This window comes from Acinetobacter beijerinckii CIP 110307 (genome assembly GCF_000369005.1).
In the GTDB taxonomy this organism is placed as follows: domain Bacteria; phylum Pseudomonadota; class Gammaproteobacteria; order Pseudomonadales; family Moraxellaceae; genus Acinetobacter; species Acinetobacter beijerinckii.
Genome location: NZ_KB849766.1, coordinates 476,084 through 533,754, shown reverse-complemented (window position 1 = coordinate 533,754; position 57,671 = coordinate 476,084). Strand labels below are relative to the sequence as shown.

48 protein-coding genes and 2 pseudogenes (1 of these 50 cut by a window edge) are annotated in these 57,671 nt (G+C 37.5%); 30 read left to right on the top strand and 20 right to left on the bottom strand.

The annotated features are described in order from the left end of the window. On the bottom strand, window positions 1-1,521 hold the start of the coding sequence (metH, locus tag F933_RS15710) for a methionine synthase (protein ID WP_005062805.1). The gene continues 2,166 nt to the left of window position 1, outside the view; the window shows 1,521 of its 3,687 coding nt (coding positions 1-1,521); its start codon is at window positions 1,519-1,521; its stop codon lies beyond the left edge, outside the window. A gap of 437 nt (window positions 1,522-1,958) precedes the next feature. Between metH and F933_RS15705 the strand changes: the two genes are divergently transcribed. Beyond that, on the top strand, window positions 1,959-3,587 hold the full coding sequence (locus F933_RS15705) for an inorganic phosphate transporter (RefSeq protein WP_005062804.1): 1,629 nt from the start codon (window positions 1,959-1,961) through the stop codon (window positions 3,585-3,587). Window positions 3,588-4,097: 510 nt separating this feature from the next. On the opposite strand, the gene F933_RS15700 is transcribed toward F933_RS15705, so the two are convergent. Together F933_RS15700 and radA are read right to left on the bottom strand one after the other, a co-directional pair. Next, window positions 4,098-5,069 carry a Tim44 domain-containing protein gene (locus F933_RS15700; protein WP_005062803.1) on the bottom strand — a complete coding sequence of 324 codons (972 nt, stop codon included), beginning with the start codon at window positions 5,067-5,069 and terminating at the stop codon, window positions 4,098-4,100. 82 nt (window positions 5,070-5,151) lie between these two features. Then, on the bottom strand, window positions 5,152-6,543 hold the full coding sequence (gene radA / locus F933_RS15695) for a DNA repair protein RadA (RefSeq protein WP_005055069.1): 1,392 nt from the start codon (window positions 6,541-6,543) through the stop codon (window positions 5,152-5,154). A 360-nt stretch (window positions 6,544-6,903) separates the two neighbouring features. On the opposite strand from radA, the gene F933_RS15690 reads away from it, so the two are divergent. From F933_RS15690 to F933_RS15665, 6 genes are all read left to right on the top strand, one after another. Beyond that, on the top strand, window positions 6,904-8,397 hold the full coding sequence (locus F933_RS15690) for an alanine/glycine:cation symporter family protein (protein WP_005062802.1): 1,494 nt from the start codon (window positions 6,904-6,906) through the stop codon (window positions 8,395-8,397). Between the two features lie 301 nt (window positions 8,398-8,698). Next, window positions 8,699-10,111: an amino acid permease gene (locus F933_RS15685; protein ID WP_005062800.1), complete on the top strand. Its 1,413-nt coding sequence runs from the start codon at window positions 8,699-8,701 to the stop codon at window positions 10,109-10,111. A 115-nt stretch (window positions 10,112-10,226) separates the two neighbouring features. Continuing rightward, window positions 10,227-10,451: an LPS translocon maturation chaperone LptM gene (lptM, locus tag F933_RS15680; protein ID WP_005062798.1), complete on the top strand. Its 225-nt coding sequence runs from the start codon at window positions 10,227-10,229 to the stop codon at window positions 10,449-10,451. Window positions 10,452-10,488: 37 nt separating this feature from the next. After that, window positions 10,489-11,739, top strand: a complete 1,251-nt coding sequence (lysA, locus tag F933_RS15675; protein ID WP_005062797.1) for a diaminopimelate decarboxylase — start codon at window positions 10,489-10,491, stop codon at window positions 11,737-11,739. Window positions 11,740-11,745: 6 nt separating this feature from the next. Further along, window positions 11,746-12,600 carry a diaminopimelate epimerase gene (dapF, locus tag F933_RS15670; protein ID WP_005062796.1) on the top strand — a complete coding sequence of 285 codons (855 nt, stop codon included), beginning with the start codon at window positions 11,746-11,748 and terminating at the stop codon, window positions 12,598-12,600. A gap of 66 nt (window positions 12,601-12,666) precedes the next feature. Continuing rightward, window positions 12,667-13,215: a hypothetical protein gene (locus F933_RS15665; RefSeq protein ID WP_005062793.1), complete on the top strand. Its 549-nt coding sequence runs from the start codon at window positions 12,667-12,669 to the stop codon at window positions 13,213-13,215. 51 nt (window positions 13,216-13,266) lie between these two features. Here the strand turns inward: F933_RS15665 and F933_RS15660 are convergent, their stop codons facing one another. Beyond that, complete coding sequence (locus F933_RS15660) at window positions 13,267-13,893, bottom strand: LysE family translocator (RefSeq protein WP_005062792.1); 627 nt, start codon at window positions 13,891-13,893, stop codon at window positions 13,267-13,269. 156 nt (window positions 13,894-14,049) lie between these two features. On the opposite strand from F933_RS15660, the gene xerA reads away from it, so the two are divergent. The 5 genes from xerA to F933_RS15635 all read left to right on the top strand — a co-directional run bounded on the left by xerA (window position 14,050) and on the right by F933_RS15635 (window position 18,523). Continuing rightward, on the top strand, window positions 14,050-14,943 hold the full coding sequence (gene xerA / locus F933_RS15655) for a site-specific tyrosine recombinase/integron integrase (protein ID WP_167539102.1): 894 nt from the start codon (window positions 14,050-14,052) through the stop codon (window positions 14,941-14,943). Then, window positions 14,933-15,511, top strand: coding sequence for an HD domain-containing protein (locus F933_RS15650; RefSeq protein WP_005062789.1), 579 nt, complete (start codon window positions 14,933-14,935; stop codon window positions 15,509-15,511). The genes xerA and F933_RS15650 overlap by 11 nt, the downstream gene beginning before the upstream one ends. Window positions 15,512-15,981: 470 nt before the next feature. After that, entirely contained in the window at window positions 15,982-16,731 is a 750-nt protein-coding gene (locus F933_RS15645; RefSeq protein ID WP_005055047.1) for an electron transfer flavoprotein subunit beta/FixA family protein, read from the top strand. Between the two features lie 17 nt (window positions 16,732-16,748). Next, entirely contained in the window at window positions 16,749-17,684 is a 936-nt protein-coding gene (locus tag F933_RS15640) for an FAD-binding protein (protein ID WP_005062785.1), read from the top strand. Between the two features lie 179 nt (window positions 17,685-17,863). Beyond that, window positions 17,864-18,523 (top strand): hypothetical protein, encoded by a 660-nt coding sequence (locus F933_RS15635; protein ID WP_005062783.1) that lies wholly within the window; start codon window positions 17,864-17,866, stop codon window positions 18,521-18,523. A gap of 141 nt (window positions 18,524-18,664) precedes the next feature. On the opposite strand, the gene F933_RS15630 is transcribed toward F933_RS15635, so the two are convergent. Beyond that, a complete protein-coding gene (locus F933_RS15630) occupies window positions 18,665-19,258 on the bottom strand; it encodes a hypothetical protein (RefSeq protein ID WP_005062780.1) in 594 nt (197 codons plus the stop codon). Window positions 19,259-19,481: 223 nt separating this feature from the next. Here F933_RS15630 and gyrA point away from each other — a divergent pair, with 223 nt between their 5' ends. Further along, window positions 19,482-22,211, top strand: coding sequence for a DNA gyrase subunit A (gyrA, locus tag F933_RS15625; protein WP_005062778.1), 2,730 nt, complete (start codon window positions 19,482-19,484; stop codon window positions 22,209-22,211). A gap of 26 nt (window positions 22,212-22,237) precedes the next feature. Here the strand turns inward: gyrA and F933_RS15620 are convergent, their stop codons facing one another. From F933_RS15620 to F933_RS15605, 4 genes are read right to left on the bottom strand one after another with little or no spacing between them, the layout of a single operon-like run. Continuing rightward, entirely contained in the window at window positions 22,238-23,350 is a 1,113-nt protein-coding gene (locus F933_RS15620) for an ABC transporter permease (protein WP_005062776.1), read from the bottom strand. Further along, window positions 23,347-24,477 carry an ABC transporter permease gene (locus F933_RS15615; protein ID WP_005062773.1) on the bottom strand — a complete coding sequence of 377 codons (1,131 nt, stop codon included), beginning with the start codon at window positions 24,475-24,477 and terminating at the stop codon, window positions 23,347-23,349. The genes F933_RS15620 and F933_RS15615 overlap by 4 nt, the downstream gene beginning before the upstream one ends. A gap of 3 nt (window positions 24,478-24,480) precedes the next feature. Then, window positions 24,481-25,635, bottom strand: coding sequence for an HlyD family secretion protein (locus tag F933_RS15610; RefSeq protein WP_005062771.1), 1,155 nt, complete (start codon window positions 25,633-25,635; stop codon window positions 24,481-24,483). Window positions 25,636-25,647: 12 nt separating this feature from the next. Then, window positions 25,648-27,144 carry a TolC family protein gene (locus F933_RS15605; protein ID WP_005062769.1) on the bottom strand — a complete coding sequence of 499 codons (1,497 nt, stop codon included), beginning with the start codon at window positions 27,142-27,144 and terminating at the stop codon, window positions 25,648-25,650. 346 nt (window positions 27,145-27,490) lie between these two features. Between F933_RS15605 and serC the strand changes: the two genes are divergently transcribed. Then, the gene (gene serC / locus F933_RS15600; RefSeq protein WP_005062767.1) at window positions 27,491-28,570 is read left to right on the top strand and encodes a 3-phosphoserine/phosphohydroxythreonine transaminase; all 1,080 of its coding nucleotides are present in this window, start codon (window positions 27,491-27,493) and stop codon (window positions 28,568-28,570) included. 72 nt (window positions 28,571-28,642) lie between these two features. Here the strand turns inward: serC and F933_RS17300 are convergent, their stop codons facing one another. Next, on the bottom strand, window positions 28,643-28,786 hold the full coding sequence (locus F933_RS17300; RefSeq protein WP_005062764.1) for a hypothetical protein: 144 nt from the start codon (window positions 28,784-28,786) through the stop codon (window positions 28,643-28,645). A 36-nt stretch (window positions 28,787-28,822) separates the two neighbouring features. Then, a complete protein-coding gene (locus tag F933_RS15595) occupies window positions 28,823-29,761 on the bottom strand; it encodes a hypothetical protein (RefSeq protein ID WP_005062762.1) in 939 nt (312 codons plus the stop codon). 216 nt (window positions 29,762-29,977) lie between these two features. On the opposite strand from F933_RS15595, the gene F933_RS15590 reads away from it, so the two are divergent. Then, on the top strand, window positions 29,978-30,448 hold the full coding sequence (locus F933_RS15590; RefSeq protein ID WP_005055028.1) for a YaiI/YqxD family protein: 471 nt from the start codon (window positions 29,978-29,980) through the stop codon (window positions 30,446-30,448). A gap of 7 nt (window positions 30,449-30,455) precedes the next feature. Further along, window positions 30,456-31,349 (top strand): DMT family transporter, encoded by an 894-nt coding sequence (locus F933_RS15585; RefSeq protein WP_005062761.1) that lies wholly within the window; start codon window positions 30,456-30,458, stop codon window positions 31,347-31,349. 12 nt (window positions 31,350-31,361) lie between these two features. On the opposite strand, the gene F933_RS15580 is transcribed toward F933_RS15585, so the two are convergent. Continuing rightward, complete coding sequence (locus F933_RS15580; RefSeq protein WP_005062760.1) at window positions 31,362-31,949, bottom strand: PilZ domain-containing protein; 588 nt, start codon at window positions 31,947-31,949, stop codon at window positions 31,362-31,364. A gap of 25 nt (window positions 31,950-31,974) precedes the next feature. Here F933_RS15580 and F933_RS15575 point away from each other — a divergent pair, with 25 nt between their 5' ends. From F933_RS15575 to F933_RS15530, 11 genes and pseudogenes are all read left to right on the top strand, one after another. After that, window positions 31,975-33,210 (top strand): lipoprotein-releasing ABC transporter permease subunit, encoded by a 1,236-nt coding sequence (locus tag F933_RS15575; RefSeq protein ID WP_005062758.1) that lies wholly within the window; start codon window positions 31,975-31,977, stop codon window positions 33,208-33,210. Further along, window positions 33,203-33,889: a lipoprotein-releasing ABC transporter ATP-binding protein LolD gene (lolD, locus tag F933_RS15570; RefSeq protein ID WP_005055020.1), complete on the top strand. Its 687-nt coding sequence runs from the start codon at window positions 33,203-33,205 to the stop codon at window positions 33,887-33,889. The genes F933_RS15575 and lolD overlap by 8 nt, the downstream gene beginning before the upstream one ends. 82 nt (window positions 33,890-33,971) lie before the next feature. Further along, window positions 33,972-35,669 (top strand): annotated as a pseudogene (locus F933_RS15565) (ComEC/Rec2 family competence protein); the annotation flags it as partial. A 371-nt stretch (window positions 35,670-36,040) separates the two neighbouring features. Further along, on the top strand, window positions 36,041-36,298 hold the full coding sequence (locus F933_RS15560; protein WP_005062754.1) for a hypothetical protein: 258 nt from the start codon (window positions 36,041-36,043) through the stop codon (window positions 36,296-36,298). A gap of 349 nt (window positions 36,299-36,647) precedes the next feature. After that, window positions 36,648-37,718, top strand: coding sequence for an ImmA/IrrE family metallo-endopeptidase (locus F933_RS15555; protein WP_005062752.1), 1,071 nt, complete (start codon window positions 36,648-36,650; stop codon window positions 37,716-37,718). A gap of 239 nt (window positions 37,719-37,957) precedes the next feature. Continuing rightward, entirely contained in the window at window positions 37,958-38,086 is a 129-nt protein-coding gene (locus tag F933_RS17490) for a hypothetical protein (protein ID WP_000106063.1), read from the top strand. A 109-nt stretch (window positions 38,087-38,195) separates the two neighbouring features. Then, window positions 38,196-39,236, top strand: a complete 1,041-nt coding sequence (locus tag F933_RS15550) for a nucleotidyltransferase domain-containing protein (protein WP_005062750.1) — start codon at window positions 38,196-38,198, stop codon at window positions 39,234-39,236. Then, window positions 39,233-40,963, top strand: a complete 1,731-nt coding sequence (locus tag F933_RS15545; protein WP_005062748.1) for a ThiF family adenylyltransferase — start codon at window positions 39,233-39,235, stop codon at window positions 40,961-40,963. Before F933_RS15550 ends, F933_RS15545 begins: the two co-directional genes overlap by 4 nt. Next, complete coding sequence (locus F933_RS15540; RefSeq protein ID WP_005062747.1) at window positions 40,956-41,456, top strand: Mov34/MPN/PAD-1 family protein; 501 nt, start codon at window positions 40,956-40,958, stop codon at window positions 41,454-41,456. Before F933_RS15545 ends, F933_RS15540 begins: the two co-directional genes overlap by 8 nt. 2 nt (window positions 41,457-41,458) lie before the next feature. Beyond that, window positions 41,459-43,060, top strand: coding sequence for an SAVED domain-containing protein (locus F933_RS15535; RefSeq protein ID WP_005062746.1), 1,602 nt, complete (start codon window positions 41,459-41,461; stop codon window positions 43,058-43,060). Between the two features lie 52 nt (window positions 43,061-43,112). After that, window positions 43,113-44,908, top strand: a pseudogene (locus F933_RS15530) (hypothetical protein). 239 nt (window positions 44,909-45,147) lie between these two features. Here the strand turns inward: F933_RS15530 and cadR are convergent. After that, entirely contained in the window at window positions 45,148-45,540 is a 393-nt protein-coding gene (cadR, locus tag F933_RS15525) for a Cd(II)/Pb(II)-responsive transcriptional regulator (RefSeq protein ID WP_005062738.1), read from the bottom strand. Between the two features lie 87 nt (window positions 45,541-45,627). Here cadR and F933_RS15520 point away from each other — a divergent pair, with 87 nt between their 5' ends. From F933_RS15520 to feoB, 3 genes are read left to right on the top strand one after another with little or no spacing between them, the layout of a single operon-like run. Then, a complete protein-coding gene (locus tag F933_RS15520) occupies window positions 45,628-46,845 on the top strand; it encodes a cation efflux transmembrane domain-containing protein (protein WP_005062736.1) in 1,218 nt (405 codons plus the stop codon). A 10-nt stretch (window positions 46,846-46,855) separates the two neighbouring features. Beyond that, window positions 46,856-47,116 (top strand): FeoA family protein, encoded by a 261-nt coding sequence (locus F933_RS15515; protein WP_005062735.1) that lies wholly within the window; start codon window positions 46,856-46,858, stop codon window positions 47,114-47,116. Continuing rightward, on the top strand, window positions 47,106-48,935 hold the full coding sequence (feoB, locus tag F933_RS15510; RefSeq protein ID WP_005062733.1) for a ferrous iron transporter B: 1,830 nt from the start codon (window positions 47,106-47,108) through the stop codon (window positions 48,933-48,935). Before F933_RS15515 ends, feoB begins: the two co-directional genes overlap by 11 nt. 75 nt (window positions 48,936-49,010) lie before the next feature. Here the strand turns inward: feoB and F933_RS15505 are convergent, their stop codons facing one another. The 7 genes from F933_RS15505 to F933_RS17460 all read right to left on the bottom strand — a co-directional run. Then, the gene (locus F933_RS15505) at window positions 49,011-49,370 is read right to left on the bottom strand and encodes a copper-binding protein (protein ID WP_005062727.1); all 360 of its coding nucleotides are present in this window, start codon (window positions 49,368-49,370) and stop codon (window positions 49,011-49,013) included. A 30-nt stretch (window positions 49,371-49,400) separates the two neighbouring features. Next, a complete protein-coding gene (locus F933_RS15500; protein WP_005062724.1) occupies window positions 49,401-52,550 on the bottom strand; it encodes an efflux RND transporter permease subunit in 3,150 nt (1,049 codons plus the stop codon). Window positions 52,551-52,564: 14 nt separating this feature from the next. Continuing rightward, complete coding sequence (locus F933_RS15495; protein WP_005062720.1) at window positions 52,565-54,064, bottom strand: efflux RND transporter periplasmic adaptor subunit; 1,500 nt, start codon at window positions 54,062-54,064, stop codon at window positions 52,565-52,567. Then, complete coding sequence (locus tag F933_RS15490; protein WP_034711224.1) at window positions 54,064-55,368, bottom strand: TolC family protein; 1,305 nt, start codon at window positions 55,366-55,368, stop codon at window positions 54,064-54,066. The genes F933_RS15495 and F933_RS15490 overlap by 1 nt, the downstream gene beginning before the upstream one ends. 81 nt (window positions 55,369-55,449) lie before the next feature. Next, window positions 55,450-55,932 (bottom strand): hypothetical protein, encoded by a 483-nt coding sequence (locus tag F933_RS15485; protein ID WP_005062717.1) that lies wholly within the window; start codon window positions 55,930-55,932, stop codon window positions 55,450-55,452. A gap of 23 nt (window positions 55,933-55,955) precedes the next feature. Further along, entirely contained in the window at window positions 55,956-56,885 is a 930-nt protein-coding gene (locus F933_RS15480; protein ID WP_005062716.1) for a copper resistance protein B, read from the bottom strand. Beyond that, window positions 56,872-57,671 (bottom strand): multicopper oxidase domain-containing protein (locus F933_RS17460; protein WP_005062714.1); only part of this gene is annotated, 800 nt, incomplete at its 5' end. The genes F933_RS17460 and F933_RS15480, both read right to left, overlap by 14 nt.

The window sequence follows — 57,671 nt, the reverse complement described above, 5'->3', positions numbered from 1 at the left end:
ATTGACCAAAACATCATAAGAACGTTTACAGATTTCACGTTTACGTGCAGCCGTATCGGCCTGACCTGTTTCATCAAAGGCCATCACAATAATCGCAGCACCATACTGGCGGCATAGGCGTGCTTTTTCGACGAACTCGTCATAACCTTCTTTTAAGGAAATCGAATTGACGACGGGTTTACCTTGAACGCATTTTAAACCTGCTTCAATGATTTCCCATTTTGATGAGTCAATCATGATCGGCACACGAGAGATATCAGGCTCAGATGCAACCAGATTCAAGAAATGCACCATTGCACCTTGCGAATCGAGCATCCCTTCATCCATGTTAATATCGATGATCTGTGCACCAGCTTCCACTTGTTGTTGTGCAACTTCTAGAGCTTCGGCAAATTTCTCTTCACGGATGAGGCGTAGGAATTTTTTTGAACCCGTAACGTTGGTACGTTCACCGACATTCACGAATAGTGAATCATCATAAATGTTAAATGGTTCTAACCCACTTAAACGACAGGCAGATTTGGTTTCAGGGATTTGACGCGGCTTGATATCTTTAACTGCATTATAAATCGCACGGATATGATCAGGCGTTGTACCACAGCAACCACCCGTGATATTGATCAGACCACTTTCGGCAAACTCTTTAATGAATTCCGCTGTTTGTTCTGGGGTTTCGTCATATTCACCAAAGGCATTTGGTAAACCTGCGTTTGGATGCGCAGAAACAAAAGTATCAGCAACATCAGAAATCGTTTTAACGTGTGGGCGCATCGCATCTGCACCCAAAGCACAGTTAAAACCAATCGAGAGTAAATCACCGTGGCGCACCGAGTTCCAAAAAGCTTCTGCTGTTTGACCTGTTAAAGTACGACCCGATGCATCGGTAATCGTACCTGAGATCATCAATGGTAGTTCATGATCAAGTTGCTTAAATACTTCTTTGACTGCGAAGATCGCAGCTTTACAGTTCAATGTATCAAATACAGTCTCGATCAAGATGATGTCAGCACCACCTTCGATCAGGGCGTGTGTTGCCTCAATATAGTTTTCTTTTAATTCGTCAAAGGTAATGTTACGAAAAGCTGGGTCATTTACATTGGGCGAAATAGAACAGGTGCGAGATGTCGGACCGAGGACACCTGCAACAAAACGTGGTTTATCTGGTGTTGAGTATTTTTCACAGGCTGCTTTAGCCAAACGTGCTGCTTCACGGTTGATCTCAGGCACAAGATCTTCCATATGATAGTCAGACATTGAAACACGGGTACCGTTAAAGCTGTTGGTTTCAATAATGTCTGCGCCAGCATCCAAGTAAGCTTCATGAATGCCTTGAATAATCTGCGGCTGGGTTAAAACCAATAAGTCGTTATTACCTTTTAGGTCTGATGCCCAATCAGCAAAGCGTTCACCACGATAATCTTCTTCTTCTAATTTATGGCGTTGAATCATGGTTCCCATTGCACCATCAATAATCAGAATGCGTTGAGTTAGAAGAGATTTTAGGGTGGCAAGCGTGGACATAAGGAACCCCAGTAGATAGTCAATATAAAAAGCAGGGGCATTGTAACAGAAGCTACGATAAAGCGCGTATTTTAAGCACAGGTGAGTGGTGATTCATCAGTACACATTTTAAATGTCATAAAACTTTCATCAAAGTGCAATAATTCGTCTTAATAATGGTCATAGTAAAAGCCCATCAGATGAAATATGACAAATAAATTTCATATTTTGGTGCGTTTGTTGCAAATTCAGACAAACAGTTATTGAGATATTTTTTTAATTTTAATTTATTGTTTTATATGATTTATTTTTATATTTAGGGTGAATTTTTGCTAGAAAAACACAAGATAATTTTAAAAAAATATGAAATTTAGCCTTTATATGACAAGTCGTTGTCATATAATTGTCACAATTTAATTAAACAATACAGGGGATTTTACTATCCTCTAACCGTCTACATGAATTCAAATCTTCCTCCTGCTTCGGATTCACCGCTTGCCAGCTCTACGGCAAAATCGACGAATGTACATGTACCAACACCGAAATTTTTCATGCCGGTGTTTTTGACAATTATTGTTGCAACACTTATTTATATTGGTTTTCAGGTCAGTGCTGATCTAGCACATGTACCGCCATTGAGTTTGTACTCTGTCATTCTTTTATCGACAGCTCTTTTTATTGCACTCGCTTTTGAGTTTGTAAATGGTTTTCATGACACTGCAAACGCTGTTGCAACTGTAATCTATACAAATGCATTACCTGCACCAGTTGCTGTAATGTGGGCAGGTTTCTGTAACTTTTTAGGAGTTATGGTTGCAAGTGGTGCGGTTGCTTATGGCATCATTGCATTGCTTCCTGTTGAAATGATTATGAATGTAGGTAGTGGCGCAGGTTTTGCAATGGTATTTGCTTTGCTGATTGCTGCTATTTTGTGGAATTTAGGAACTTGGTTCTTAGGAATTCCTGCTTCAAGTTCACATACATTGATTGGTTCAATCTTGGGTGTGGGCATCATGAATCACTTGTTAAATGCATCAACTGGCGCAACCAGTGGCATTGATATGGATCAAGTGATTAAAGTCGGTAAAGCGTTATTATTTTCTCCATTAATTGGTTTTGCTTTTGCTGCGGTTGTATTTTTATTGGTGAAAAAAATATTTAAAAACCAATTGGAATTATTTCAGCCACCGGAAGGTAATAAACCACCGCCACCATTAATTCGTGCCATTCTAATTTTCACTTGTACTGGTGTAAGTTTTGCGCATGGTTCAAACGATGGTCAAAAAGGCATGGGTTTAATCATGTTGATTTTGATTGGTTTAGTACCTTTGGCTTATTCTTTAAACAAAAGTTTAGATGCTCAACATTTACAGTCATTTGAACAGCTATCTGCTCAAACAGCGACCGTATTAAATGTAAGTCAAAATGAGTTATCTGACGAAAAGTCGCGTGAAGTATTAACGAAATTTATTCAAACCAAAGAGCAAACAGCTGATGTTGTTCCAGCACTTGCAAGTATGACTGCGCATTTGGGTACACGTGTTGCAACTTATGGTGATCTGAAAGCGATTCCAGAAGCTGCGGTGAGTGAAATTCGCAATGATATGTATTTAAGTACAACAACGTTTAAGCGTTTAGATAAAGCTGAAGCTTTACCTGCTATGGATACTGCTCAAGCGAAGGTGGTAAAAGAATATCGTAGTAGCTTAGATTCATTCCTTCAGTACATTCCAAATTGGGTGAAAGTTGCAGTTGCATTGGCACTTGGTCTAGGAACAATGGTGGGTTGGAAACGTATCGTAGTAACTGTAGGTGAGCGTATTGGTAAAAACCATATGACTTATGGCCAAGGTATGTCTGCTGAGTTAGTGGCGATGAGTACAATTGCTGCTGCTGATGGTCTCGGTATGCCAGTATCAACTACGCACGTTTTAAACAGTGCAGTTGCGGGTACAATGGTAGCCAATCGATCAGGTTTAAATTTTGCGACAGTAAAAACAATTCTTTCAGCTTGGGTCTTTACTTTACCAGCAACAATTACATTGTCTGGTGGCTTGTATTGGTTGTTTTTACAATTTGTTGGCTGATAAATTAGTAGTTTGAGTTTCTCGTTTTATGGCTTTGCTTCGGCAAAGCCTTTTTTATTTGAATAGTCCTAATACCTTCTGCTGAAGTAATACATAGTTTAGAAAAGTGTTTGCTTTGATTAGAGTCATGAGTCATAGCTGAAAATATCTTATTGATTGCTAGGAATGGCAGATAAGTACTTCATGCCAGAGTAGCATTTTGATTCTCTTTGATTGCTGTAGAGCTGAGGTAAATAAAACTATTTTTGTAATCGATAAAATACTTTTCAAATTTCAATAAGCTTTATTCCCCAAACGAGGAATATTTTTTAAAAAATTTATCCGCTAGTATGAATCTACCGATCGTGCTTCGGTTGTGCTTAAAACTCAAATAATACTTTCTGATTTTGTTTACACTCAGCCATTCTCGATACTAGAGAGTGGCTTTTTTTATCGTATCTTTCTTTTTAAAAGTGTAGACAATAAAAAAGAGCTATTTAAATAGCTCTTTTAAAAGACCATACGCAATGTTTAAGCTTGTTGAATACCAGCAACAACCCAATCTTGTTGTGAGCCAGCAGGCTTAACAAAGTGCCAAATTTCTGTAAAAGGTTGCGGCAAACTGTTCAAATCCTCGCTTACAGTACCAGTGAAACGCACACTGACAAGGTATTGACCATTTTCAGTCGTGCTTTCAACCACCATTGCATTGAGATTGCTAAATTCTGCTACATCTTGATCTTGGTTCGCCATGATATCGCTATACATCGAACTATAAAGTTCTGGTGTTAAGTAACGACGAATTTCTTCTACATTATTTGCACTGTTTACCGACTGGATATGATTGAAACGTTGACGTGCAATACGTAAGAATGCAGCAGGTTCAGTACCATCTGGTAATTGGTTGCCACTGCTCATCGAAGCTGAGCCGAAAGGTGCTTGTGTTGCTGTTGATGTTCCACCTGCAACTGACTGACCAAAAATATTCGTGTTGTCACTCGTTTGACGAACAGTTGATTGAGGCGGAGTTTGACGGCCAAAATTATTGTGACCGCCATTATTTGGTGCATATGGATTATTAGCTGCTAATTTTTTTTTTGCGCCGATTTTACGGAATAGGAAGAAAGCAGCAGCGGCAGCGAGTAATACCCAAATCCAGCTTGGGATACCACCTTTTTCTTCTTGCTGTTGAGCAGCTTGCTGCTGTTCAGTTGTAGTAGGGTTTTTATCATCTGCTAAGGCATTCGCTGCAACAGCACCTACAGCAGCACCAGCTACACCTGCCGCAACCATAGAGCCAACGCCTGGACCTGACTTTTGTGGTGCAGTTTGTTGTTGAGCAGGAACAGCTTGACGTGATGGTTGATAAGATTGGCTAGATGAATTAGATCTACTCATACCATGACTTTTTCCACCACCTGCACGTTTTGCTTCTGCAAGCGGTGCAGCCACAAGTGTTGCCATTAAAAGAGCTGCCATCAAGCCACGCTGGTGTACTTGCATCGAAAATTCCTATTCAAACTTAATTTGTAAGTGTATTTATGCGGGTATTGAGCATTAATTTCAACTAAAAAAGTATGTTTTTTTATGTCAATTCGTCACTCAACTGCATTGCTTCAGTTAAAGCTTCATGTAAACGTGCAACTGTAATGATTTGAACGCCTTCGATTGCTTTCTGTGGAGCATTCGCTCTAGGTAAAATCACATATTTAAAACCGTGCTTAGCCGCTTCTTTTAAGCGCTCTTGTCCGTTCGGCACAGGACGAATTTCACCTGACAAACCGACTTCACCAAAAACAGCCAATTGTTGTGGCAAGGCTTTACCGCGTAGGCTGGAGGCACAAGCTAGTAATACCGCCAAATCTGAGCCTGTTTCAGTGATCTTCAAACCACCAACAACATTGACGTAAACATCTTGACCCGCAGTCTGCACTCCGCCATGACGATGCATCACTGCAAGGAGCATATTCAAACGGTTTTGTTCTAAGCCTAATGCAACGCGACGAGGTTGTCCATGTGCATCATCGACTAGAGCTTGTACTTCGACTAACAATGGACGAGTACCTTCACGGCTGATCATCACGATTGAACCAGGAATGGCTTCATCATATCGACTTAGAAAAATTGCGGACGGATTAGCAACCTCACGGAGACCTTTATCGGTCATTGCAAATACGCCTAATTCATTGACTGCACCAAAACGGTTCTTGACTGCACGAATCATTCGATAACGGGAGTCCGATTGACCTTCAAAATAGAGCACGCAATCCACCATATGTTCTAAAACACGTGGACCAGCCAATGCACCTTCTTTGGTGACATGACCTACAAGGAATAAAGCAGTACCGCTATTCTTTGCAAACCGAGTTAAGAGGGCAGCAGACTCACGGATTTGTGAAACACCACCGGGCGCAGATTGCAGAGTTTCTGTATATAGGGTTTGAATCGAATCCAAAATCGCAACAGCAGGACGTTCGTGTGCTAATACTTCACATATACGCTCGACACAGGTCTCAGCCATGACTTTAAGTGAGTCTGTGGGGAGATCTAAACGTTGTGCACGTAAGGCTACTTGTGAAAGTGATTCCTCACCAGTCACATAAAGCGCTGAGCTTTTTTTACTGGCCATGTGTGTTGCAGTTTGCAACAAGATGGTTGATTTACCAATACCAGGATCACCACCAATCAACACTACAGAGCCTGTAACCAAACCACCACCGAGTACACGATCAAATTCGCTAATACCTGTTTGTAGGCGAGTTTCATGTGAAACTGAGATTTGATTAAGTGTTGTAATATTGGCACTTTGACCAGCATAACCACCTCCCATTTTAGGCTGAGCTCTATGACTAACTGTAGGTTCTAGTCGAACTTCTACTAGACTATTCCATTCGCCACACTCAGAACATTGACCAGCCCATTTAGAATGATCTGCACCACATTGTTCACATCGATAAATAGTTTTAATTTTTGCCATATATAAAATTGAAAAAATTCTGTAAATTGGATAAAAGTAGAGTAATTACGGAAACAAGGTGAAAACCTAGAGCTTATTTTCTTCAAAAGGATTAAAGGAAATAGAGCGTTTTTCGTAACTCACTAGTTAAAGGGAAGTGTTCAGAAAAATAACATGATATGTGACTTTTACAAGTAAGATACGATGTGTTTTTTTGATCAATATTTCGTTCGGTTCACTTTTACTATGGAAGGATTTTGAGCATTTGATTATTTATTGTCAGGATATTAATAATCAATGGCATAGATATTGCTCTTGCTCAAACATATGAAAATATAACGTTCGCTATATTTTCAACATATATAAAAAAGGTTGGTGTTTATGAGTGCAGCAGAAATTGTTGATTGGGTAAATAGTATTATTTGGAGCAAAGCTCTGATCTATTTATGTTTAGGTGCAGGTTTATTTTTTTCTGTTTTGACTCGGTTTGTTCAAGTCCGTCAAGTTAAAGACATGATCAGGCTTTTAATTAAAGGAAGTTCATCAGCGCAGGGTATTTCATCTTTTCAAGCCTTAGCTGTGTCGCTTTCAGGTCGTGTCGGTGTTGGTAATATTGCTGGTGTTGCTGCCGCAATTGGTTTTGGTGGTCCTGGTGCTGTATTTTGGATGTGGGTGGTTGCATTTTTAGGTGCAAGTACTGCTTATGTGGAATCAACTTTAGGTCAAATTTATAAGGTTGAATATCAAGGACAATATCGTGGTGGACCAGCTTTTTATTTTGACAAAGGTCTAGGTCAGCGTTGGTTGGGTATTTTATTTGCGATTGCCGCAATCATTTCATGTGGTTTGTTTTTACCCGGTATTCAAGCAAATGCAGTAGGTAATGCTTTTACACAAATCACAGGCGAAGGTGCGATCGTTTTTGGAAATGTCGGCACTTATAAACTACTCGCTTTAATTGTGATTGTAACATTACTTGCAGTCATCATTTTTGGTGGTATCAAACGTATTGCAAAATTCGCTGAATTTGTAGTGCCGTTTATGGCAGCTGGCTATATTGTAATGGCACTAATTATTGTCTTTATCAATATTGATAAACTACCAGGTGTGATCTCATTAATCTTTGCAGATGCTTTTTCACCGATGGCAGGCATTGGTGCTGCAATTGGTTGGGGTGTGAAACGTGGAGTGTATTCTAACGAAGCAGGACAAGGTACGGGTCCTCATGCAGCAGCAGCAGCAGAGGTACAACATCCAGCCCAACAAGGACTTGTTCAATCTTTCTCAATTTATATCGATACCTTATTTGTTTGCTCAGCTACCGCATTTATGATTCTTATTACTGGAATGTATAATGTTCAAGGTACTTTAGAAGCTGGTCAATTTATTGTACAAAATGTTGCTGCAACAGCTGAAATTGGCTCTCCTGCGTTTACTCAAATGGCAGTAAGTACAGTATTTGGTGGTTTTGGGCAAGTTTTCGTAGCATTAGCTGTGTTCTTCTTTGCATTCACAACGATTGTTGCTTACTACTATATTGCTGAAACCAATATTACTTATTTAAGTTACATTACTAAAACACCTTCTCTTTTATTTCTAACTAAATGTTTTATCATTATTTCAGTTTCATACGGTGTCCTCAGTGCAACTGGGTATATTTGGGGAATTGGAGATATCGGTGTTGGTTTAATGGCTTGGATTAACATCATTGGTATTATCATGACCTACTTCATTTGGAAACCAACCATTAAAGCGTTGAGAGATTATGAAGAGCAGCAAAAAGCAGGCGTTAAAGAGTTTACCTTTGATCCTGTTAAGCTTGGCATTCGTAATGCAACCTTCTGGGAAGAACGTATTAAAAACAAACAAAAATAAGTATTAAGTAGTCGAAATATAACTTTATATTTCAATAAAAATAAGCAGCGATTACCGCTGCTTATTTTTTTAAACCTAATAAGTCACAGTATCTGTAAGCGACTTGATTGTATTGTCCTATTCTAGTGCGTATCATCCTATCCAATTTTTATTTCACTTGAAATATTGAGTAATACAGGCAGAAGTTGTTGAACTGAAAGCGTTTCAAAAATAAGTGTTAAAAAAAGATGCCTAATAATGGTGCAGGTTATTTTGATTCGATTTCAGGTTAACGGACAACAATACTGGAGATTTTTGTAAAATGTCGAATCAAAATCTGAGTGAAGCGACCGATCAAGGCGGACTTCACCGTAGTCTTTCTAATCGACATCTACAGTTGATTGCGATTGGTGGAGCAATTGGAACAGGGCTTTTCATGGGCTCTGGCAAAACCATTAGTTTGGCTGGTCCTTCAATTTTATTCATCTATATGACCATCGGTTTGATGGTGTTTTTTGTTATGCGAGCATTAGGTGAATTGCTTTTATCAAACTTAAATTATAAGTCTTTTATTGACTTATCTACTGATCTTATTGGTCCATGGGCAGGCTATTTTGTTGGTTGGACTTACTGGTTATGTTGGGTCACGATTGGTATCGCTGATTTATCCGCAATTATCTATTATCTAGAATTCTTTAATGGCGGAGAGTCGTTTACTGCTTTAGGTGGTTTACTGATTAGTTCTGTCGCAATTCTTTTTGTACTGGGATTAAACCTTGTCACTGTAAAACTATTTGGTGAAATGGAATTCTGGTTTGCGATGGTCAAAATTACTGCAATTATCGTACTGATATTTGTAGGTTTATGGATGATTTTCACTGGTTTTACTAATACCACTGGTACAACTGCAAGTATCAGTAATTTGTGGACACATGGCGGCATGTTCCCTAAAGGCTTGGATGGTTTCTTGGCAGGCTTCCAAATTGCAATTTTTGCTTTTGTTGGTGTAGAACTGGTAGGTACAACGGCTGCGGAAACTCAAGATCCAAAGCGTAATTTGCCGAAAGCAATTAACTCAATTCCAATCCGAATCATTATTTTCTATGTTTTGGCATTGTTTGTTGTGATGTGTGTGACACCTTGGGATCAGATTAATCCTAAGGTCAGCCCATTCGTCAATATTTTCTCGCAAGCGGGGATTGCTTCAGCAGCAATTATCATGAATTTAGTGGTGTTATCTTCAGTGATGTCATCAATGAATAGTGGTGTGTTCTCAACGAGTCGTATGTTGTTTGGTTTATCAACGGATAAGCAAGCACCAAAATTATTTGCTCGTTTATCAAATTCTGCTGTTCCATCTAAAGCGCTGGTATTCTCTTCGATCTGTATCTTTATCGGTGCATTCGTACAGTTTATTTACAAAGTCAAAACAGGCACCAATGATGAAGTAACAGCTTTCACATTGGCAACAACCTTATCTACGATTCTGTTCATCTGTGTTTGGATGATTATTATGTGGAGTTATATTAACTACCGTAAAAATCGTCCTGAATTACATGCGCAATCGACATTTAAGCTACCTGGCGGCATATTCACTTGTTGGATTGTGATTGTCTTTTTCTTAGCGACAATTTATTTCCTTGCATTGGATGAGACAACTTTAGAATCATTAAAAGTAAGTCCAGTTTGGTTCATCATCTTAGCGATAGGATATTTCTTTGCGAAAAGAAAATAAATTTGTCAGTTGAAAATAAAACGCTAACAAGAAGTTGGCGTTTTTTTATGTTTAGGCTTTAGCGCATCGATTGATCACGCTATACTGCTGCAAAATGTAAAAGTTAGGTGCGCAGATGCTTAAAGCCATTTGTTCTATCAGTTTGTTGCTCAGTAGTATGCTATTAACTGCATGTGGTCAATCGGGTGCATTACAATTACCGTCAGACCCAAATCACGACAAACGTGCAAAATATTTGCTTTATAAAAATGAAGAATCTTCAGCAAAGAATTCTTCTGATGTCAAAGCAGATGATGAAAATACGGCAACTCTAGAAACATCATCTATAGCTCAACCATAGACAACAACCTTTCAAGTTTGTAAACAAGGACACCTTCATGAGTTTCACGCGCATTAATGGAGTATTGCATGCGGAGCAATGTTCATTAGATCAGCTCGCACAGCAATTCGGCACACCACTCTATGTTTATTCAAAATCTACTTTGGAAAAACATTATTTAGATATGGATCGTGCTTTTGATTTTATAGATCATCAAATCTGTTTTGCGGTGAAATCCAACTCAAATATCGCTGTTCTAAACGTGTTGGCAAAGTTGGGTGCTGGTTTTGATATTGTTACAGGTGGTGAACTTGCGCGTGTTTTAGCTGCTGGTGGTGATCCTGCAAAAATCGTATTTTCAGGTCTAGGTAAATCTGAAGCAGATATTGAAAAAGCTTTAAACGTCGGTATTGCTTGCTTTAATGTGGAATCTTATGCCGAGCTAGATCGTATTCAAAAAGTTGCGGCAAAATTAGCTAAAAAAGCGCCGATTTCTTTGCGGGTAAATCCAGACGTTGATGCAAAAACGCATCCTTATATTTCAACTGGATTGAAAGAAAATAAGTTTGGTATTCCAAGTGATACGGTAAATGAAACTTATCAATATGCCGCATCACTGCCAAATTTAGAGATAGTAGGTATTGATTGTCATATTGGTTCTCAACTTACGGAAACTAAACCTTTTGTTGATGCACTTGACCGTGTGATTTTGATGATTGAAGAGTTGAAAAAATTGGGTATCAACCTCAAACATATTGATATCGGTGGCGGTTTAGGTGTTTGTTATAAAGATGAAACACCGCCAACTGTTGCAGAGTATGCAAATTCAATGCGTCCAGCTTTAGAAAAACTGGGTTTAAAAGTCTATATGGAACCGGGGCGTAGTATTTCAGCAAATGCTGGCGTATTACTGACCAAAGTTGATTTATTAAAACCAACCAATCACCGTAATTTTGCAATTATTGATGCTGCAATGAATGACTTAATTCGTCCAGCTTTATATGAAGCATGGATGGATATTCAATCGGTTAATTCAAATACTGACGTTGAAGTGAAAACTTGGGATTTGGTCGGTGCAATATGTGAAACGGGTGATTTCTTGGGTAAACAGCGTGATTTAGCGCTTCAAGAAAATGATGTGCTTGCTGTATTAGGTGCGGGTGCTTATGGTTTTGTGATGAGCTCAAACTATAATACACGTGGTCGTGCTGCTGAAGTTATGGTCAGTGGTGATCAATCCTATTTAATTCGTGAGCGCGAAACAATAGAATCACTCTGGGAAAAAGAGCGTTTGTTACCTGAGGAGTAAATTGGCATGTATTTAGAATTTACCAAAATGCATGGTTTGGGCAATGATTTTATGGTTGTAGACCTGATTACCCAACGCGCTTATTTAGATACGGTAACTATTCAACGTTTAGCAGACCGTCATTTTGGCGTGGGTTTTGATCAATTGTTGATTGTTGAGCCACCTGATTTTCCAGATGTTGATTTTAAATATCGTATTTTTAACGCAGATGGTTCAGAAGTCGAGCAGTGCGGTAATGGTGTACGCTGTTTTGCTCGTTTCGTACATGAGCGTCAACTAACGACCAAAACTAAAATTCGTGTACAAACTAAAGCAGGTATTGTAGAGCCAGAATTAGGTGCAAATGGTTGGGTACGTGTCAACATGGGTCCACCAAAATTTCTTCCTGAAGAAATCCCATTTGTTACTCAGGAACACGAAGATGCTGAAGGCTTATATGAACTTGAGCTTGCAGATAATAAAAGCATCAATATCGATGTGGTGAACATGGGCAACCCTCATGCTGTAACTATCGTCCCTGATGTTTTAACGGCTGATGTCGCTGGAATGGGTCCTCAAGTTGAGTCACATGTCCGTTTCCCTGCGCGTGTAAATGCTGGATTTATGCAAATTATTGATGAAAAACATATTCGTTTACGTGTGTTTGAGCGTGGTGTCGGTGAAACGTTGGCTTGTGGTACTGGCGCGTGTGCAGCAGCAGTCAGTGGTATGCGCCGTGGTTTACTTGCGAATGAAGTTGAAGTGCAATTAGCTGGTGGTAAGTTACATATTGCTTGGCGTGAAGGTGATGTGGTGTGGATGACTGGTCCAACCACGCATGTTTATGATGCCCGTTTGGATTTACGATATTTCCAAGGCTAGAAAAAATATGTTAATACTAGCTAAACTTATTGAGTTGGTATTAACATAGTTTAGTTGAGTAGGGATATGAAATTAAAAAATATTAGATTTTTCTTGAGCTTGTCTATTGTATGTTTAAGCTTAGATATTAACGCTCAGGAAGTAATTTATAAGAATGTAAAAATTAACTTCTCAGAAGAATGGAAAACTCAAGAAAATGCGCAAAAACAGTTTATGGCATTTTCACCCAACAAGGATGTTCTAATTCTTTCTTTGGTTTACCCACCAAATATTGATGAGGGGCAAAAAACACTGATTGCTGCTCAAGATTCAATTGATAAGTTGGAACAAATAATACCTAATGTTCAAGTAGTTGAAAAAGAAAAACAAATTAGATCATCTAAAGGAATGCCACTCCAGTTTACTCAGTATAGTTATCAAATGAAAGATGAGACAAGATTTCTAATTGGGGCAACAATTGCAACTAATGCGGGCATAGCTTTAATAACGTTTGATGGTAAAGGGGATACTAATCAAAGTCTTCTAAAATTTAAAAAAATTATGGACCATTTTGAGTTTACTAAACCTCAAAATGGTTTTTTATTTACTGAAAAAGAGATCAATAAAGAGCACTAAAATATTCTTTCGAATTGAGTTTTTGAACTCAAAAATACAGAATACAGGAAGTTAAATATTTCCAAGAACTTTTTTGCTCAATGCCAATTTTAGTGCAAATAAAATAAAAATACTGCCTGTAATTCGATCCATATATTGAATAAATTTGGGTTTCTTTAAAAATTTAGATATTGATTGCATTGCTGTAATTAAAAAGATTGACCATATAAATCCAATCACGACATGGATCATTACAAGTCCCATGGTCCAAATGACTGGAGATGAAGACTGCGGGATAAATTGTGGCAAAAAGGAAATATAAAAAATTCCGACTTTGGGGTTGAGTAAATTTCCCCAGAAACCTTTCATAAACCAATTATGAGTAGCTGCAATATCATCGATATTGGCGAGTTGAGTACGTGGTTTTAAAATAAGATTAAGTCCTAACCATGTCAGGTAGATTGCTCCCATCCACTTCAAGGCAATAAAGGCGAAATCTGAAGCCATCAATAAGGCACCTAAACCACATGCCACAATGACTCCCCAAGCAATACAACCTAGATTAATACCTAGTGCTGCTTGTAATGCCTTTGTTTTGCCTTCAATCGTTGCCGTACGAATAATTAATGTTGTATCTAAACCTGGCGTAATTGTTAGGATTGTGATTGCAAAAAGATAGGGGATAAGCATTGTTGACATTTTTATATCATCACTTAAAACTTGAAATCTATTGTATTACACTGCTGTATATACTTCGATATTTGTTTAGCCATCAATCGAGTTGAAATTTGCTAAACTTTAGATATTTTTACAACACTGGAGAGTATGTTGGAAAGCCCTGAAAAACTGCTATCCATGTGGTTAAAAGAACGCATCATTCAAAATCAGTCTAAGCATACGATTTCAGCTTATCAACGTGATCTCACAGATTTCTTTCATTTCTGCGAGCTTAAGCAGTTACAATTACAGGATGTTGAAGCTTCAGATTTAAGAGAATATTTGGCAGCTCGCGTTGAAAAGAATCAACTCAGTTCAAGTAGCTTGCAACGTCATTTAACCGCTATACGTCAATTTATGAAGTGGGCAGAACAAGGTCAATATCTACAACAAAATCCATCTGAAGATTTTAGGTTAAAACGACAACCACGACCTTTACCAGGGATGGTGGATATTGAAACAGTGCATCAAATATTAGATCAACCAGCTCCAGAAAAACCTTTAGAACAACAATTATGGTTACGTGATAAGGCGATGCTTGAATTATTGTATTCAAGTGGTCTACGTTTGGCTGAATTGCAAGGATTGACCATTAAAGATATAGATTTTAATCGACAATTATTACGTATTACAGGTAAAGGAAATAAAACCAGAATAGTTCCTTTTGGGCAGCAAGCCAAACAAAGTTTAATCGAATGGCTTAAAATTTATCGAATATGGCAAGGCAATTTGAGTGCCGATTTTGCGGTATTCATTTCACAAAAAGGTGGCGTCTTAACACCTCGACAAATTGAAAATCGTGTCAAACTACAAGCACAAAGAGCGGGGGTAAATGTTGATTTACATCCACATTTATTGAGACATTGTTTTGCAAGTCATATGCTTTCAGCAAGTGGTGATTTACGCTCTGTACAAGAAATGCTTGGGCATAGTAATTTATCTACTACCCAAATCTATACCCATGTCGATTTTGATCAACTCGCAAAAGTCTATGATCAAGCTCACCCAAGAGCACAAAAGAATGAACACTGAAAAACATCCACAATTATTAGATCAAATTGCATTTAAACGATGTTGTGACTTAATAGATGAGATTTTGCAAGATTATCGAGTAGTTATAAATCGAAGTTATCAAGGTTATTCCAATCATTGTAAACGTGTTGCTGCATGTTGTCTGATTTTAAGTGCAGATCGCAGTTATGAAACATTGCATAAAATTGCTATTGCTGTCGCCTTTCATGATATTGGCATATGGACTGCGAACACCATAGATTATATCAAGCCTTCGGTTGAGCAAATGCGACAATACCTTGCATCAAATGAGTTGTTAATGTGGGAAAAAGAAATCACATTAATGATTACAGAGCATCACAAAATGACTAAGGTTGAATACTCTGAAGATCAATTAGTTGAAAACTTTCGGCGGGCTGATTATGCAGATTTTACATTGGGGTTCGTCCGATCAAATATTCTACTGGATGAATTTCGCAAACTGACAAGAGCTTTTCCAAATAAAGGCTTTCATAAGACCTTAATTTATTTGGGAATAAAACGCCTAGTGCAAAAGCCTTGGAGTCCACTACCAATGTTTAAGTGGTAGCAAGAATGAATGATAGTGTTCTAACTTAACTTTGAGCGATACATTATGTTTCAAAATTGGCTGATTAATAAGCAGCTATATGCATGCTTTTCAGTTAGAGAATGTTTATTTCGTGTTCTTACTTTTTTGCCAAATTTTATTAAAATGAAAAATGTGTCAAACCATGAGTTAAATGCATCAATTAACGATTTACCTTTTAAATGAATCACGCGTTTTTTAGATCATTGAATTTATTAAAATATTAAATAAATCAAAGCATAATAATTTCAGTTTAATTGTTTTGAATAGCATTGATTAAACATAATTTTCAATTAATGAACTGAGCGTTTCATCTTTTTTATGAGTTGAATGGAAATTGTGACTTGACCGAAATGCCAAATACATTGCAAGATAGGACACCTAAAAAGTTTCGATCGAAGAGATAGAATACTCTTCACTACATTTACTTGCTTAGAACAGCCGAGGATTACATGAAGGCTCTTGTCGCTGTAAAACGTGTGGTTGATGCCAACGTTAAAGTTCGTGTTAAGCCGGACAATAGTGGGGTTGACCTTACCAACGTTAAGATGTCAATTAACCCATTCTGTGAAATCGCAGTGGAAGAAGCGGTTCGCTTAAAAGAAAAAGGAACGATTTCAGAAATCGTTGTTGTTTCAGTGGGTTCTAAAGACGCGCAAGAACAAATTCGTTCTGCAATGGCTTTAGGTGCTGATCGTGGTATTTTAGTAGAAACTGCTGACGAAGTTGGCGCTTTAGAAGTTGCTAAAATTCTAAAAGGCGTTGTTGATGCTGAAAAACCAGAACTTATTCTTCTTGGTAAACAAGCAATTGATGACGACTCTAACCAAGTAGGTCAAATGCTTGGCGCTTTACTTGGTGCTGGTCAAGGTACTTTTGCATCTGAAGTTAAAGTTGACGGCGGTAAAGTACAAGTTACTCGTGAAGTTGACGGTGGTTTGCAAACTGTTGAACTTGGTCTTCCAGCAATCATCACAACTGACTTACGTTTGAATGAGCCACGTTATGCTGCTCTTCCAAACATCATGAAAGCGCGTAAAAAACCGCTTGATACTAAGTCTCCTGCTGATTATGGCGTTGCAACTGGTACTAAACTTAAAACAATTAAAGTTGAAGCACCTGCTGAACGTAAAGCTGGCGTACAAGTGAAATCTGTAGATGAGCTTGTAGAAAAATTGAAAAACGAAGCGAAAGTGATCTAATACAGAAGGATACAATCATGAGTATTTTAGTTATCGCTGATCACAACAACCAGACACTTAACGGTGCAACTTTAAACGTTGTTGCGGCAGCTCAAAAAATCGGTGGTGATATTACTGTACTAGTTGCTGGTTCAGGCGCTCAAGCAGTTGCTGACGCTGCTGCTAAAGTTGCTGGTGTAAGCAAAGTATTGCTTGCTGACAACGCTGCTTATGCAAACCAATTAGCTGAAAACGTTGCTGGTTTAGTCGCTGATATCGCGAAAGGCGGATACAAATACGTTTTAGCTGCATCTACAACGACTGGTAAGAACATTCTTCCACGTGTTGCTGCACTTCTTGACGTAAGCATGATTTCAGACATCATTGCTGTAGAGTCTGCAAATACTTTCAAGCGTCCTATCTATGCAGGTAACGCAATCGCAACTGTTCAATCTGACGAAGCAATTATCGTTGGTACAGTTCGCGGTACAGCATTTGATGCGGTTGCTGCTGAAGGCGGTTCTGCTGCTGTTGAAGCTGTAGCTGAAGCGAAAGATGCTGGTATTTCTAAGTTTGTAAACGAAGAAATCGTGAAGCTTGATCGTCCAGAGTTAACTGCTGCACGTATCGTTGTTTCTGGTGGTCGTGGTGTTGGTTCTGGTGAGAATTACCACAAAGTACTTGACCCATTAGCTGACAAGCTTGGTGCTGCACAAGGTGCTTCACGTGCTGCGGTTGATGCTGGTTTCGTACCAAATGACTTCCAAGTGGGTCAAACAGGTAAAATCGTTGCGCCTGATCTTTACTTGGCAATCGGTATCTCTGGTGCGATTCAGCACTTAGCAGGTATGAAAGACTCTAAAGTTATTGTTGCAATCAACAAAGACGAAGAAGCACCAATCAACAGCGTTGCTGACTACTGGTTAGTTGGTGATTTGAATACTGTTGTACCAGAGTTGGTATCTAAACTTTAATTCTTTGAATTAAGTTGAAAAAACGCTCCGAAAGGGGCGTTTTTTATTGAAACGAAAATTTAATACAACTAAATTTCTAATAATATTAATTACTACCAAAAGTGTACTTGTGAGTACACTTTTGCTAAAATAACAAATGTACTGTCTTTGATCCGATTTGGATAGGTTATCTCCCGTCAATGAAATTTAATTTTCGCTTTAATTTTCGCTTTAATTTTGTAGCGCTAGTTTTGCTCGTCCTTTTATTTGGTATTTTATTATTAGCGATTACACAAACTCATTTATTATCAAATTGGAATGTTCATCTAATAGAGGATATTCAGGCACTTATATTGCTGCTCTGTGTTCCATTTACTTGGTTTTACATGAAGCTTAAGGCGCTGTCGGAACAAAAAAAATGGTTTTGGCTTTGGGCAATTGCATGGTGGGCGATGTTCTTTGGACGTAGTATCAGTTGGGGGCGTGATTTCTTTCCCGAAGTTCCACATTTGTATTTCCGTATCATCTCTATCTTTGTGATTGCGCCTGTTATCTTCATGTTGTTTTCTGCTCAGTTACGTACGGAGATTAAATATAAGCTTCAGTCTGTAACGTTTCCTTTTTGGTATTTGTTTATTGCAATCCTATCTTTATTTTTCGCAGACAGTATTGAACACCATCGTTTTATAGATACATGGCTAATGAGCGAGGGAAGTAACGTTGATCTGATTGAAGAATTATATGAATTTCCATTTATCTTGGCGTTATTTTTATCCGCTTTATACTTTATGAAATTGGATAAATTACCTAAAGAGGAACGGTCAGAGACATTTTTAGATTTAAAATTATTTCAGAAGTAAAATATACCTTTATTACTAGGATGAAGTTTCATTCCATCAAGCGATTACTTATGTGCATTGAGGTCAAATTAATAGCATGCTCTTTGAGCAAACAACAAAGTCCTTGGAGCTAGACTTAATTTTCTCTCAAAGAGAATATGCCTATTTATATCGCTGATTAGGATAACAAAAGGATATAAGGACTAGACCATGTGTTAATTGCATGATTAATAATTGATATTTGTAATAAGGGGATGAGATTTCACATTTCCAAGCAGGAAATCTGATACTCCAATCATTATTCATAAATGTAAGATTGTCAGTCAGTTTCCATGAAACATATTGAATACCGTATTTAAATATTTCTTCTAGGTTTTCAGACGATTCCAATGTGTGTAAAGTGCTGGTGAGTTGTTCGGAAATATAGCTTTGGATTTTTTCGGATGGAAAAATTTCAAGATTCCAGTGAATATTATCTTTATGTAAAGAAATGGCACCTTCAATGTATGGGGTGTAATGTATGGTGTTACTAAAATAATTTAGCTGATGAGGTATAAGAGTTTGTTTTAAAATTTCAATATCAATTTTTCTGTGTTTGTTTTTTATAGGATAAATTGATTGAGAAAATACATTTGAAAATGGGGCATTACATAGCATGCGACCAATTCCGAATAAAATATTGCGATTTTCGTCATTATAGTATTTGAACATACGTTTTGAGACATGGTAACGATATTCTTGATTTGATTTTGACATATTTTTTACAGTAAATTTTTGCTTAATGATTTTATTTAAATTCTATATAAATAAAGAAAATACGACAATCTATTTGTATCAAAAGACTCCCTGTTGAATAGCCATTTATGCTATAATTTTTTGCTATATTTTTTATTTTTAGTTCAAGTTTCTGAGCTAAAGACTTGCAAGATTGAATACATAAAAACAGGTGGAAATATCTACTTGTAAACAAGGAGTATGCATGAGCGTATCGGAAATCAGACCGATTGCCATTGAGGACGAACTCAAGCATTCATATTTAGATTACGCGATGAGCGTAATTGTATCTCGTGCATTACCAGATGTGAGAGACGGTCTAAAACCTGTTCACCGTCGTGTGTTGTTTGCAATGCATGAATTGGGTAATGATTATAACAAAGCGTACAAAAAGTCTGCTCGTGTTGTCGGGGATGTGATCGGTAAATATCACCCTCATGGTGACAGTGCAGTATACGAAACAATTGTTCGTATGGCTCAAGACTTTAGTTTGCGCTACATGTTGGTGGATGGTCAGGGTAACTTTGGTTCTGTTGATGGGGATAGCGCAGCAGCAATGCGTTATACCGAAGTCCGTATGCAAAAGTTAACCCATGAGATTTTGGCTGACTTAGAAAAAGATACGGTTGACTGGGAAGACAACTACGACGGTTCAGAACGTATTCCACAAGTAATGCCAACGCGTATTCCCAATCTTTTGATTAATGGTACAACTGGTATTGCAGTAGGTATGGCGACCAATATGGCGCCACACAATATGACTGAAGTCGTTAATGCGTGTTTGGCTTATGCAAATAACCCAAACATTACTGTCGAAGGTTTAATGGAACATGTGACTGGTCCAGATTTTCCTACAGGCGGTATTATCTACGGTAAAGCTGGTATTGTTGATGCATACCGTACAGGCAAAGGACGTTTGCATATTCGTGGTAAGTATCACTTTGAAGAAGACCCAAAAAATGGTCGTACTACGATCGTTTTTACCGAGATTCCTTATCAAGTCAATAAAGCAAGAACGATTGAGCGTATTGCTGAACTGGTAAAAGAAAAGAAATTAGAAGGTATTTCTGAGTTACGTGATGAATCTGATAAAGATGGTATGCGTATTGCCATAGATTTAAAACGTGGTGAAAACGCAGAAGTTATCGTCAATAATCTGTTCTTACATACTCAACTTCAAAACTCGTTCAGTATTAACATGGTTTGCCTAGATAATGGACAACCTAAGTTAATGAACTTGAAAGATATTATTGCGGCATTTATTCGTCACCGCCAAGAGGTTGTGACTCGCCGTACCATGTACGAGCTACGCAAAGCGCGTGAACGTGGTCATATCTTAGAAGGTTTAACAGTTGCTTTAGCTAATATTGATGCCATTATTGAAACGATTAAAACCTCTGCAAACCCAGCTGAAGCGCGTGAGCGTTTACAAGCAGGTGAGTGGGCAGGTGGTGGTGTCGTTGCTTTATTAGAGAAGGCTGGTGCAATATCAGTTCGCCCAGATGAGATTGAAGGCGAAGATCCTACACGTCCATTTGGTTTGTCAGGTGAAATTTATCGCCTCTCACCAACGCAAGTATCTGCAATTCTTGAGTTACGTTTACATCGTTTAACAGGTTTAGAACAAGACAAATTACACGCTGAATATACTGAGATTTTAGGTCAAATTGCTGAATTAACAGCGATTCTAAATGACTTTAATTTATTGATGAATGTGATTCGTGAAGAACTTGCTTTGATCTTGCATCAATACGGTGATGGGCGTCGTACTGAAATTGTTGAATCTGGTGTGGATTTCTGTCGTGAAGATTTGATCCCAGAAGAGCAAGTCGTATTGACTGTTTCTCAAACGGGTTATGCAAAAACCCAACCACTTTCTGACTATCAAGCTCAGCGTCGCGGTGGTCGTGGTAAGTCGGCAACCTCGATGAAAGATGATGATATTATTCAGCATTTAATCGTAGCTTCGAACCATGCAACCGTATTATGTTTTACAGATGTCGGTAAGGTCTATCGTTTACGTGTATTTGAAGTGCCACAAGCTTCTCGCGGTGCAAAAGGTCGTCCAATCATTAATTTACTTCCATTGGATGCCAATGAAAAAGTAACTGCGATCTTACCGTTGACAGAATTCCTTGAAAACCACTATGTATTTATGGCGACTGCTTCAGGTACAGTGAAACGTGTAGAGTTATCTCAGTTCAGTAATATTCGTGCGAATGGTTTACGTGCAATTGAGTTGAATGAAGAAGATACACTGATTGGCGTTGCAATTACTGATGGCAATCAACAAATCATGTTGTTCTCGAATGAAGGGAAAGCAATTCGTTTTGCTGAAACCGATGTTCGTGCCATGGGACGTACTGCTAAAGGCGTGCGTGGAATGCGCGTAAGTTTAGCAAGTGCTAGCGTAGACGTTGAAGAATCTGAAATTGAAAATGACGAAAGTGATGACAATGATGATTCATCTGACTCAAATGTAATCAGTCGTATCGTATCACTTGTGGTTGTGCCTGAAACGGGCGAAGTGCTTTGTGCAAGTGCGAATGGTTATGGTAAACGTACACCTGTCGATGATTTCCCTACTAAGAAACGTGGTGGTAAGGGTGTTATTGCGATCAAGATGAGTGAGCGTAATGGTGAACTCGTTGGTGCTGTATCGATCGATGAAACCAAAGAGCTCATGTTGATTTCTGATGGTGGTACTTTAGTACGTACTCGTGCTGCCGAAGTTGCTACAACAGGTCGTAATGCGCAAGGTGTTCGTCTAATTCGCTTAAGTGATGCAGAAATACTTGTTGGTGTTGTTTCGATTGATGCTGTAGAAGATGACGAAGAGTTAGATGCTATAGACGAAGTGACGAACACTGAAACTGAAACAACCGTTTCTGAAGAAGTTGCTATTGAACCTAAAGAAGATAATCCTGAAGCATAATTGCTTTAAGATCGTAAAAAAGGAAGCTAATCAGCTTCCTTTTTTATTGGTTTCATCATGACAAGGCGATAGTAAGAACATGCTAATAAAATTGAGCCAAGCGTCGCTAAATAAATTAATTTTGGGATAACAATCGAGATAGGTACGCCCATTTGATTCAGTTGTACAAACATTTGAACGCCATGCGTTGAGGGAAGAATCCATGCCAACCATTGTATCCATTCAGGCATAGCTGCATGAGCCCATGCTGTACCAGTCAATAAAAATAAAGGCACTGAGGTCACAACAATTAGATGCCCAACTCGTTCGGGCATATCAACCAGCGAACCTACCAACATCGCTAAGCCAATAATACAGCTTACATAAATTGGAACAGCAAGCAACATTCCCCAAAAATTGCCTCCGTGAGGGTAATCATATAACCAGAAAGTGAAACCAAATAAATAAAGGCAACCCAAACAGCCGATTGTTAATATCGCTGTGAAAATAGCCCAAAATTCAGCGGGCTTTGCAATCCATCCCTTTTCTCGATAGCTTGCAATCAACATAGCAAGTCCAAGCAAAAGTGTTTGATGAATGATTAAGCTAGAAACCGCTGGAAAAATATAACTTCCATAACCTGATAACGTATTAAACAGTGGAATTTGATGAATAGAAATCTCAGGATGAAATTGAGTAACCTGACCAAATTTCTCTAAATACTCTTGTAAGGTATATTCAATTGAACCCGCTAAACCAAGCCCCACTTCTTTGGTTCGAATAAAATAAGCAGTACTTAAATAAAGTCCAATCCCTCCCATTTCACCATGTTTTAAGCTATTGGTCAGATTTTCAGGTAACAGTAAAATACCTTCAGCCTTTTGGTTTTTAACCAATTGTTCTGCTTCTAAAAAATTGTCTGTAACTGTAGTAATCCGAATATGTGGACTGTTTGAGGCTTGGCTAATAATTTTAGAAGTTAAGATGCTTTGTTCTTTATCTACGATAACAATTGGAATATCTTCCGCAGATTGAGCTTTATAAGCTGTCGGATAGAAGAAACTATATAAAAAAACTGCGGCAATCAACGTCGTAAATACGGAACTATTTGCGACGATATTCTTAAAAGTTTGTAAGTAATAAGCTAAAAATGTTTTCATGAGCTAAGCTCCAAAGTATTCTTTTTTAAAAGATGAATACTTAAAGCGAAATAAAGCCCCGAAAAAATAATTAGAATACCTAAAGGTACTAGAGATACCAATATATCGCTTCCAATGACCCATTGTTCAGTCTGCAATTTCGCATAAGGTGTATAAGGAATGATCATTGACCAAAATTGGGTAAATGCAGGGGCATTATTTAAGGGAAGGGTAATGCCTGAAAAACTTGGTGATGAGCCACCATACAGTGCAATAAATCCGAAAGTTTTTGGTAAATCCTTAGTCGCGAGAACCACGGTGCTGCTAATAACAGCATAAGAAAAGTAAAGTAAGAATTGTGCGACTAGAATGAGACTCAATGACCCTGCGATAAAGTAGCCTCGAATGTGCGCTAACCAAAACATCCAAGCCCATGTCCAAGCGCAAAAGATGAAGACATAAACTAATATTTTACCCAATAAACTAGTAGCAATATGTTTTGTACTGACCCATTGGTTTAGCGTATTCCTTTTAAATTCTTGCCCAATCGCAAATGCCACACAACAGCACAGTAATAGATGTAATACTGCTGGAACCATAAATGGCTCAAGGAATAATTCATAACTCATATTCGGGTTATAGAGTGTAGAAATCTTGATGTGTGGCGTTGGGATATCTAGATAGGGGATAACGTTTGAAAAATAACTATCTCCCAAGTAATCCGACATACCATTTAAAGTACTGATCAGCATGGCAGATGAAATTGTATTACCAATACTAAAAAAGGATTGATTATAGGCAATACTAATTTGCGCATCTTGTGCTCTAACCAGTCGTTGTTCAGCTCCTTCAGGAATCAATACAAAACCCCAAGCATCTGTTTTATTAATCAGTTGTTCAGCTTCATCTTGACTAGTGGTAATGGTTTTTATGTTTAAAGTATGATTAATGCTGAGAGCATGAATCACTTTGCGGCTCATTTCGCTTTGGTCTTGGTCGATCACTACAATGGGCAAATGTTCAGCTTTTCCCGATGAAAACATACTTCCAAAGAGAAGAATCACAAGTAATGGTGCAATGATTGCCATAAAAAAATCGGCTTTATGGCGCTTTAAATAACGCCATTCTCGAAGCATCACTGCAAACATAAGTTATTTAGCCTCTTCAATTTTAAATAACACACTCATGCCGACTTTTAAATCAGAAATCGACTGTTCAGGAGTTAAGTGAAATTTAAAACTTCGAATATCATAGCCACCTGTTTGGCGTGTACTTTTAATTGTTGCAAAATCACCCTCTGCATCAATTTTTTTGATTTTGAACTGTGCTTTTTGATTGAGCGCAGGTATGAAACCTTCGAGGGTCTTAGTTTTATAAACGGGGTCATAAAGATCTTCACGGATATTTAAACTTACCCATAAATCACGATCTTCAATAATACTGACGACAGGTACACCTGTAGCAACAAGCTCAGTGGGTTTACCATAGGTTTTCGAGACAGTGCCATCAGTAGGCGAATAGAGTTTGGTTTCAGCCGTGAGCGCATTGGCTTCTTTAACAGCCGATTGAGCAATTGCAACTTGAGCATCGGCAGTCGATTTTTGTTGTTCTGTACTACCACGTTTAGCTCGTGCGTATTGTTGATAAGCTGCTTCCGATGTTTCACGGGCAGAGGTTTGTGCAGCGAGCATTTCATCTCTACGTTGACGAGAAATGACACCTTGTTGATAGAGATTTTCTCCACGTTTATACGTTGTCGCTGCTAAATCAGCTTGAGTCTTCATTGCTTGCCAATTGGCATATAAGGTCTCAATATTTTCTTGTTGAGAGCCTCGATAAACCGTAGATTGGAAGGCCATTGCACTTTGTAACGCAGCTTGAGCTTGTTCTTTTTTTGCTTCTAGCTCTGGACTGATAAACCGAACAAGCGCTTGCCCTTTCTTTACAGGTTGCCCATCGGTTATATAGAACTCTTCGATTCGGCTAGGAACTTTAGTACTGATATGTACTGTCTCAGCTTCAACACGACCCTGTAATTCAATTGTTTTTGGTAAATAAGCTTTCCATAAGCCATAGGTAATTAAACCTAAAACTAAAATGATAATGACAAATATAATAAGCTTAAGCTTTCCACGGTTTGGTGGTTGCTTTTGTTGATCTTGAGGCTGAGACATTGCAGAGCTTTGCTCCGTTTCTTCCGCTTTATCTGAACTCATCGCTTGTTCTGATTGGTTATCTTTCTCTTGATTATCAACAGACTGATCTTTATCACGCTCTGAATTGGATGATGATTGATTCTGGCTCATAATTTTCTCCAATTAGCGGATATAGTCAGTACGTGGTTGATTGACATACAGCTTAAATTCATCAACAGAACCATAGCTTTGTAGTAAGGTTGCTAAAGACAAAATATATTTATAAGCATTGAGTGCCATTTCAGATTGAAGTGCATTTAATGCATTTTGTGCATCAATCACTTGAGTCGCAGTGCCCATACCTTCTTTGAATGAAAGCTGTTGAATACGCAAATTTTCTTGGGCTGCTTTTGTATTTTGGATGAGTAATTGATGACTGGTTTGAGCAGAATTTAATTCACTGAACGATTTATACAAAACATTTTCAACTTCTTGTTTAGTTCGCTCAGTCATTAACTCTGCTGCATATTTTTTTAATTCTGCTGCCCGAATATTTTTATTATTATCAATACCTGAGAATAGATTGTATTTTGCCATCACACCGACAATCCAATTCTCTTTACTGTCCAATCCATATTCACCAAAAGCAAAAACACTTGGTTTTTTAGCAGCTTGCTGAACTTTGATATTTTCATTGGCGAGTTGAGTATCCATTTGCAGCTTTTTAATCAAACTGGAGTTTTGATCATAATTGGCGAGAAGCTTATCCAGTGAATGATTTTGTGCTGTGTTCACAAACAGTGGAGTCGTAAGATTTAAACCTTGTTTGGTTTCTAGAAGATTTTGCAAACTAAATTGACTGGCTTGAAGATTAGATTGAGCATTTTGATAAGTCCGTTCTGCATTATTACGGGCAACTTCAAATTGCATGCGTTGCCCCTTGTTTATAAATCCTTGTTTTTCTAATTTCAGTGCGTTGTTATAGTGTTCTTGCATTGCATTTAAATTGAAGCGTGTTGTATTCACTAACTGCTGTTGTAATTGCACATTAAAATATGACTGAATCATTTCTAAACGTTGGCTATCTTGCTGTTGCTTTTCACTGATATTGGATCTTTGAGCTTGGATTGACGCTATTTGCTTGGCACTATTAATTTTTCCGCCCACATATAAAGGCATTACCATAGAAATTGACGTTCTTACGTCATGATCTTCAATCGTGACATCTAAGTTATTTGGAACTTTGTTTAGACCATCACTGACAACTTGATCGAATCCTTGACTGACTTGATCGATCACTTCTGATGGTAAAACATTTTCCCATTGAGATAACTTATCATCAAAACCACGCGTTAGTGAGTTCTCGAGTCTGCGTTTACTTGATTCTAAAGGAACACTGGTTTCACTATGAAATGAATAAGCACGCGCATTAAGATCAATTCGAGGTAAACCGAGATTTTTAACGGCTTCCATTTCGAGCTGAGACGCTTGTTGAAGTGCTTGCTGAGCTTGAGTTGCATAAGCATTTTCTACAACATATTGCTCAGCCTCGCTATAGCTCAATGGTTGGGCGTATAGATAAGTTGAAAATAAAGCACAACTGATTAAGCCTATACTTAAGCTTAATTGTTTAGGAAACCGTTTGACCTTATGGAAAGATCGATCATGTCGATTCAACATTCGATTATGTCGCAATTTAATAATACCTGCGCTAGTCTAAATTCTTTTTTTAAAATTTAAATATTATGTTTTTAATTAAATAGTTATATCACTCCTATTGGTGTTGTGAATTTGTAAAAAGTAGAGTTTTTAATCTAATTAAATCGCATTAAACTGAGGGTTTTTAACTTAAATCATTATCGTTTCAAAAGCATTGTTAAAATAAATAATTTAGAAAAGCTTATTGAAAAATTTATCATCTTTTTTCATTCTAATTGAAATATTTACTTGATTAGCTGCTGCAAGCTTCGCCAATCTATGATTAAATTCCCATCTCAATTTGTTTCACTTTCACAAGGGAAAACTCATGCGTGCTTATAATTTCTGCGCTGGTCCTGCTGCGTTACCTACTGCCGTTTTAGAAAGAGCTCAACAAGAAATGTTGGATTGGCAAGGTAAAGGTCTGTCGATCATGGAAATGAGTCATCGTAGTGATGACTATGTTGCTGTAGCAGAAAAAGCTGAAGCTGATTTACGTAAGCTCATGAATATTCCTGAAAACTATAAAGTACTCTTCTTACAAGGTGGTGCTTCGCTACAATTTTCAGCAATTCCATTAAATTTATTGGGTAAAAATGCTAAAGCTGACTATATTCATACTGGGATTTGGTCTGAAAAAGCATTAAAAGAAGCAAAGCGCTATGGCGATATTAATATCGTCGAAGCAGGCACTTTAATTGATGGTAAGCATGCAATCACAGAGCAAAATACATGGAATCTTTCAAATGATGCTGCATATGTACATTATGCAGATAATGAAACGATTGGAGGTTTGCAATTTGCATCTATTCCAGAAGTAGATGCACCGCTAGTTTGTGACTATTCATCAAGTATTATGTCTGCACCGTTAGATGTAAGTAAATTTGGCTTAATCTATGCTGGGGCACAAAAAAATATTGGTCCTGCTGGTTTAACGATTGTCATTATTCGTGATGATTTACTTGATCAGGCAAAACCAGAAATCCCAAGTATCCTTAAATATGCTGATCAAGCTAAAAATGGTTCAATGGTGAATACTCCTGCTACTTATGCATGGTATTTATCTGGTTTGGTTTTTGAATGGTTACTTGAGCAGGGTGGGGTAGATGCAATCTATAAAGTAAACCAAGAGAAAGCAAAATTACTTTATGGTTATATCGATGCAAGTCGTTTTTATAATAACCCGATCGCTGTTCCAAACCGTTCAATGATGAATGTACCATTTACATTAGCGGATGAAGCACTGGAAAAGACATTCCTAAAAGAAGCTGAGCAAAATCATTTGCTTAATTTGGCAGGGCATCGTTCAGTAGGTGGTATGCGTGCAAGTATTTACAATGCTGTACCTTTAGAAGGTGTACAAGCACTTGTAAACTTTATGGATGATTTTGCTAAACGTCATGGTTGATTCGTGATTTTTACATAAAATAAAAGCCCTCATTGATTGAGGGCTTTTTCATAATTGGAATATGGTCGAAAATTAGAATAAGCCAATTTGATGAAATATAAGTGCTGCTAAAAACATACCAAGTAAAAAAAAGCAAAAAGCACCAACATCAAGTTTAAGACCTTGATCACTTGTGTGAATAAGACTCGTGGTCGTCTGTTCTGGTATAATTTTCATTAGAACGCCTAAAAATGCCATTTATGTGATTTTTTGTCACTTAATTGCAGTTTTAGCATAAATATTGGTCTGAATCCATAGGTTACCACGAATATATTCGCCAATGATAAAGTTTTTATACAAATCATTTTTAGTAGCAATACGAATTAAGATTGCTGGTAAATCATCTTCTAAAACTAAAGTGACGTCATAAAGCGTATATTCAACATCCATAAACTGCATTGTTGTTTTACCAACGATATTACCTTGAAACCAAGCTTCATCTTCTTGACCTAATGTTTCACCGAATAAATAGGCGACCATTTTAGAAAAGTCTACAGTGACAGGTTCTTGATCTTCAGGTGTTTTTGGTTGCCAGTCATTTATCAATTCTTGTAAATTTTCCGGAGCAACGCCATTATGTTCAGTCAAAATGGCATTTAAAGCACGATGATGTTTTATTGAAGCTGGATCATCAACAATGATTTTCTCATCTTTTGCGACAGTTTCTAATTCATATGCCCATGCATTAAATTGAACTTGATAGGTCTGATCCTTATCATATTGACAACTATTTACACTGAATAAATTATCGAATGCATAAATAACTGTATTGGTATTTAAATTTAAACGCAATACAGCCTGTGTTTCAGAATCACAGGTAATAATACGGTCAATTTTCGCATCATATTTATATGGGCTTTCAAAACTTGGAAATGCTGTTTTTAATGCACGAGGCTTTTGATCTTCGACTGCAATAATTTGGTTAATTGAGGCTGCTTGACCACTTGGTCCTTGTATTAACCAAAATGATTGATCCATCTCATGTTCATCTTCACACAGACCCATCGGCATGACAGGAGCATCAAGTGCTAATCCTAACCATTTAGGAACATCAGTTTCAGGCGTATCGGTTAGTATATTCCAATGCTCGACATGGTTACCGAAGTTTTGATCTTGAATTCTAATGATTTCTGGACTGTTTTGATTTTTCATAAAGCATGATGCTAAAAAGATTGAACTTATTCTATTAAATCGAGGGTAAGCTGCGTTTTTCAAGTCCTGATATGTAAAACTCTAAAATTAATTTAATTTTTGAAATTTTTTTCAGTCGTATCGATAGCTCAACGAGATGATCAAGAACATCATTTTAACTCTACTTTTATCTTAATCTGCTACACTGTATTTTTGTCCTCAAGAGCTTTCGCCAAAGTGCTGCCATTTAAATTATGGGTAGATGCTGATGCTTTACCTAAAATTTTACGAGAAGTGATTTTACGTGCCTCTGATCGTTATCAATTAGAAGTTACTTTTGTCGCGAATCAAAATGTTGGTATTACGCCATCTTTGCGTATTAATTCTATTCAGGTCATGAGTGGGGCTGATCAAGCCGATAAAGAAATTGTTGATCGTATGCAAGAAAATGACATTGTCATTACACAGGATATTCCTCTTGCGGCCCAAGTCATTGAAAAGGGTGGAATTGCAATTCATCCTCGTGGTGAGGTTTATACCACTGCAAATGTAAAAGCACGTCTTCATTTACGTGACTTTATGGATACTTTGCGTGGAGCAGGTGTACAAACGGGTGGACCACCGCCGATCTCAGAGCGAGATAAGCGAGAGTTTTCTAGTTCTTTAGATCAAACGATTTTCAAACAAAAACGAAAAACGAGTTCTTGAGCCGTTAATGCCATCACGTCTTAATTTAATGTTCACTTATGGATTATTGATATTCATTTGGGCAACCACACCATTGGCAATTGTATGGAGCGTTTCTGATATCTATCCAATGTGGGCATTGGTTTTGCGTTTTTTTATCGCCTTGCCTTTAGCGATAGCAGTTTTACTGATTTTAAAAATTCAATTTCCAATCAATAAAATAGCAGTACTTAGTTATATCGCTGGTTCTCTGAGTTTAATCGGATCACAAATTTTTACTTATGCTGCTACTGCATTTTTAAGTTCTGGTTTGATCGCTTTGATGTTTGGTTTAGCGCCAATTATGGCAGGGCTGATTGGCAGATTTGGCTTTCAGCAAAAATTAGCAACTTTACAGTGGCTTGGCATGGGTACTTCAATTATTGGATTAGCAATGATTTGCTTAAGTGGCAATCAAAAACATGTCCAACCGATAGGCATTATTATGATGCTTATTAGTGTTTTTGCTTATTCATTGTCAATTTTTTTAGTAAAGAAAATTAATGCGGTTGTACAACCTATCGCACAAGCGACAGGTTCAATTTTAGTTTCCACCTTACTGGCTTTAATGCTGTTACCTTTTATTTGGCAATATGCTCCAACTCAATTTCCATCGCTTAAGTCATTATTGGCGTTGATTTATACTGTGGTAATGGCATCTTTGATCGCGATGTTTTGTTATTTTAAATTGGTACAAAATTTAAAAGCGACAACGCTATCACTCACTACAGTCATGACACCTATGTTAGCCATACTGATTGGAGCTTATCTCAATCATGAGCAGCTATCTGCTCAGGTATTTGTTGGTGCGAGCATTATTCTGTTTGGATTATTTCTTTATTTTTATAAAGATTTACAAACCTATCGTCGCTTAAAAATATAAGTAATTGAAGCTTTAGAGTTGATGATGATCCGTTTGTTGAGTTTCTTGGATACTTTCAGCTAATTTTGCGCGATCTTGTGGATTCAAAGTAATGAAATAGGCACCAATCCGGAATTTACCTTGTTCTTCAGCCGTACTGTAGGCCACTTGTGCTGTTGCAGCGATATGAAATGAGTTTTCTGGATGACTTAAAGTAATGTGTATATATGTGCCTTCATTGAGATCTTGTGTACTAAAAAAACTTAAACCATTTTCAGAAAAGTTGACTTGCTCAGGTACAGGCAACATCGACTGAACAATATTGTCATAGAAAGAACCCGTAATTAGATTCAGTTTTTGATTAAATAGGGATAAGATTCGAGCAATTTGTTGATCTTTTTCATTTAATTGTTCTAATTCGTAGCGAAACGCATGATCAAATTGATCTAATTCATCAAGTAGTAGAAAATAGCGTGGCAATACAAAATGAGAATCATAGGGATCATTCAGTGCAACATCGTCTGGAATGACTTGATAGTTGATTCTTAACACAGCATCGATACGAGACATCACTCGACGTTCCGTATTGTCGTCAACAAGATGATGTTGTGAATTTTCCATAATAAATCACCTCGGACTAGATGGTATGTTTAAGCCAGTTTCGCTGTATATAGGGTTGAGATACACTCGTGCTCGGCGAAGTAATCATTTTATTTCTTTTATTGCCTTGGTTTCCATGATTGGTTTAACCCTTGGCGTTGCTGTGCTCATTACAGTGTTATCTGTCATGAATGGTTTTGACCGCGAATTAAAAAATCGGGTTCTGGGCATGGTTCCACAAGCCACTGTTTCTTCTACCCAAATTCTAACAGATTGGCCTGAGCTTGTAAAAAAAGTTGAGAGTCATCCTCATGTAACTGGTGTTGCTCCTTTTACCCAATTACAGGGTATGCTCACTGCACATGGTCAAGTTGCTGGGATTATGGTGACAGGGATTGAACCAGAATATGAAAAAAAGGTTTCAATCATTCAAAATCATATGGTTACAGGTGATTTAAATGCCTTAAAGAAAGGTGAGTTTGGTATTGTTCTTGGTAAGGATATGACCGACGCACTTGGTTTGGGTCTAAATGATAATGTTACTTTAGTTTTACCTGAAGCAACACCTTCACCTGCAGGTGTGGTTCCGCGTTTCAAACGCTTTAAAATTGTTGGTATTTTTAGTGTGGGTGCAGAAGTGGATTCAATGGTGGGTTATATCGCCTTGAATGATGCTTCAACCTTATTGCGTTTACCCGATGGTGCTCAGGGTGTTCGTTTAAAACTAGATGATATTTTTGCTGCGCCTAAAGTTGCTGATGATATTGTGAGTCAATTACCAAGTAATTTCTATGCATCAAATTGGACTTATACTCATGGGAATTTGTTCAATGCGATTCAAATGGAAAAGACTTTAGTCGCTTTATTGTTAGTTCTGATTATTGTCGTTGCAGCATTTAATATTGTTTCGTCATTGGTTATGGTTGTAACAGACAAAAAATCTGATATTGCGATTTTACGTACGCTTGGTGCATCTCCATCTATGATCACTAAAATCTTCATGGTGCAAGGTACAGTGATCGGTGTGATTGGAACAATTGCTGGTACGATTTTAGGTGTGACTTTAGCTTTAACTATTAGTGATATTATTTCTTGGTTTAATACCGCTTTGGGTTTAAACCTCTTTGATGCTTATTTCGTTCACTATCTTCCTTCTTATCTCAGGTGGCAAGATGTTGCGATTATTGTGACTGTATCACTGTTAATGAGCTTTTTTGCAACGATTTATCCTGCTTTACGTGCAGCGAAAGTTCAACCTGCTGAGGCATTACGTTATGAGTAAGGTTGTTTTAGAAGCAAAAGATATTTATAAGCATTTTGATGATGGCAAAAGTAAAGTTGAAGTCATTAAAGGTCTCTCACTGCAAGTGAATGCAGGTGAATTTGTCTCGATTGTTGGTTCAAGTGGCTCAGGTAAAAGTACGCTTTTACATGCTTTAGGTGGCTTAGAACAACCTTCACAAGGGCAGGTTTTTTTACAAGGGCAGCGTTTCGATAATTTAGGAGAAGCTGAGCGTGGCTATAAACGTAATCAATATTTAGGTTTTGTTTATCAGTTTCATCATCTTTTACCTGAGTTTTCTGCTTTTGAAAATGTTGCTATGCCATTAATGCTACGCAGTGACAGCAATTTTAAAGATGTAAAAAAGCAAGCCGAATATTTACTTGATCGCGTTGGATTGTCTCACCGAATGGATCATAAACCTGGCGAATTGTCGGGTGGTGAACGGCAACGTGTTGCTTTAGCTCGTGCATTGGTCACAAAGCCAGCAGTTGTACTTGCCGATGAACCAACGGGTAATCTTGATCGTAAAACAGCATTAAGTATTTTTGAATTACTCACAGATTTGAAAAAAGAGCTAAATATGGCGATGCTGATCGTGACGCATGATGAGCAATTAGCACAATCAGCTGATTCAATTTTACATATGCAAGATGGTTTATGGATTGATCATAAATAATTTTTGTTTAATACCTTGTTAAAGCCCTGAAAAAGGGCTTTAATTTTGCCCTTAGAAAAATCAAAAACTTCATTATAAGTACATGTTAAAAATTATTTTGTTGGGCTGGATTGCAGGAATTGCAATGATGGGGCACCACTTCAGTTTTGTATCTACATCATGGTGGATATGGCTAAGTATCGCGATGATTATCTTTGGTATGGGTTGTATTAAACGCAATCTGTATTTTGATCAACCCATTTATAAATCTCTAATTTTAATCAGCGCCAGTTGGGCGCTATTTTGCACTGGATATCATTTTGCAGATTCAAGATTAGAACAAAGACTTGAATTAAGAGAGTTAGAAACACAGCCATTTGAAGCAATTGTTTATATCAAGAAGATAGATGAACCAACCCTAGAAGGGCATAAGCAAGTCGCGGAAATACTCAATCGACATGCTCAACCTGTTAATTGGATGCTTTATTTAAAAAATAATCGTCATGTATCGATTAACACGCAAACTTTGCAACTTGGACATTATTATCGAATTTATGGCAAGATCAAACCAGCGCATAGCTATGCTATTGCTGGAGCATTTGATCAGGAAAAATGGTTTTTACAGCAAAATATAATGTCAGCATTCTCTGTACAAAATATCCAAGCTCTAACATTAGATGAGGTATATGGCTTAGGTTATCAACCTCATTTAAAACAACAACAAGCCATTCCAGCGAAATTTTTATTAGAGATTGAAAAAATCCGTTTAACGTTTCGGCAAATGTTGGAACGATCTTCCTTGAATAACAAAGGTTTACTTTTAGCTTTACTCACAGGGGATGAAAGTCTTTTATCTAGCACTCAGAAAGATCAGTTTCAACAGTTGGGTATTTCTCATTTATTGGCGATTTCAGGTCCACATGTTTTGATCTTTGCATTTATGTTTACTTGGTTGCTGAAAATAACGGTTCAACGTTTTCATCCAAAGCTATATTTATGGAAACCTAGACAAATTTTATTGCTCTTGCCATTTGTCTTTAGCGTTTTACTATACGTCGCCTTTGTTGGTTTTGAAATCCCTGCAATGAGGACTTTATTAACCGTTAGCATCGCCAGTCTTTTTCTAATTTTTCGACAATCACTCCAACCATTTGCTTTACTCGTGTATAGCGCGAGTTTTCTACTTATTTATGATCCATTTAGTATTCTATCCGCTGCATTTTGGTTGTCTTATGGCGCTTGTTTTATTTTATTAAGAATTTATCAGACCATAGAACAATTGCCTAAAGATCAGATTGCAACTGTCTCACAACGATTTTTTTTCATAATTAAAATATTAGTCGAATCACAGTGGAAAATATTTGTTGCCTTGATGCCGTTGGTCTTAATTTTTTTCCAACAAATTTCTTGGGTCGCGCCATTTAGTAATTTAATTGCTATTCCTTTACTAAGTGGCTTAATTGTTCCTGTGAACATTTTTGCAGCATGTGTATGGCTCATTAGTGCTCCACTAGGACAGTTTTTCTTTCAGATCAGTGATTCGTTACTTTCTTTATTAATGGTCATGCTGAACGTTTTACAGGCCATTTCACCTGATTTGTATGGTGTAAGTTGTACACCATTAATGATGCTTTGTTTGATTATCTGCATATTGATTATTTTTATGCCAAGAGGAACCATTCCGAAAGCTTGGGCAATCATTTGTTTTTTACCGATATTGTTTGGCTTAAAAGCTCAACCCACTGTTTTAAGTATTTTAGATGTAGGTCAAGGTAAGTACTCAAGACTTTACAATATGGAATTTAACCTAACTGTTGGATTTTAAAGTGCTATTTATGTTTTTTGGAAATTCCATATTTAATAAAGAAAAAATGGAATTTAATTATAGTTTTGATTGTAAAACATACAAAAAATTCCATGGAAATTTAAAGAAAAAATAGCTAGGTTGCTGTTTAGCTATTAAGAATAGATAAAAAGTTCTTATTCATTCCTAAGACTAAATTTTAATTTTGTCTGTTATGTACTTAATCTACTCACTAAACAGACAAAGGTTCTAGGTTTTTTTATATAATGGTTATTATGGAAGATAGTTCTTTAATTATGGGGTTGAAGTAATCAGATTGGTATGAGAAATTGATATTAATCATATTTAACCAAGATTAGGCTTTAGTTATGAAATTTAACAGCTTTGAGGATGAAAGCTATATAGCTTCTCTAGCAGCTAAGGTACTGCATCAAAGCTTTATTGAGAATGCACGCACTAACACGGTACTATATGTAGAAAATGATGCTATATGGAGTAAGTCTCCAAATAGCATTCCCGTTTTAATTAAACAATTGCCAGGACGTAACCCTGATCTGGCTAAAAAAATTGTAGCATTAGGAACTTATAGAATTAAAAAACGAACCATTAGTCCTTCAAACGAATAGTTCATTAAACAGAACTTTAGAATTATATGAACTTAGAAAAAACAATCATTCCAGAATAACTAAATTATCTATAGAAATATTGACGTCAATGACCTGTCTTATCGTCCCATCTTTCAGAATATCTTAAGAACTTTAGCTGATCTAATTGCTTAAAGAATAGTTTTTTTTGTCATAAAATTTAATAAATGTTTCAACCAAAAACTATATTTAGTAAAAAACTAAAAAACAAACACAATATATAGGACAAATTTTAATTTCGGTTATAGTTTTACAAAAAATTGACAGCCCCAAATATTTCCACTATCTTACCGGCATGAATCAAAAGAATTTTTTGTTTCAGGGAGGACATATGCCTACATTTAATCCAGACATGTTAAGAATTGCTCGGGACCTAAGAGGTATGAGCCAGACTGAGCTTGTCCAAAAAATGGGAAATATTACTCAAGCTGCTTTATCCAAAATTGAGAAAGGCGACATTAAGCCTTCAGATGAAACAAAGTTTAATATTGCAAAGATCCTTAATTTCCCAGAAAGGTTCTTTCATCAAGATGACCACTTTAAAGTGTCTCCAATTAGTTTACATGCATACCGAAAAAAAGCTTCAACTACAGCTAAAATCCTAAATCAAATCAATGCTGAAATGACAATTAAAGCTTCAAATCTAGATAAGCTTGATCTGTTTTGTCAGTTAGAAGCATCTTTACCATTACCAAGTTATCAGATACATATAAATGTTAGTTCAGCTACTGAAGCTGCATTAAAGCTTCGTAAAGAATGGAATTTGGGATTAAACCCTATTGAAGATTTGACCGGACTCATTGAGAAAGCTGGAGTCTTTATTTTCTATTGTAATTTTGAAGAAGATCACATTGATGGGGTATCTTTACAAACTCAAAATAGCCCTCCATGTATTTTCCTCAATGCAAACCAACCTAATGACCGAATTCGCTTTACCTTAGCACATGAGTTAGGACATTTAATTCTTCATAAATATGCTCCATCAATAGACATGGAAGAAGAAGCGAATGAATTTGCTGCAGAGTTTTTAATTCCAACTGAGGCTGTGCAAGGTGAGTTACAAACAACTAATCTTAAGACTTACGCAACGCATAAGTTGTTCTGGAAAGTTTCCATGGCTGCTCTAATTGTGAAATCAAAACACATTGGAGACATAAGTGACAGACAGTCCGCAACCTTATGGCGCCAAATGAGTATGTATGGTTACCGCAAAGCTGAGCCTTATTCCTTAGAAAGAGAGCACCCTCAACGCTTTGCTAAATTAATGATGGATTTTTGCCAAGGTGATAAGTCAAAAGTCATTTCAGATTTATCATCCTTCTTTAACTTATACCCGGAAGATTTCACTCAGCTTTATAAAGCTGATATCGAAGAGATGGAGAGATTTTCTATGGCTTCTTAATATTTTAGCCGACCCGAAGGTCGGCTAGTAAACGTGAGAAAGGCAGATTTGGGCATATGCCCCTGCGATTTCAGGACAAAAGACTTAGCTGTCCATAGTTACGGATAGATGTCTTTCACGTTAGTCCTCGTGATGTGGTGTCTCGATTCTAACGTAAAAGCTCTCTCCTCCGCAACGGACAACTCTGTCTACTCCTAAGTCGCACTCACATTACCATGCCCTATGTGAGGAGTAGACCTATGTCTACAAACGACGATGGCATTGAATATGTGTACACACGATTCATTACCAGAAACGGCAAACGTATTTATCACCCAAAAGGTGGTTTATACAAGTTTCCGAAACGTTCAAAAAAGTCAAAGTCTTAGATTGAATTAACTGAGCTAATGGCTTTTAAAAGTTTAAGTAATTGTTCTCTACCCAGTTTTTTTAGGGAGGCTGGGTACCAAATTAACTTACATTTTGAGAGAGCAACACATGAGTTTGCAAAATAAATTTTTTACATTTGATCGACGAATCTATTTAACCCGTCATGATTCAGAGTATTCAAATGCTCGTGAAAAAGACGATAGCATTACAGCTGCAATCAAGGCTAAATTTAAAGAAAAAGGTTATCCCGTTATTGATGACTTTATTCAAGGTTCACTTGTTACTTATACGACCATTAAAGAACCTGGCAAAGATTTTGATATTGACCGTGCCATAGTCATTGATTATGAAGGATCTCCATCAGATCCATTAATTCCCAAAAAAGTCATTTTAGAAATTCTGGAAGATCGTGGATTTCAAAATGCTAAAATCAAAAAACCTTGTGTTACTGCTGATTATAAATTTAAGAATCTACATATTGATATCCCAGTGTATAGAAAGAATTCATGGGGAGGATATGAATTAGCAGTGGGGAAAAAAGACTCAGCTGATGAACATAAAATTTGGTCAGAATCCTCGCCCAAAGAACTTATTGACTGGGTCAATGACTCATCTCAATTCAGCGTGTATGCCACAGAAAAACTATATCAATTTCGCAGATTGGTAAGGTATCTCAAACGTTGGAGAAACCTGAAGTTTAGTCCTGACGTGTGCAGAAAGATCTATTCAATAGGTCTAACAGTAATGATTAAACAGAACTTTAAACCAAGTATTGATGAAGACGGGTTTCCAAATGATTTACTCGCGCTAAAAGCTACAGTTGATTCAATTCTGGATTGGTCTGGCTATTTTCAATTGCACTCTGATGATCAATGGAAAGTAAAAGTTAACCTCCCAGTTCATCCATCTAGAGATATTTTTCATGGTAGTAGCCTAAATACGGGCACTAGATTTAGAAATCAATTAACCAATTTACGATCAATATTGCAGGATGTAATTGATACATCAGATGAAGCTGAACAATGCTCTTTACTGGTCAAAGTATTTGGTGATGACTTCCCAAATAATGTAAATACCAACAGTGCAAGCACGGCTCAAAAAGTGCAATTCGCTACTTGTGGAGCTGTAGGGACATCTCAAGGCGCATGAACTACTCTTCAATCCTTAATCATCTGACAAACCGCGGATACAAAGTATCCGCAACCGAGTTTTGTTTGTTTCCAGCTCTGAGTATCGAATGTTCCGTTGCGGGTTACGATGTCACCTTAATTCATCTAAAAGATGAAGAACTTACTGCTATGCCTTCATTTTTTTTAAAGTCTCCTGATAAGTATGGGCGAATCGCACATACACTTGAGAATAAGACTTTAAATGTGGCTTCAATATGCGTAAATGTTCCGGATTCGGTATCTATCAATTTTGAGGTGCCCGAACGAGCCTTTGAAGAATCCTTAAAACGGCATATTTCTTTATTAGAAAGAGGTTTATCTGATTCCAAATGGAATGAAGAAGAATTATTACGAGAATTTTTAGCGGGCTGGAATCATATTCAGGATCAAAAGTATGAAGATTTTTTATGCTTGTCTGATAAAGGAGAATTTGAGCTTCTTAATATTCTGCCTCCCAAGAAAGGTGTTAAATACGGACTGAATGCTTGCCATTTTGGGATACCTCAGGAATTTAAACAAAAGCCTCAGTTTTCAGTAATTAATGATCACATCAATAATCGTGGTAAACCTAAAGGCATTGGATGTATTGTTCCTTTAGAAAAGTTAATCCCAGCCCCATGGCAGAGTACAGACTTAGAAGAATGGTATCTTGAAATACTCAAGTTTATTTCTCAGGATGTTTTTGAGTCTTTAACCCGTACCCTCGGACAAACTCGAGACCATGCCTTTTGGCTTGTATTTAATGCGGATACACCCTCAGGTAAAACTTGGTTTGGTATCCATTTTCATTTAAAAAATAATATTAAAAGCAAAAAAGGCCTGCCTCTTAATCGTGAGCTTTTAGAGTTCTGGGAACTCAAGGCAATGAATGTACGTTTATTTAATAAAGAACGTGTAATGCCACGAAGTGGAGCTATTCAGGAACTACAAAACAAAAAAGTTTTACTTGTAGGTTGCGGATCGGTTGGGAGTCAAATTGCTAATCAACTTGCGTCCACAGGTATTGGCCATATCACACTTTCAGATCCCGAGACTTTTTCTTTGGATAATTTATATCGCCATACTCTTGCAGCTCACTATATTAGCTGGCCTAAGACTTGGGGCTTACAAACAGAATTGAATAATAAATATCCGTGGCTAGAAGTCCAGATTATGTTTTCAGAACTTCTAAGCCTAAGATATGAAAATGTATTAAATACTTTCGATCTCATCATTATCGCAATCGGCTCACCTACACAAGAACGTATTTTTCATGATTACTGTATTAAGAATTCAGTCGAAACTGCTGTCATAAATACCTGGGTGGAAGGTTACGGAATTGGAGGACATGCTGTACTAGATATTCCTGATACAAAAGGTTGTTTGAGATGTGCATATGTTGATCCAATTAATTTTTCACGAGGTCTGGTTTCTAACCTTAACTTTTTGAAACCTAATCAAATCCTTACGAAAAATCTTGCGGGTTGCGGAAATGCATTCTTACCTTATAGCAACTTAAGTGCATTACAAACCGCTCTTATTACTTCTAATTTAGCGATCAAGTTTTTAATGGGCCAATTACACAGCTCTTCAAAAGTGAGCTGGAAAGGTAGTGATTTTGATGTTATCCAAGCTGGTTTCCAGGTAACTGATCGATATACACAGTTTTCAAAATCATTAGAAATTCTCCCTCTTCTAAATAGCGGGTGTGATCTTTGCAATGATTGAAAATTATTACTTGCTCTCCTCTAAACAGTTTGAACTCTATATTTCCCATGAAGTTATTCAAACATGGACGAGATATAAGCAACTTGATAGAAAAGATCTAGAAGCATGTGGTGTTCTGATTGGCAATCAGAGCTCCTCTAACCCTAATCAGTACTGGATTGAAGACTTAACTGAGCCTATGTCAAAAGATTGCAGATCTACGCATAGGTTCACCTTAAAAGATCCGGGACATCAAAAGAAAGTAGATTCGGCATTTTCAAAATCAAACGGAACCTCGGTTTATCTAGGAACTTGGCATAGCCACCCGCAAGACATTCCAACTCCGTCACATATTGATTATGCAGACTGGAAAAGTTGCATTTTGAGGAATCCTGACCGCCAGCTTTTTTTTGCCATAGTGGGCATTCAAGCAATACGAATTTTCTTTTACTGCTCCCGTCAAGGGTGGAATCAAGCAGAGATTAATAATCATCAAGTATCTCAAGGACTATAAGAATGACTGACGTTACTTTTACTGAAACACTTGTACAAACGGTTAATCCTCCATTTGATTCATTAAAGACTGCACAAGAGTTTATAACTACAATTCAAGATTTCATTACATGGGATACCGTCGGTCTACTTATTGATGAAAGTGGTCAAAACTTAGTTATTTTATTATTAGAAAATGATGTAGTGATTAGTTCCCTACGGACTAACCTGAATGAGAGTGATCTACTTCAGTTCATATTAGAGTTATCTAATAAGCAAACCAAAAAAGTTATTCTGCATGCTTGGCAAGGCCATACAATTAATTGTTCTCATTTAAGTGATTTAAAAAAACTTGAGCATATTTGGCATAATAAAAGCGCTTATCAGGCCAAAGAACTCACAAAAATAAATGATATAAAAAATTTCATCAAAAGCTATTTTAAGCCAATAAAAAAAATTGGACGAGGTAATCCTTTCACTTCTGAAACAAAGCGATATGTTATGCAGGATAGTCATGGACGTTGTATGTTTACTGGATGTGGCGATCGTCTAGATATAGAACAACTTACAGGTATGAAAGGTAATGTAGGATATCTGGCTCACAATGTAGCTTCTTCAGAAAGAGGTGAAAGAGGAATTCCGTACCTTTCCGAAGTACTTTCTGACGATCCCTCAAATGTACTACTTTTATGCGACAAACATCATAGATTGATCGATAAGATCGCAGCAAGTGATTACTCAGCTCAACAATTGAGTGAAATGAGAAAATCCTATTGTGATTTAGCAAATTCTTTACTTGATGCGTTAGCCTTCAGTCCTATCCCAGTTTATTCAATTCTATGGTCCGTCAACAGTAATGCCGTAGGTCACCCGGAACCTAAAGAAATTGCATCTTGTCTCTCTCCTTCACAACATAGAATGGACGGTTATCTTCAAAGGCTATGCGATAGCAATACCATATACATGAAAAATCCGGACCAATTTTCACAACAATTGGTCTCAATTATCCAATATGAAGCTGACAAAATTATCCAGCAAACAAGTTTAAATGGGTATCGTGCTGCCATCTTTGCATTCGGACCTATGCCGGCACTTATTGGCTTAGGTGCTTTATTAGGTAATAAAGGAAAGTTTCTCCCAATGTTAAGGGATAGAGAAGCGAATCGATGGGGATGGCCAAATACTTCAGCTGCAGATCAATCATATGAAACGATCGGAATTGGAACTCTTCGAAAGGCTCCCGATGTAGTTTTATGTATAAATTTCACAGCTCTTATTGATAAAATCAAAAATAAGGCTCTTGAGCTAAAAGCTGAATTGGGTGCTGATATTATTGAAATTAATGCGCTTGAAGCATATTTAGGAAGTAAGGCTGTTCCTCATCCCCATAATATTTCAAAGTTCACCACTGAGCTTCAGAAACTTTTTCATCTATTAAAAGATAAACATGGTGTAAAGAGAGTCCATCTTTTAATTGCCGCACCAAATGCAGCCTGTATAGCTTTAGGACAAGCTATTGATCTACATCATCCTGATATTATTATCTATGACTTTGCGCAAGATACTATGCTTCCTAAACTCATTATTAGAAATGATTCACGCGGAAATCACTTAGAACTTCCCTAAAAAACCTATTTTACAAGCTTATTTTTAATATATTAAAAATGGGATAGACCTTATGACTAATACTTCTACTGATCAAGATAAAAACTCTTCTGATGAAAATAAAGTAAAACTATTATGGGAGATCCTTAAACCCTATAAAGATAAATATTTACAAGTTTGGTGGTATGGAGGGATGGAAAAAGGCCTGGAGATCAGCCACAGGTCCATGTCTTATTCAGAGAAGTTTTAGAAGATTTGCGTCCCACTGATAATTTTATCCAGATTACAGCAAACATTACAGATCTTGTATCTTGGCGAGTTGATTCAATTTGGCATCAGCAACGAAAAATAGATTTTGCAAACCAGGATATCTATGAATTTGTTATTAATCATACTGATTTCGAATTCAAGTTTTTAAAAATATATAAGAATGCAGATAAGAGAAAGGAAATTGACTTTTTCAAAACCCGAGAAGAATGTCAAAAGGCAGATTTAACAAGAAAAAACTGCCTTTCATTTAAAGTAGAGCATCCTGAATTTGATGAAATTTTAATACCTTGTCTGGAATTTCTCACTAGAGCTTATGGTTTATCAACTGAGCTCATTCGAGTACTGACTACCTATAACGAAAGTGAAAGAGAGTTACGATTATATACCCCGCATAAGGGTGAACAAGGCCTTTGGACAGTTCTTCTTGGAGACGGGATTACACGAGCGGACCACGTTTTTGTCGCATATTATAAATATACTGAACTTGCCAAAAATGCCGCACGTATTTTATATAGCAGTATTGTAGGAAACACTCATTTAAAACACACTAATATCTATCCAAAAGTCGTTCCATGGCATATAGAAACCTTACCGATTAGGGTGTCGGGGTTCCGCTTAGCGGGAACAAAAACATTTGTTGCGACAAGGATCAGAGGAATAAAAGTTCCAAAGGATAATCATATTAGAATAATTCCTAGAACAACTGAACGTATCAATACCACGACAGATACTGATCAACCTAACCCACCATTGCCTCAACTAGGGAATGGCGATATTAATGTTTCAACTAATCAAGGGGGGCGTCGTCCACCATCAGACCATGAATTAATTGAAGATGATTTTGAATGGATAGATGGTGGTCCTGCTAATGAGTTAAGTAAATATAAATATGTGAATCAGGTTAAACGCCCAAAACGGAAAAAGAAATTCATAGAAACACAGACGATCGGAACTGGAGCTCCTGACAATTCACCTGAAGTATTAAATGGTCAAATAGTCCCGTCGACAAATAATCCCAAAGAGTTTCAAGCCCCTGAAGATGGCAGAATTATAGGATTATGGAAGGCTTGTGTAAAAGCAATGGAGATTAATCCATATTTAATACAATAAGTTAACTATTACACATTTGAAAAAGGCTTTGACTTTTCTACACTTCCCATGTTGATCGGTTTTTTTACAGAATCTGAAGTTCAAGTACATAAGACTTGGTGTTATGCAAATTCATTAAAAACCAAGATAAGAGGAGCCTTAATTATCAGGCTAACTATATCTCAGTTAGGGCCAATTTATATTTTTGATATACAACCAGCAATTTATACATCTATTATAGATGGTGAAACTATAAGAAAAGAAAGAGGTCATGCTGGTTTAATATTCCAAATGAAGCAAGAAAAAGATCTAGAACAGTTCATTTCGGATTTAATGTATCTTCTTCCTCTTTATGAGGGTTCATACTCACCAACAGTGTTTCAAAGCTTACTGGTAACTCAAGTATTTTTATTTCGACATTCAAATACAAAGGGGCTAACCGAAGGTGAATCAACGTTGTTGAATGCTTTAAGAAAGATAGGAATTGATAAAATATCATTCAGGAATTAAATGAGTACACTCCAACCTTTTCTATGCTAAGCAATCCATGAATAGATTCGATTAAAAAAGCAAAGTGACCACTAAATGTGGCACTCTTTTTTAGGCTTGATACAGTCGTAATACTGCATTCAATTTGGACAGTATGTTCAGTTATTCAGACAATAAGTTCATAACTAAGAAAATAGAGATCACATCTCATCAGATTCTCATAGTTTATTGAGTAACTTTTCCGTTTATATTAAAAATAATCACGCTAATTTTTTCAAAACACCACATTTATCCACAGTACATTGCCCATCACAGGTCTTTCTAATCTCTAATAACTGCCGAATCAAGTTCTGTTGATTTTTAATATTCTCCATTACATCTTTAATATGAGAGTCGATTAACTCATTTACCTCAGAACAGTTATTTTTAGGTACATCACTGTATAATAATAATTTTTTTATTTCATTAAGGTTCATGTTCAAAGAGCGGCAGTTCACGATAAACTTCAACCGATCAATATAATCTTCTGTATAGAGTCTATAATTACCCTGTGTTCGTTCTGGTTGAGGAATTAAACCTTCCTTCTCATAAAAGCGTATTGTTAACACAGAACAAGAGGTTTTTTCAGAAAGTTCGCCAATCTTCATAAACATTGTAAATACTCTAAATCTATCTTGACTCTATAGTAACTATAGAGATTTTAATATGCAATAAGTTAAAATTTATCAATAGGCACAACTATGAGTGGCTGCGGTAGCGATAAAAAGAGTTCATGTAGTGGAGAGAGACTAGATCGAACATCTGTTCATCAAGGGCCTTCTGAAAATAAAATATTAACAAGTAAGGATATTTGTTGTCCCAACAGTACCATATTATGTTGTGATTCTGAGATAACTAAACAAATAAAGGGGCAAGGATCTCTAACGCATTATTCTCTGATGAGCGATTACTCAATTCCCAAAATGGATTGTTCTGCTGAAGAACAAATGGTTCGAATAGCGCTATCTTCTTTTGAAAATATCGAACAACTCATTTTTGATTTGCCTAATCGTAGTTTGAAAGTATTACACGATGAGGATGTAAATTTAATAACAGCTAAACTTGAAGCTTTAGACTTTGGGGCAACCCTAGTTAAGACAGAAGAATATAAAGCAGAGCAAACTGGACAAGAAACCAGTACCTATATACTTCCAAAAATGGATTGTTCTGCTGAAGAACAAATGGTTCGAATGACTTTGTCTTCTGTAGAAGAAGTGAAAGGTTTAGAATTTGATCTACCAAATCGACAACTACAAGTAGCTCATACTGGTGGTCTCGACAAGATTACATCCAAACTTGAAACTTTAGGTTACGGTGCAAAACTTGAAAGTACTGTTAAATCAGAAGGATCTTTACCTGAAACTATAGATTTGAGTGGACAGTCAAAAATTCTAAAAATTCTTTTAGCTATTAATGCTGCACTTTTTCTCATTGAATTTACTTGTGGAATTATTGCTGCATCAACAGGACTTATTGCAGACTCCCTAGACATGTTTGCTGATGCTGCTGTTTATGGGATCGCACTGTATGCCGTGGGTAAAGCAGCCAAATACCAACTTAAAGCTGCTCATTTTGCTGGTTGGATTCAATTAGTACTTGCCACAACTGTGATTATCGATGTAATCAGACGCTTTATTTATGGTAGTGAACCAGAATCTTTCTTAATGATTGGTATTGGTATACTTGCGCTCATCGCAAATGTTACTTGCCTATATTTAATTTCAGGGCACAAAGATGGTGGGGCGCATATGAAAGCAAGTTGGATATTCTCTGCTAATGATGTGATTGTAAATATGGGAGTAATCGTGGCTGGTATACTCGTTGCGTGGACCGGTTCATCATACCCAGATCTTGTTATTGGAATTATAGTCTCCTTATTTGTACTCAATGGTGCTCGAAAAATCTTGACATTGAAATGAGAGCTGAAAAATGAATTTATTCCAAGCTAGCCCCAATCAAGTTGTTAAAATTATTGATCTTAAAAAAGGAGTTCAATATTTCGACAAGAAAGATCCAGTACTTGAAAGACTTGAACTTTTAGGTTTTAGAGTTGGAGAGTCTCTACAAGTTCTTGCCAAAGGACTTTTTGGTGGTGACCCTGTACTTGTACAAATCGAAACGTCTCGATTTGCACTAAGAAAGAACGAAGCTGAACGTATTTTTGTAGAGATTATTTCGAATGAGCAGTAAAAATATCGCCCTTATTGGTAACCCAAACTGTGGGAAAACATCTCTATTTAATACGCTAACAGGTACGCGACAAAAAGTAGCCAATTATGCTGGTGTTACAGTTGAACGAAAAGAGGGCTTTTTTAAACTTCCATCTGGTGATTTAGTGCGTGTTTTAGACTTACCTGGCACATATAGTTTAAAGCCTACAAGTTTAGATGAAGAAGTAACTAGGGCTGTGTGTCTTGGCGAACTTGAAGGTGAAATAATACCCGATATTTATGTATGCGTTGCTGATGCGACAAACTTACACTTACACCTCAGCTTAGTTTTAGAAGTAAGGGCATTGAATAGACCAATGTTACTTGTCTTAAATATGATGGACGAGGTTAAAAAGCGTGGTATTTCAATAGATACTAGTAAATTATCTCAACTATTAGGCATCCCTGTTGTAGAGGCAGTAGCGGTAAAGAAAAAAGAGATCCAAGAGTTAATAAATCAATTAGACCAAAAGAATTTGTTTGTAACGCCTTATCATTCAGAATTAAACCATTTTGATCAGATCAAATTTATAACTCAACAAGTTATTCTGACGAATGATAATGGTGATAGAAGAACTGCGTTTCTGGATAAAATTTTTTTACACCCAGTCCTTGGCTTACTCATTCTAACGCTTACCATGTTTATTATGTTCCAAGCTGTATTTATCTGGGCGCAGCCTTTTATTGCATTAATTGAAAATTCGATAGCTTGGCTAGGAAATACAATAGGTCCTCTCATCTCGCCTCCACTGCTAAGGAGTTTAATAGTAGATGGAGTTATTGCAGGTTCCGGAAGTGTTCTGGCATACATGCCTCAAATCCTTATTTTGTTCTTTTTCATTCTTGTTCTTGAAGAGTCTGGTTATTTACCTAGAGCTGCATTCCTTTTAGACAAATTAATGTCAAAAGCTGGATTAAGTGGCCGTTCTTTTATTCCACTACTGTCTAGTTTTGCTTGTGCTATTCCTGGGGTTATGGCAACAAGAAGTATTAGTTCGGAAAGAGATCGTTTAGCAACCATTATGATTGCTCCTTTAATGACTTGCTCTGCCAGACTTCCTGTTTACGCTTTATTAATAGCCGCATTTATACCTAATAAATTGGTTTATGGCTGGTTGAGTCTACAAGGTTTGGTTCTTTTTGGCCTTTATATGGCTGGTATCATTTCTGCTTTATTAGTTTCACTTTTCTTAAAACTGATCCGTAGGGATAAAACCGAAAGTATATTTATTTTCGAATTACCTACTTACCGTTTGCCTGATATACGAAATGTCGCTTTAGGGCTATATGATCGAGCTACCATCTTCTTAAAACGAGTGGGTGGAATTATTGTTGCATTATCAATTTTACTTTGGGTGTTGGTTACATTCCCTCAACCACCAGATCATGCAACGATGCCAGCAATTAATTATAGTTTGGCGGGCCAATTAGGCCATATTATTCAACCAATATTTAAGCCTATTGGTTTTACTTGGGAAATTTGTATTGCATTAATTCCTGCTATGGCTGCAAGAGAGGTAGTGATTGCTGCCTTAGGCGTGATTTATGCAATGTCTGGAGATGAAGATACTGTAACTCAAACACTGCTGAGTCAAATTTCTGGTCCTGATGGTTGGGGATTAGCTACGGGGATGTCGCTCTTAGTTTGGTATATTTTCGCACCCCATTGCTTAGCTACCCTTGCAACGGTAAGACGAGAAACTGGTAGTTGGAAACAGCCAACAATCATGGCAGTTTATTTATTCGCATTAGCTTATTTATTTGCATTTATAACCTATCAAACTGTTAGTAGAATTTAATCTAACCTATTCAATTTAAACACAACAGGGTATAATTTTATCCTGTTGTGTTTATGGCATTACATATTGAATAAACTATCTTTTCTTTACTACAACAATTATATAATTTTCGCCATCTGCCTTTAATTCAAAGTCAACTTTGTCTCCTACGGTTAAACCACTTAATAAGGCCGGGTCAGCGACTTTAAAGCCCATCGTCATTGCTGGCCATTTAATCGCAGGAATGGCTTCATGGTTGAGCGTCAAAATATTTTCTTTCGTATCGATAGCCGTAATCACGCCAACTCCTTGGGCAGTTGTAGCTTTAGATGGCTCTTTACTCATTTGCTCCATCGGCACTTCAGTCTTTTTTTGTTCTGATGCCTCATTTTTACTACATGCACTCAGGGCAGCAACAGTTGTAATAATTGCTATAATTTTCATAAACTTCAACATAATAAAACCTCTTTGAATGAAATAATAAAACTATCTATGTTTTGACAGTTTCCTTTTGATTAAAAGCTTGTAGGCAGCGGGGATAACAAACATAGATAAAAGCGGAGCTGAAATCATGCCTCCTACCATAGGTAAAGCGATACGACTCATCAATTCAGAACCAGTTCCACTTCCCCAAAGAATGGGTAGTAAACCAGCCAAAATGACAGCAACTGTCATTGCTTTAGGGCGAACACGTAGAACAGCTCCTGAACAGATTGCATCATTAAGCTGTTGCTCTGTTAAAGATGCTGTTGAAGAAGATAGACTCTGTTGTGCGTGTTCTATTGCTTGCTTTAAATAGAACAGCATGACTACTCCAAACTCTGCGGCAACACCAGCAAGTGCAATAAAACCAACAGCAATTGCCACTGAAAAATTATAGCCACTCAAATACATGGCCCAAATGCCGCCAATTAAGGCAAAAGGTAGCGTCAGCATAATCAGAGCAGCATCTTGTACTTGCCTAAAAATCAGATAAAGCAAAAGGAAAATGATCATCAAAGTGATTGGAATCACTACTTTTAGACGAGCATTTGCACGCTCCATAAACTCAAACTGCCCTGAATAGCTAATACTCATAGCAGAAGAACGTTTAACTTTTTGGTCTATAGATTGCTTCAAATCTTGCACAACTGAAGCTAAGTCACGTCCTTGCACATCAACATAGACCCAACCACTTGGGCGGGCATTTTCACTTTTCAGCATGGGAGGGCCATCTGTAATTTGAATATTGGCAACACTACTCAAAACAATTTGCTGACCCGAGCTGGTAACAATCGGTAAGTTTCTTAACGCCTCAAGCGAATCTCGGATCTCTCGTGGATAACGGACATTAATGGGATATCTTGCTAATCCCTCAATAGTCTCACCAATATTTTCCCCACCAATTGCTGAAGATACAATTTGTTGTACATCATTGATATTAAGACCATATCTTGCAGCTTGCATACGATTTATATCGACATCAACATATCGTCCACCCGTGAGTCGTTCAGCTAAAGCTGAACTAACACCAGGTACCGTTTTAGCTACTTGTTCAATCTGTTGTGCGACACGGTCAATATCTTGCAGATCATTTGCTGAAATTTTAATGCCAATAGGACTTTTAACCCCAGTCGCTAACATATCAATCCGGTTACGAATAGGTGGCACCCAAATATTTGTCAAACCAGGTACCTGAACTGCCTTATCCAACTCTTTTATTAATTTGTCAGGTGTCATACCTGAACGCCATTCTGACCGTGGTTTGAATTGAATCGTGGTTTCAAACATCTCTAATGGTGCGGGGTCAGTGGCTGATTCAGCTCTTCCAGCCTTACCAAATACAGTCGCAACTTCGGGAACAGTTTTAATCATCCGGTCAGTTTGCTGTAGCAGTTCAGAAGCCTTGGCTGCTGACAATCCCGGTAAAGCTGAAGGCATATACAGTAAATCACCTTCATCCATATCTGGCAAAAACTCTCCACCTAAGCGTGTCAGCGGGAAAAGGCTCACTAAAAAAATGAGTAATGCGCCTAATAGTGTTGCCTTTGGATGAGCTAATACGACATCCAGCATAGGACGATATATTTTGATCAGAAAACGGTTCAATGGATTACGCTGTTCTGAGGGTAATTTCCCGCGGATCCAATACCCCATCAACACCGGAATTAATGTAATGGATAAACCAGCTGCCGCTGCCATGGCATAAGTTTTGGTAAATGCCAATGGTGAGAACAAGCGTCCCTCTTGTGCCTGCAAGGTGAAAATAGGAATGAAGGATAAGGTAATGATGAGTAGACAGAAAAATAAAGCTGGACCAACCTCACTGGCTGACCGAGCAATAATATCCCAACGTTCTTGTGGTGCTAAGACCTGATCCGGATGTTTATGCTGCCAAGCTTCTATATGTTTGTGTGCATTTTCGACCATCACAACCGCAGCATCCACCATCGCACCAATCGCGATAGCAATCCCCCCCAGAGACATAATATTGGCATTTAACCCTTGATAATACATGACTAAGAAGGCCGACAATATCCCAAGTGGCAAAGAAACAATAGCCACCATCGCTGAACGTAAATGCCATAAAAATAGTCCGCAAACTAAAGCCACTACAATAAATTCTTCAATCAATTTATGGCTAAGATTCTCTACAGCCCGATCAATCAATTGACTCCGATCATATACCGGAACAACTTGTACTCCTTTCGGTAGACTTTGTTGTAATTCAGCAAGTTTTACTTTAACAGCCGCAATAGTCTCACGTGCATTTTTACCTGCCCGTAAAATTACAACGCCACCAACAGTTTCACCTTGCCCATTCAGTTCACTGATACCACGACGCATTTCGGGTCCCGTCTGTATCGTTGCAACATCACCTAAAGTAATAGGAATACCGAAACTATTTGTCCGTAGTGGAATCTGGCGAAAATCATCTAACGTTTTTAAATAGCCAGTAGCTCGCACCATGTATTCGGTTTCAGCCATTTCCAGGACTGAACCGCCCGTTTCTTGATTGGCTTTTTGAATAGCATCGATAATATTACTTTGTGTAACGCTGAATGTTGCCATTTTGCCTGGATCTAAGACAACTTGATATTGCTTGACCATTCCTCCAATAGGGGCAACTTCTGCTACATTAGGTAAAGTCTTCAACTCATACTTTAAAAACCAGTCTTGTAGACTTCTTAACTGCGAAAGATCATGTTGTCCTGTGGGATCAACCAATGCATATTCATAAACCCAGCCAACACCTGTGGCATCAGGTCCTAATGAGGATTTTGCATTTGCAGGCATTTTCACCTGAATCTGATTCAGGTATTCCAGTACACGAGACCGTGCCCAGTAAAGGTCAGTATGCTCATCAAAAATGACATAGACAAACGAATCACCAAAAAAAGAATAGCCCCGAACAGCTTTAACCCCTGGCACTGATAACATGGTTGTTGTTAAAGGATAAGTCACCTGATTTTCAACAATCTGTGGAGCCTGACCAGGAAAGTTAGTTCGTACAATGACTTGTACGTCAGATAAATCTGGTAAAGCATCAACAGGAGTATTTTTAACAGCCCAAGTCCCCCAGATAGCCAGAACTAAAGCAGCTAGTAATACAAATATTCGATTCGCAATTGAAAAGCGAATAATACGGGTAATCATGATGGATCTCCCGTTTAGTTCTTCATAGATGTCATAGACATCTTGGCAATATTAGAAATGACATAAGTATCTCCAACTTTTGTAAAACTAAAGTTGACCTGATCACCTTGCTGAATCTTAGTAAATGGTTGTACTGGCTGTTTAAAGCTCATGGTCATAGCCTCCCAACCCAACTCAGGAATAGCCTGATGTGAAATGGTAATTTCTTGAGTTGTGACTTTTTCCACTTTACCGTTACTTTGGTATATAGCTGCCTTAACTACTTGAGAGGGGGTAGTAGATTTTCCAGTATTCAGCTTATCAAGGACACCCTGTAAATTTGCTTCAGAATCAATCAGGAATTGCCCTGAAATCACTATTTTCTGACCAGCTTTTAACCCTTGTAGAATTGCAATTTTATTGCCATCACTTTGCCCTAATTGGACAGCAACAGGTTCAAAACGTCCTTGCTCATGCGCCACAATAACAATATTTCTGGTACCCGTACGTATAACAGCTTGCTCTGGCACAACTAAATTACTTTGAGGGTTACTTATGAATTTGACAGAAGCAAACATACCAGGCTTAAGTTGACCATCAATATTTGGCAACTCTATGCGAACTTTTATAGTTCTGCTGGTAGCATCTAAGGTAGGTAAAATATCAATCACTTTACCAGACACTATTTGGGAATATGCAGCTAGAGTTGCTTCGACTCTCATTCCTCGCTTTATTCCGGAAATTTGCGTTTCGGGAACCGCTGCTTCCAACCAGACTGGATTGATCCCTTTAATGGTGGCTAGTGTTTGCCCCATAGCTAAAGCCATGCCATTACGAACTTCTAAGGACTCAATAAAACCACTTGCAGGTGCACTTAAAGTCATATTAGATTGCACTCGACGAGTCTGCTCGACTTGATTAATCACATTTTGTGGTATTCCTAAAAGTTGTAAACGTTGCCGGCTTGCTTGAATAAGAGCACGGTCTCCAGTCCGGAGTACAGCGACAAACTCTGTTTGTTCTCCAGTCCATTCAGGTATTGAAATATCAGCAATAGGGCTCCCTTTGGCTACCATATCTCCAACGGCATGCCCATAGACTCGCTGAACAAAGCCACTTGCTCTTGTTTGTAAAATAGCCACTTGCCGTTCATTAGCTTGTAAAACACCATTGGTTAATAAGGCATTGCCTATTACAGCTTGTTGAACTGTGGCATAACGAATGGCTAGATTCTGTTGAAAAGAGGGATCAATTTTAACTGTAGGACGACTTTCATCTACCATCACTGCATTTTCATCTGCGTATTTAGGTACCAATTGCATATCCATGAATGGTGACTTGCCTGGCTTGTCAAAATGCTGTTCTGGTTTCATGGGATCATACCAATACAATACTTTGGCATCCTGTTGCTGACTTGCCGATGTCGATTGAGGACTCTCATTCTGTTGTGCAAACCAATATCCGGCTCCGCCTCCCACAACCAAACTAATAGCCGTAATCCCCATAACGGTAACTGCCAATTTATTTTTTATCATTATGGCTGCTCCTCAACATGGTTTAACGTCGGTTCTTCAAAAGTAAAGAAAAGCTGTGCTGTTGTAATTGCTTGTTGTTGTTGAAGATCAATGAGTCGTAACTGTTGTTCTAAAAGAGCCTGTCTGGCAGCAATCACATTGGACAAATTACTTTTACCTGCTTGATAACTTGCCAATTGTAATCCCACTTTTTGTTTGGCCAGAGGAATACTCATTTGCATTGCACGCCTAATTTGCAGATTAAGTGCTTCAAGATCGGATAACCCATCATCTAACATAGCGAGATGTTCACGGTACCGGACTTCTTGTGCAGCAGTAATCCGATTTTGTTCTGATAAGGCTGCCTGAATGAGCGGGCTACTACGTCTTTTTGAAAATACAGGAAGCTCAGTTGTCAATTGCATCCCAATCATATCTCCAAATTCTGGAGCTCGATGCTGATAGGCAAACTCAATGCCCCAATCTGGTTTCTGTAAAGCCTGAGCTTGCCTCAATTTTGCTTCAGCAGTTTTCTTTTCTGCCTGAAATGCTGTTAATTCAGGATGTTGATGCAAATGATGATATAACTTTGATGTATCAAGATGGATGGATGGCGCCTGAGATGGTAAGGTTTCCATCTGAGAGAGGTTTTCATTCGGCTCAGCACTAACTAAACGATGCAATTCCAGTTTGGCCTTATTTAAATCACGAAGTAGATCATCCTTTTGATCAAGTAATACAGTTGCTTCCTGTCTCGGTTCAAGTGCATCTGCAATCATTGTCCGACCCGATGTTACTTGGGTTTGCGTAATTTGAGAAAGTAATCGATTTTCTGAAAATAGTTCATCGTATAACGCCAATTTACGTTCAAGATAAAAGCGCTTAAGCCAGGCAGCTGCGACTTTTTGACGTAACTCAATCTTCAAAATCTCAGTTTGGGCATTGACTGAACCTAATTCAGCTTTTGCTAAATCGACCTCAGCCTGTCTTTTGGCTCTGTTTGGAAAATCTTGCATAACACCAATTTTCTGCATAGTCATACCTTCGCGTGTGATTGACCATGCAGCATCACCAGATACGGGGTAATTATCTAAGCCCACAAATAATTTAGGGTTGGGTAAAATGCCTGAAGCAGAAACTATATTCTCGGCCCCTTCAATCTGGGCACTATTTGCTCTTAGAATAGGTGCATATTGCTCAGCAAGCTTCAAAGCTGTATCTAACGACAGTGGCTGGGCATACGCCTGACCATACACCAAAGAGAAAAAGATCGTAGCTATATGCCATCTTCCACTACGGGATAGCTTTTCTTTATAAAAGTTCATATTTTTTAGCTCTAAAATGATATACACGCGCACGCATAGAACATCCATAGAAAACTCTATGAATGACGAAGAATTATCAAATTAGTTAGAGCGTGGGGGCTTCCATAAAACCAAAGGATATGGAGCAGGAAGGTTTTGATCTGGAAAATAAAAGACTGATCGCTCTACGGGTGAGAATAACGTTGAGTGCAAAATGCCTTGAGGATCACTGGCGTATGCAATTTTGGCAAAAGACATAATGCAGTCTTGCTCAGACATACAGGAAGGATCATGTAGCGTTTTTTTGACCTTTGCTTCAACTTTCATACAGTCAGTATGCATCATATTCTGGTTTTGAGGTGCTTCCATTTGCATGGACTTCATCTGTTCAGATGGCATTAAACACCGCTTATGTACAGACGAAGCAGCAGCAGCCGATCCTACTAAAAGGATAGCAAACGATAAAAACAGCGATAGACATGTTTTTAACCACTGCATAAAAATAGACCAAAATTTAAGCTTTTTTAGTTTTACAGATTCGAAAATAAATAGCAATAATTCATGAATAGTAGCCGAAGCTACCATTTATGAATCCAAATCATATTATTTTAAAAAACTATTTCGATACCTGCACCATATTTCCAACCTTTTTCAGACTCAGTAGCTGCTTGCATAGTGGTCGCTTTCTGTCCTTTTTCATATTGATAAGCAACATCAACAAAAGGTCTAATTCGTTTAGTAACCTCATATCGGGTTTTAATACCAGTTTTTAATTCTGATAAACCTGATTTTGCAGCATAGTTAGAATCATCACTAAACACAGCATCTATTTCTAAATAAGGTTGTGTAATCAATTTCTGGGTTAACAAGAAATCACGCTCAACTTCAAAGCTGGCTCCCCAAAAATTATTCTCACCACCGTATAAATAAGCTTGGGTTTCAAAAAAATAAGGAGCTAGCCCTAGTACGCCGATTACACCATCAACTCGATCACTGTTGCTGTTATTTTTATCTTCACTATATCTTACCCCAGCTTGTACATCCCAAAAAGGTGCTACATTACGGCTATAAAGTGCTGATATATCATATTTGGGATCATTACTTTCTGACTTTTCCGCATTGGCTTCAATAAATAGACGATTTTCATCTGTACCTATTAAAGTTTCAATTTTGGAACCTAAAGCACCTTTACCATCTTCATCGACAGTCCACTCATTCTCAAACTTTGTTGTTTGAAAAATTTGCCCTCCATGTTCTTTAAGATGCTTATCATGATTTGGACTATTAAAAGTTACGTTTTCAAACCCTATGGTATTGTTCCCATCATTACCAGAAGTTGTCTTTTGATAATTATTACGATCAACATAACCTAAACCACCAGGCTCTTTTAACAGCACTTTCATACTTTCTGATTGAGAGGGTTTAGAACTACTATTCAGGCTTTCAACAGCAGTATCATTCGCAAAAGCCACGCCTGATAATCCAATTAAAGCAACGGATAAAAGTGTTTTAGAATATAATTTTTTAGTGGTGTGCATGTTGATTTACCCCCTTATCATTTGCTTTGGGTTGAGCAACAACATCCTTAAAATCAGAACTATTGCTATCTACATTTGCCACAATAAGTTTATTCATCATTCCAGCAGACATGTGATATAGCAAATGACAATGAATAGCCCATTCGCCTAACTCATCAGCAGTTAGTAGCGTTGTAATTGTTTTACCAGGTGGCACTATTACAGTATGTTTATTCGGCATGTTGCTAGGGTCTTGGCCATTTTCAAGTTGCATAAACATGCCATGTAAATGCATTGGATGAGCCATCATACTGTCGTTCACAAATTTCAAGCGTATACGCTCACCATATTTCACCTTAAATGGTTCAGTTTCATTAAACTTCTTACCATTAATTGTCCAAATATAACGTTCCATATTTCCACCCAAGCGAATTTCTATTTCACGTTCTGGGGCACGAGTATCTTTTTGAGGAGTTAAGGATTGTAAATCACTATATTGCAATGCTCTTTGACCAGCTGGCGTTGATGCATTTGCCCATCCATACACTACTTCATTTGTTCCAGAAGCATTTACTGGCACATCATGATTCATTCCAGACATCGATTGGTCTTTTGAATCGCCTGTCATAGAAGACATATCATGATCCATACCTTTCATTGAAGACATGTCATGATTCATTCCAGTCATCGACTGGTCTTTTGTACTGCCTGCCATAGAAGACATATCATGATCCATACCTTTCATTGAAGACATGTCATGATTCATTCCAGTCATCGACTGATCTTTTGAATCGCCAGACATAGAAG

Bases quoted from the DNA above. Each gene is read 5' to 3' on its own strand.
- F933_RS15560 (WP_005062754.1), top strand. From the start codon at position 36,041: ATGAAATTTAACAGCTTTGAGGATGAAAGCTATATAGCTTCTCTAGCA.
- F933_RS15635 (WP_005062783.1), top strand. From the start codon at position 17,864: ATGAAATTTAATTTTCGCTTTAATTTTCGCTTTAATTTTGTAGCGCTA.
- F933_RS15585 (WP_005062761.1), top strand. From the start codon at position 30,456: ATGCCATCACGTCTTAATTTAATGTTCACTTATGGATTATTGATATTC.
- F933_RS15595 (WP_005062762.1), bottom strand. From the start codon at position 29,761: ATGAAAAATCAAAACAGTCCAGAAATCATTAGAATTCAAGATCAAAAC.
- lptM (WP_005062798.1), top strand. From the start codon at position 10,227: ATGCTTAAAGCCATTTGTTCTATCAGTTTGTTGCTCAGTAGTATGCTA.
- F933_RS15620 (WP_005062776.1), bottom strand. From the start codon at position 23,350: ATGAAAACATTTTTAGCTTATTACTTACAAACTTTTAAGAATATCGTC.
- F933_RS15515 (WP_005062735.1), top strand. From the start codon at position 46,856: ATGAATTTATTCCAAGCTAGCCCCAATCAAGTTGTTAAAATTATTGAT.
- F933_RS15550 (WP_005062750.1), top strand. From the start codon at position 38,196: ATGAGTTTGCAAAATAAATTTTTTACATTTGATCGACGAATCTATTTA.
- F933_RS15665 (WP_005062793.1), top strand. From the start codon at position 12,667: ATGAAATTAAAAAATATTAGATTTTTCTTGAGCTTGTCTATTGTATGT.
- F933_RS15535 (WP_005062746.1), top strand. From the start codon at position 41,459: ATGACTGACGTTACTTTTACTGAAACACTTGTACAAACGGTTAATCCT.
- cadR (WP_005062738.1), bottom strand. From the start codon at position 45,540: ATGTTTATGAAGATTGGCGAACTTTCTGAAAAAACCTCTTGTTCTGTG.
- F933_RS15555 (WP_005062752.1), top strand. From the start codon at position 36,648: ATGCCTACATTTAATCCAGACATGTTAAGAATTGCTCGGGACCTAAGA.
- feoB (WP_005062733.1), top strand. From the start codon at position 47,106: ATGAGCAGTAAAAATATCGCCCTTATTGGTAACCCAAACTGTGGGAAA.
- F933_RS15645 (WP_005055047.1), top strand. From the start codon at position 15,982: ATGAAGGCTCTTGTCGCTGTAAAACGTGTGGTTGATGCCAACGTTAAA.
- F933_RS15495 (WP_005062720.1), bottom strand. From the start codon at position 54,064: ATGATAAAAAATAAATTGGCAGTTACCGTTATGGGGATTACGGCTATT.
- dapF (WP_005062796.1), top strand. From the start codon at position 11,746: ATGTATTTAGAATTTACCAAAATGCATGGTTTGGGCAATGATTTTATG.
- F933_RS15480 (WP_005062716.1), bottom strand. From the start codon at position 56,885: ATGCACACCACTAAAAAATTATATTCTAAAACACTTTTATCCGTTGCT.
- F933_RS15630 (WP_005062780.1), bottom strand. From the start codon at position 19,258: ATGTCAAAATCAAATCAAGAATATCGTTACCATGTCTCAAAACGTATG.
- F933_RS15540 (WP_005062747.1), top strand. From the start codon at position 40,956: ATGATTGAAAATTATTACTTGCTCTCCTCTAAACAGTTTGAACTCTAT.
- F933_RS15545 (WP_005062748.1), top strand. From the start codon at position 39,233: ATGAACTACTCTTCAATCCTTAATCATCTGACAAACCGCGGATACAAA.
- F933_RS15610 (WP_005062771.1), bottom strand. From the start codon at position 25,635: ATGAGCCAGAATCAATCATCATCCAATTCAGAGCGTGATAAAGATCAG.
- lysA (WP_005062797.1), top strand. From the start codon at position 10,489: ATGAGTTTCACGCGCATTAATGGAGTATTGCATGCGGAGCAATGTTCA.
- F933_RS15700 (WP_005062803.1), bottom strand. From the start codon at position 5,069: ATGCAAGTACACCAGCGTGGCTTGATGGCAGCTCTTTTAATGGCAACA.
- F933_RS15705 (WP_005062804.1), top strand. From the start codon at position 1,959: ATGAATTCAAATCTTCCTCCTGCTTCGGATTCACCGCTTGCCAGCTCT.
- F933_RS15685 (WP_005062800.1), top strand. From the start codon at position 8,699: ATGTCGAATCAAAATCTGAGTGAAGCGACCGATCAAGGCGGACTTCAC.
- F933_RS15485 (WP_005062717.1), bottom strand. From the start codon at position 55,932: ATGGTAGCTTCGGCTACTATTCATGAATTATTGCTATTTATTTTCGAA.
- F933_RS15650 (WP_005062789.1), top strand. From the start codon at position 14,933: ATGAACACTGAAAAACATCCACAATTATTAGATCAAATTGCATTTAAA.
- serC (WP_005062767.1), top strand. From the start codon at position 27,491: ATGCGTGCTTATAATTTCTGCGCTGGTCCTGCTGCGTTACCTACTGCC.
- xerA (WP_167539102.1), top strand. From the start codon at position 14,050: ATGTGGTTAAAAGAACGCATCATTCAAAATCAGTCTAAGCATACGATT.
- F933_RS15640 (WP_005062785.1), top strand. From the start codon at position 16,749: ATGAGTATTTTAGTTATCGCTGATCACAACAACCAGACACTTAACGGT.
- F933_RS15500 (WP_005062724.1), bottom strand. From the start codon at position 52,550: ATGATTACCCGTATTATTCGCTTTTCAATTGCGAATCGAATATTTGTA.
- F933_RS15520 (WP_005062736.1), top strand. From the start codon at position 45,628: ATGAGTGGCTGCGGTAGCGATAAAAAGAGTTCATGTAGTGGAGAGAGA.
- F933_RS15580 (WP_005062760.1), bottom strand. From the start codon at position 31,949: ATGGAAAATTCACAACATCATCTTGTTGACGACAATACGGAACGTCGA.
- lolD (WP_005055020.1), top strand. From the start codon at position 33,203: ATGAGTAAGGTTGTTTTAGAAGCAAAAGATATTTATAAGCATTTTGAT.
- F933_RS15605 (WP_005062769.1), bottom strand. From the start codon at position 27,144: ATGTTGAATCGACATGATCGATCTTTCCATAAGGTCAAACGGTTTCCT.
- F933_RS15690 (WP_005062802.1), top strand. From the start codon at position 6,904: ATGAGTGCAGCAGAAATTGTTGATTGGGTAAATAGTATTATTTGGAGC.
- radA (WP_005055069.1), bottom strand. From the start codon at position 6,543: ATGGCAAAAATTAAAACTATTTATCGATGTGAACAATGTGGTGCAGAT.
- F933_RS15615 (WP_005062773.1), bottom strand. From the start codon at position 24,477: ATGTTTGCAGTGATGCTTCGAGAATGGCGTTATTTAAAGCGCCATAAA.
- F933_RS15505 (WP_005062727.1), bottom strand. From the start codon at position 49,370: ATGTTGAAGTTTATGAAAATTATAGCAATTATTACAACTGTTGCTGCC.
- F933_RS15490 (WP_034711224.1), bottom strand. From the start codon at position 55,368: ATGAACTTTTATAAAGAAAAGCTATCCCGTAGTGGAAGATGGCATATA.
- F933_RS17300 (WP_005062764.1), bottom strand. From the start codon at position 28,786: ATGAAAATTATACCAGAACAGACGACCACGAGTCTTATTCACACAAGT.
- F933_RS15660 (WP_005062792.1), bottom strand. From the start codon at position 13,893: ATGTCAACAATGCTTATCCCCTATCTTTTTGCAATCACAATCCTAACA.
- F933_RS15575 (WP_005062758.1), top strand. From the start codon at position 31,975: ATGTTTAAGCCAGTTTCGCTGTATATAGGGTTGAGATACACTCGTGCT.
- F933_RS17490 (WP_000106063.1), top strand. From the start codon at position 37,958: ATGTCTACAAACGACGATGGCATTGAATATGTGTACACACGATTCATT.
- gyrA (WP_005062778.1), top strand. From the start codon at position 19,482: ATGAGCGTATCGGAAATCAGACCGATTGCCATTGAGGACGAACTCAAG.